Below are 47,108 nucleotides of genomic sequence, written 5' to 3' on the forward strand. Positions count from 1 at the left end.
CCACGCGGTCTGGTAATGCACGCCATTGCGTGCCGCCCACTCGGAAAGCTTCACACGATCAAGATAACAGATGAGAAACACAGAGATTTGCTGATGGATTCCGCAGTAGTTGTTAGCCCCCGGCACGCGCGCACCGGCGCCCCCGCCGCCGTACGGCACGACGGCGGCGGGTACGGGGCTAGGGGAGCGGCAGGGCAAGGCCGCGCGCGCCGGCCGGGGCGGGCAGCAGGTCCTCGACCGGGGTGTGCGGGGACGCCGCCGTCAGCGCGGCCAGCGCGCCGCGCAGCTCGCCGGCCAGCCGCACGGCCCGCGAGCGGGAGAGCACCGCGGGGGCGAACTCCAGGCGCAGCAGCGGGTCTTCGCGCCAGCGCAGCACGGTCAGCGCGGCGTCCGCCGTGACGGCGCCCGCGTGCCCGTGGTGGAAACGCGCGCTCAAGTCGCCCGCCCGCACACGCGCGGGCAGCAGCTCGTCGCGGGCCGCGAACGTCACCGGTGTCAGGACGGGCCGGGAACGGTCCGGGCGCACCCCGAGCTCGCGCGCCAGCTCGGCGGCGTCGAGGTCCGCGCAGCCGAGAGCCTCGCTGAACGCGCAGGCGACCCCGCGCAGGAAGTAGTCGACGCCGCCCTCCAGTTCACAGCCCACCGGCACCGTCGCCGAGCACGGCGCGAGGGTGCCCAGCAGCGCCGCCGTGGCACGGCGCGGCACCTCGCAGCCCACCAGCAGCCGCTCCAGGCCCGCGCGCCGCCCCACGGCCAGCGCCCACGCCGCCAGCAGCACCGTGGCGTGCGGCACCCCGGCCCGCCGGGCCGTCGCATCGGCCGCGTCCCGCAGCCGCACGTCGAGGCCGACGTGCAGCCGCTCGCCGCGGACATCGAACACGGCGGGCCGCGGCGCACCCCCCGCCAGGTCCACGGCGGCGGGAAAGCCGCGCAGCCGCTCGGCCCGCTCGCCCGCCGCCCGCAGCCCGCCCGGCCGGGCGGCCACCGCGGCGCGCCCCGCCGTATCCGGCCCGGGACGCAACCCCCGCACCAGCGGGCGCCGGTGCACGGCACGGTCGTAGTCGGCGAGCAGTTCCTGCCACAGCAGCGCCGCCGACCAGCTGTCGGCCACCGCGTCGTGGTACACGAACGACAGCAGATGCGCACCCCCGGCCAGACGGCTCAGGGCGAAGACCAGCGGCGGCCGGCCCGGCCGGCCGACCAACTGCCGCGCCCGCGCGGCCAGATACCCGTGCACCGCCGCCACCGGGTCCCCGCCCCCGCCCGCTCCCGCCGCCTCCAGAGTGACCAGCGGCGGGGTGCAGGCGGCGAGAACCCGCCGCACCGGGCCGTGCGGCGCATCCGCGAACACGGTCCGCAGGCCCTCGTGCCGCGCACCGACAGCGGCGAGCACACGGCGCAGCGCGCCCGCGTCGAGCGGCCCGGCCAGCTCGGCACTGAGCACCCGGCACACCGCACCGGCACCCGCCGCCCGCTCGGCGGCCAGCGCCGCCCGCTGCCCGGGCAGCAACGCCCGCACCGCGCCCGCGCCTGAGAGCGGTCCGGGCACCGCGGCCGGCACGGGCACGGGCACGGCCCGGGCCAGTACGTCCGCCAGCGGGGCGGGACCCAGCAGCTGCGCCAGGTCCACGGCCAGGCCCAGCTGCCGGCCGGCCCGCGCCTGCAGCCGCACGGCCTGCGCGAGGCCGCCGCCCAGCGTGATGAAGGGAGAACCCGCGGCCCTGGCCGGCAGGGTGCGCCGGTCGCAGCCGATGACGTCCGCGGCCAGGTCGAGCAGCTCCTCCAGGGGAGTCGGGCTCAGCATGGGGTGGCCCTCTCTGTGGGCAGTCGTGCCCCGATGCTGGCGCCCGTGCCTCGAAGACCGCTCGAACCGTTCCTAGTGATGTTGGCCAGTGTTGGCCGAATCGCTATAAACCGGATGGGTGATCCGGTGACCTCGCGAACGGTCTTCGAGGTCGGGGAGCAGCGCGAGTTGGCCGCTTTGCTCCAGCAGGTCTTGTCGCCTCCGATGGACGTGCCTGTGGTCCTGGGCGGCCTCGCGCACCCTGGCCGCCCCGTTCGGCTTCCCGTTCACTCATGTGAGGGACCCCATGACCAACAGTGGCCCACAACCGAGTCAACCGCCACCAACCCGCCCCACCCCGCACCGGGCCGTCCCCGCCGCACGGCACGGCGCCGCCGCCCCCGACGGCAGCAGCTGATTTCAAAGGCAGGGACTCTATCACTGACAGCTGGATTTTCGCCGAAAGTGCTAAAGTTCGCTTCATGACGCCCCGAGAGCGACGCCTTCGCGAGCAGGCCCAGCGCCACCGGCTGATCCTCACCACAGCCCGTGAGATGGCCGAGTCCGAAGGCTGGGACTACGTCACCACACGGCGCCTGGCGGACCGTATCGAGTACAGCCAGCCGGTGCTCTACCAGCACTTCAAGAACAAGGACGCCATCGTCCACGCGGTCGCCCTGGAAGGCTTCGCCGAACTCGCCGCCGCGCTGCGCACCGCCCGCGAGGAAGCCGGTGACCCGCAGGAGGCACTGGGCGCGGTCGCCCGTGCCTACGCCGACTTCGCCGAGTGCGGACCGGTCCTCTACGAGGCCATGCTCACCCTCGACCCGGGCGAGGACACAGGCGAGGACACCACTGGGGCGGCCGGCACGCCGGCGCCGCTCGCGGACGTCCTCGCCGAGATCAGACAGGCCGTCGAGCCCGTCGCGGCCGGCCGCGACGGCGGCCTGCTCGCGGAGGTCCTGTGGAGCGCCTGGCACGGCCTGGCCGCCCTCACCCGGGCGGGCCGCCTGCGCCCGGATCCGGCGCGGCAGCGGCTGGCCGTCCTGACCGACGCGCTGCTGGGCCCGGCGGCCCAGCCCGTCTGACCCGCCGCGCCCGCTCCGCCCGGCCCGCCCGGCCCGGGACAGCGGCCCCTCCGCCCGCCGGGACGGGCCGGATGCACCGGGACCGCAGCCGGTCCGGACCGGACTCCCGTACCGGACTGTCAGAGGAGCCCTCGGACGGGGCCCTCAGACCGGGCTCTCAGACGGGGCTCTTGGCCGTCTCCTTCTCCTGCTCCGGCTCGGCGGGGCCCGCCCCGGCGGACTCGTTCAGCCGCTTGCCGAGCAGTACGAACAGCAGGATGAGTCCCACCGTGAGCAGGATGTGCCCGAGGCCCGCGGTCAGCGGCACCGCCTCGGGGACATGGTCGCCGAGCACGGTCTCGGTGCCGTGGACGAACATCATGGCGACGGTGATCGCGATGCCCACGTTGTAGAACCAGAAGAAGTACGTGAACAGTTTCGTCCCGGACAGGGCGAACTGCTTGTCCAGGGCGAGGACGATGAGGAAACCCATCATGCCCAGCGCGAGCAGATGGGTGTGCATGAGCGCCAGCTGGGTGTCGCCGGTGAAATCGTTGGCTTTGGTGAACTCCCGGTAATACAGCCCGGAGACCACTCCCAGGATCATGTAGACGTGTGCCGCGTAGTACGACTTCCGCATCCCCGTGCTCGCTCCCTGCCGGTCAGTGCTGGTCAATTCAGGCTCTGCCGGGGGCCATTGAAGCACTCCGGAACGAACGCTTCGCCCGATTCGGGAGATCGTTCAAGCCCCTCTCGAGCAGGTCTCGAGGACCCCTGCGACGCCCCGGGCCAGGCTGGGGCGTCGAGGTTCGTCCACGCAAGACCCACGCAGACGAAAGGCAACCCCCATGAGGCACTCCCGTACGGTCGCGGCCGTCGCCGCGGTCACCGGACTCTTCCTGGCCGCCGCGGGCGCGGCGAGCGCACAGGTCACACCCGGACCCGTCACCCCGCCGTCCCTCAAGGACCCGGAAGAGGCTATTTGACACTCCGCAGCGCCTGCGGCGGGCCGGACACCCCTGCGAGCCGGTGCCCCGGCGGCGCGGCCCACGCACCGGAAACGAACGCAATGCGCACCCTGACGAGGCGTCAGGGTCGGCTCAGGGTGGGGGTAGGGGTGTCACCGATGGTGGTCGGCGGGCGGTGGACAGCAGGCTGATGACCATGCCGAACACCACTGCCGATCCGCCCCGCTTGCCTCTCGCCCGCCGCGCCGCGGTCTCCTTCGCGGGTGTCGTTGCCCTGACGGGGCTTGCGGGGGCGTACACGCCGGGCTTCGCGTACGCCGAGCCGCCTGCCCCCGCCGATACGGCTGCCGTCGAGCAGCCCGCGGCTGATTTCAGCGACTGCCCGGCCCTCCCCGCCGGGGTCGACCCGGCCCGCTGGCGATGCGAAGTGCACACTGCCGCACCGCGGTTGACGGTGGGCAAGGTCACCGTGACTCTCGCCCCGATCACCATGACGCACGCCGAGGGTCCGCTCCCGGACGGCGCCAGAGGGCAGGTATGGGGTGCGATGCACAGCGCGCCGACCGCCCTTCCGGGCGGGGTGTCCGGTACGGCGCAAGGTGAGCGCGCGCGGCGGCTGAGGCTGGCGGTTCAGCCGGAGTACGGCGGCCGATCCGACTTCTATACCGGGCAGTTCAGCCTGCGATTCAGGCTGATGAGCCCACGGCTGCCGCAGGGCTGCACCATCGGCGCCGGTGCACCGGTCGACTTCCAGCTGAAGCGATCGGGCCCTTCACAGTGGATCTCCACGAACCCGCCGCTGATCAGGTTCTCGGCGTACGACGACACCTTCGCCGCTCCTGCCGCTGAGGACTGCGGGCCGATGGCCGGACCGCTCAACCGGCGGCTCGGGCTCCCGGCACCGAGCGGGAACCTGATGACTTACGACGCGACCTACACCTTCAAGACCTACGACCAGCTCCCGACGCGCTGACGGGCGGCACGAGACGCAGACGGTCGTCGAACACTCCGCCTGGTGACGTGCCGGAACGGCGGCCGGTGAGGCCGGCCGCCGTCCGGGCCGGGACGAGCGGCCGCCGGGGTGCGCGCCGCCCTGCGAGCCGGCTCCCTGCGGGCCCGAGAGGCGCGCGCAAAGGCGGGAAGCCACCCTGGAAACCATGGAAACCATGGAAACCGAATCAGTTTCCCGCGTTTTTGGGAGGGGCGGGCAGCGTGCCGACGTGATCGTGGAGGCGGCCGGCCGGCTGTTCTTCACGACGGGCTCCGCGCGGGCGAGCATGGACGACCTCGCCCGTGAGCTCAAGATGAGCAAGAAGACGATCTGCCGCCATTTCCCGGACAAGCGCAGCCTGCTGGCCGCGGCGCTGGACCGGCAGTTCACGGCGGTGGAGCGCACGCCGGCGGCGGCCCAGGACGCGCAAGGGCAGCCGTTCGGTGCGCGGGTCCAGCGGCTTTTGATCGCGGCGGGCAGCGAGCTCGGGCGGATCGGCGCGGTCCAGCTCGCGACGGGACGGGGCGACGCGGTGCTGCGCCAGTGCCTGGAGCAGCGCGTGGACGCGGCGGTCTACCGGCGGCTGGAGGAACTGCTGCGGGACGGGCACCGGCAGGGACTGCTGTCGGCGCCGCCGGAACTGCTGAGTGAGATCACCCGCGGCGCGCTGGAGCGGCTGCTCACCTCGCAGCTGCCGCGCGAACTCGGCCGGACCGCGGCCGATCTGCTGCGGGCGAGCGTCGACACCGTGCTCTACGGGGCGATCCGCCCGGCATACCCCGGACACCCCGGCATCGGCGAGGAACAACTCGAGGCGGTCATTCCGACGGCCCGCGATGAGGAGGTGGGCCCATGACCGGGACAGGCGGCAGGGTGGCCTTGGTGACAGGGGCCAGCAGCGGAATCGGCGCGGCCACCGCACGCCTTCTGGCCGCCCGGGGGATGCGCGTGGTGGTCAACTACCTCCGCAGCGGCACGGCGGCCGGGGAGATCGTGGCCGGCATCGAGGCCGCGGGCGGCCAGGCCATGGCCGTGCAGGCCGACGTGCGCGAGGAAGCGGCCGTCGAGAACATGGTCGGACAGGTCCAGGCGGCATGGGGCGGCATCGGCGTGCTCGTGCACAACGCGCTCATCCCGTATGCGGTCAAGTCGTTCCAGGACATGACGTGGGAAGAACTGGGCGGCAAGCTCGACGCCGAGATGCATGCGGCGTTCGCGGTCACCAAAGCCGTCCTGCCCGCCATGACCGAACAGGGCTGGGGACGCATCATCTACATCGGTACCGGCCTCAGCCGCCGGCCCCGGGAGCACATGATCGCGCTGGGCACCTCCAAGGCCGCACTGGAGCAGTTCGCCCGCTACCTCGCCCAGGAACTGGGCCCGCAGGGCATCACGGTCAACGTCGTCGCGCCCGGCCCGGTGGAGGACACCCGCATGGCCCACATGACGGACGTGTTCGACAACGAGCACAAGCAGCGCCAGGTCGCCGCCACCCCCCTGGGCCGCCTGGCACACCCGGACGACGTCGCCCAGGCGGTCGCCTTCTACGCCGGCGAGGACAACGCCTTCATGACCGGCACCACGGCCGCGGTCAACGGCGGCATGTCCATGTACTGAATCTGCGCAGGGAATCCCGGCCTTGAGGCCGGGCGGGAATGCGATCCCCGGTCTGGAGGCGCGAAGCGCCGGAGTTCTCCGCGTCTGGGTGGTGACGGTCAGGCTGGGCGCTTCTGGTTGTCGATGTAGTCCTTGACGATGCTCGGTGGTGCGCCGCCGCAGGGATGCCCGGCAAGGCTTCTCGAGCCCGTCCCCCGGAGGACCGGGCTCGGCCCGCCCCGGAATCGCAGGCCGGAGAGCCACCCGGGCTCACCCGGCCACCGACACCGCCGCGGGTGCGGGTGCGGGCCGGCGGGCGGGGGAGGGGGCGGTGTGTTTCCCGGTCCCGGCCGGGGCGAGCGGCGGCCGGGAGGACCCGCCGTTCAGCCGGCTCAGCGCGGCGGCGGGGGTGTCAAGGGCGGCCTCGAGCAGGGCGGCCAGCTGCCCGGTCAGGTGGGCGGCGGCCGTCTCGCCGACGGCGTCGTACTGGTAGGCGGCGGTGACGGCGATGCCCGCGGGCGCGCCGGCCGGCGTGTGGCGTTCGGTCAGGATCAGGCCGAGGGCCGCGGCCCGCAGCGGCAGCAGCGGCGGGGCCGCCCGCACGGTGAGCCCGGCCGCCTCGTACGCCTCGCCGCTGTCCGCCAGGACGCTCAGCGCGATGCCGCCGGGCCGGGCCAGCGCCGCGCTGCCGGCGCGGTAGGCGGCGAGGTCCGCGGCGCGTACCCGGCGCAGCAGCGCGGTGAAGGCCGGGTCGCCGGAGGTGTCCACGGACAGGGCCAGCACCCGCCCGTAGGGGCCCACGGCCCGGCGCAGGGCGGCGCTGTCACGGGCCGGCACCGGCGCGGCCACGGTGATGGCGGGGCCCGCGCCGAGCCGGGTGAGCAGGGCCGCGAGCGCGGCGTGCACCACCATGAACAGGGTGGCGCCCTGCGCGGCGGCCAGCCGGGCCAGCCGCTGGTGCAGGCCGGCGTCCCAGTCGAGGGCGAGGCGGCCGACGCGGGCGTCGGCCGGGGCGGGCCGGCTGCCCGGCGGCACGGTGGGCGCCAGGTCGCCGGCCCTCGCCCGGGGCGCCGCCTCGGGCACCGGGCCCTCCCAGCGCGGCGGCCGGCCCGCGGCCCGTGCCCGGTAGGCCAGGGCGAGTTCGGCGGCCAGCGGGGTGTGCGACCACAGGTCGACCAGGTCGGCCGGGAGGGTGAGCTCCAGCAGGTGGTCCCCGGCGGCCAGGGCGCGCAGCCGGGTGCCGGCCGAGCCCAGCCGGCTGTTGCGCAGCGCCCCGTGACGGTGCCCCACATCTCCCAGCGCCTCCTGCAGCGCCCCTGCGTTCAGTGCCCCGCGCAGCCGCAGCGGCAGGACCGCGCTGCCCTCCCCGTCGCGTGCCCCGTCGAGCGCCCCGGCGGGCCCGGTGGCGGCGGCCGGCCGCTCGCCGGCCGCCGCGGCGAACCGGGCCGGGGTGGGCGCCTCGTGCAGGGCGCGGTCGTCCAGGCCGGCGCCCAGCACCCGGCGGGCCCGGGCCAGCAGCCGGGCCGCGGCCGCGGGATGCCCGCCGAGGCGGAAGAAGTCGGAGTCGGCGTGGACGGTGCGCCGCGGCACGCCGATCGCCTCGGCGAACAGGTCACGGACGATCTCCTGCAGGGGAGTGCCGGGCGGTTCGGCGCCGGACGCGCGCGGCACGGCGGCCTCGGCGCCGCTGCCGCCCGCGCCCCGCGGCAGCGCCGTCAGCGTCGTCGGTGCGGAGGGGACCAGGCGGTCGGGCGGCTTCTGACCGGAGAGTGACATCGCGGCTCGCTCCTTCGACAGCGGCTACAGAAGGAAGGCTTGGCAAAACCTTGCCAAGATCCTGGCAACGGGATCCTGAGGGGCCGTCTCGAACCACTGGAGCACCACTCGAGCCCCTGCCCCGGCGCCCCGATGACGCGGCGAGGCCGCGTTCCCCAAGGGCGATGGGCCGATACCGGGCCCGGTGGAGCCGTACCGGCGTGAGGCGACAGGGCCGCGGCAGACGGAGCCGCTTTTAGTTTCAAATGAGACCATATCGAACGAATCTATGGCAGTAATGTGGCCCCTTGACTTCTCCCCTTCCTGAAGGAGGGGGATTCTTACGGCTCGCGCCGTGAGGGTTTCTGCTTCGTTGCCGACTGCCTGTCCGGAGTACTCCGTTGAGGTCTTACGCCAGCTCCACAGACTGTCACCGCCAGCCCGGCGGCCAGAAGGTTGTGCGCCGCATTCACGTCGCGGTCGTGGGTGATGCCGCAGGCGGAGCACAGCCTGGAGGAGGGGAACCACCGGTCCACCGCGATCACTTCGCGGCCGTACCACTGGGCTTTGTACTCCAGCATGCTCCGGAACTCGCGCCACGCCGCGTCGCTGATGGCGCGAGCGAGCCGGCGGTTTTTGACCATGTTGTGCACGGTCAGGTCCTCGATCACGATCGTTTGGTTTTCGCGAACGAGCCGAGTGGTGATCTTGTGCAGCGTGTCGCGGCGCCGGTCAGCGATCCGGGCATAGATCTTCGCGACCTTGAGCCGAGCCCTGGCCCGGTTCGCCGAGCCCTTCTCCTTCTTCGCGAGACGGCGCTGCTGCTTGGCCAGAGCGGCACGGTCCCGGCGCTCGTGCCGGGGGTTGGTGATCTTCTCTCCGGTGGAGAGGGGCAGCAGGTGGTTCAGGCCGGCATCGACACCGACGGCCTGACCGGTGGCCGGGAGTGGGTGCACGGACGGGTCCTCGCACAGCAGGGAGACGAACCCGCGTCCCGCGCTGTCCTGCGAGACCGTCACGGTGGACGGCTTCGCTCCCTCGGGCAGCGGCCTGGACCACACGATGCGCAGAGGCTCGCTCACCTTCGCGAGCCGCAGCTCACCGTTCCGGAAGCGGAATGCGCTGGTGGTGTACTCCGCACTCCTGCGCGACTCCTTCCGCGACTTGAACCGCGGGTACTGCGCCCGCTTGCCGAAGAAATGGGTGAACGCCGTCTGAAGGTGCCGCAGAGTCTGCTGGAGGGGGACCGAGGAGACCTCGTTGAGGTAAGCCAGTTCCTCGGTCTTCTTCCACGCCGTCAGCATCGCCGACGTCTGGTTGTAGTTGACCCGTTCCTGACGCGTCCATGCCTCGGTACGGGCGGCGAGCGCCAGGTTGTAGACCTTCCGCACGCACCCGAACGTGCGCGACAGCTCCGCCGCCTGCGCATCCGTCGGACAGAAGCGGTACCGATACGCCCGCTTCACGTGAGTGGTCACAGCTCCCAAACTATCGCATCAACTCGTCGCTATCTGCGGGTAGTTGGCCGCGATCGACGATCCGCCCTGGCGGCGAATCGTCTTTCCCTGCCCTGCTCCGCAGGAGTCCGTTTCCTCTCCGCCGCTGAAGGGCGGAGTATCCACGGAGGGATCAGATGAACGCCGACGTTCCTCACCGAACCACCCCCTCACGTGTGACCGACCGCCCAGGCGATGCCTCACCTTTCGCTCTCGGCCTGCTGCTGCGCCGGGCGCACTGGCGCGCGGCCGCGGTGATGGAGGAGGCGCTCCGGCCGCTCGGCATCGAGCTGCGGCATTTTGCCGTGCTGATCGTGCTGGTCGACCGCGGGCCCACGGTGCAGCGGGACTTGGTGGCGGCGACGGGGTCGGACAAGGCGGGAATCATGCGGGTCGTGGACGACCTGGAGCGCAGGGGGCTGGCCGTACGCAGGAACGTTCCGGGGGACCGGCGGGTGCGGGCGGTGGAGATCACGCCTGAGGGCGTCGAGCTTTTCGACGCGGCCCATGTGGCGGCGGCGCCGCTGGCTGAGCGCCTGGTTGCCGACCTGGCGCCTGGCGAGCCCGAGCAACTGACGGATCTGCTGACCCGGTTTGCCCATCCCGCAGGCGGCGAGGTGTAAGCACGCCCGCGTCCGTACGGCTCTTGCGCCGCATACCCGGCCGGCGGTGTGCTCTTCACTCCTGCACGCATCGCCGCCGTCACCGCCGACAGGGCGCAGGCGACGAGAACGCCACGTGATGTCCCGGGGTGAGACGTCACGCGGCGAGGCGCTCGGCGAGTTGTCTGGCCTTGGCGGTCGCGTCCTCGAAGGCGCGCTTGCGGGAGGCCTGTGTTCCCCGGCGAGGCGTCCTCGTCCCGTTCGGGCACCCGGTTCTCCAGGAGCGGTGTCCGAGGTGGAGGACCAGGAGCGGAGGAGGATGTGTACGCAGCAATAGTTTAATACGAGATGGTATTGAATGATACTATCTTGAGTGAAACGAAAGTCCCGCGTCGAGCGGAGGGAGGTGGACGACCGTGAACGTCTACGAGGCGGTCACGAGCCGGCGGGCGGTACGCGGATTCACCGACCGGCCCGTCCCGAGGGAGGTGCTGGAGCGGGTGCTGTCCGGCGCGGCCTGGGCGCCGTCCGGATCGAACCTCCAGCCGTGGCACACCTACGTGCTGACCGGCGGACCGCTGGCCGAACTCAAGAAGCGCGCCGGCGAGCGCCTGGCCGTGGGCGACCCCTGGGACGAGCCGGAGTACGAGCAGTACCCGCCCGCACTGAAGTCCCCGTACCGCGAACGCCGATCCGCCTTCGGCGAGCAGCGCTACGGCGCACTCGGCATTCCGCGCGAGGACATGGAGGCGCGCCAGAGGGCCGCTTCCGCGAACTGGGACTGTTTCGGCGCCCCCGCCGCCCTGTTCTGCTACATCGACCGCGACCTGGGCCCGGCCCAATGGTCCGACATCGGCATGTATCTGCAGACCGTCATGCTGCTGCTGCGCGCCGAAGGGCTGCACAGCTGCACGCAGATGGCATGGGCGAAGTACCGCAAGACCGTCGCGGAGGTCCTGTCACCCCCGGACGAGCTCATCCTCTTCTGCGGCATGTCGATCGGGTTCGAGGACGTCACGGTGGATTACACCCGTACGGGCCGGGCGCCGCTCGACGAGACGGTCACGTTCGTCGGTGATTGCTGACACCGCCCGCCCCCGGCCGGCCAAGGCGCCGTTTCCCGCCACGCGCACCCAAGTGGTCCGTATGCATATCCCGATCATCGGTGCGGACCAGGTGCCGGAGTTCATGGACGCCGTCCTGTCCTGGACCGCCGGCAGCGACACCGTCCGGCTGCCCGTCACGCCGATCCAGCCGATCGCCGCCAAGGACGTGGCCGACGCGGTGGCGGAGGCCGCCGTGGGCGCCCCGCTGAACGGCATCCGCAACATCACCGGCCCCGAGATCTTCTCCCTGGACGAGCTGGGCTAGTGCCGTATCAGGCAACGTTTGCCTTGTTGTGATGCGACGTGCCGCTCGGGTGCTGGCGCAGCGGTGCGTCACCATGAGTCGGTCCGGGTGGCAGAACGTGTGCAGGTTCGTGAGATCGATGACGCTGAAGGCTGGAGGTTGCTGCAAAGCCCGGCACCTGGATCGGTGTTCCGGACTCCGCACTCTTGTCGATCTCGCGGGTCAGCCTTCGGAGGGACGCGGGGCGCGCAGGTGGGCCCGTTCCTTCAGCTCCTCCTCGTCGACCAGCTTGAGCATCGGCTGACCCGGCGCGCACACCATGGTCACCACGAACTTGGTCGGTGCGTCCGACAGGGCGTTGCCGTCCTGGTAGTGGATCACGTCACCGCCTGGCTCCCAGAACGTCCCACCGGCCTCGACCACACGCTCCGGCTCGCCCTCGAGCTCGAACCGGAGCGCGCCCTCCATCACGTAGCCGAACGACGGGCCCGAGTGGCGATGCGGAGGGAGCCCGGGGTGACCGGGAGGCCACTCGACGAGGATGGTCATTCCCGAACCACCTTCGGGAAAGAAGGGCGGAGTGACTTCCTGCAGCAACTTGACTTCGGGCGGCAAGGAGACCTCGTGGGCGCTCCCGCGCTCTGGGTCCTTCGCTGACATGTACCGCACCTCCGTAAGCCTGCCCAGAATGGACGATCTTGCATCGGCCACCGCATTCCGGACCGGTGTACCGACCCACTCGTTCGGCGGTGACCAAGTTCGCCGGTTCCCGGCTCACACAACTCGCTTCGCGAAACGGTCTCGACACCACCCTGCCTCCCGTCGGCGGCCGCCACAATCCGGGAGCCAGCGGCATTGAGACCGCATCGCGCCATGTCATCGGCGAGCATCTAGCGCCGTATCAAGCAGCGTCTGCCCTGTTGTGATCTGACGCGCCGCTCGGGTGCTGGCGCAGGCGGTGCGTCACCATGAGTCTGTCCGGGTGGCAGAACGTGTACGGGTTCGTGAGATCGATGACGATGAAGGCCGGAGGTTGCAGCGGATCATCCGCAGAGGCACCGGCTCGGTCGTGACGTGGCGGCGGGCCCAGATGGTGCTGCTGTCAGCACAGGGCATGGCGGTGGCGGAGATCGCCGAGGTGACGTTCACCAGCGCGGATCGGGTCCGCGATGTGATTCACGACTTCAACACCGACGGCTTCGAGTCGCTCTACCCCAAGTACAAGGGCGGTCACCCGAGGACTCTTACGCTGCCCGAGCGGCGCGAGGTCAAGAAGATCGCCAACTCCAAGCCGGCCGAGCACGGCCTGCCGTTCTCGACCTGGAGCCTGGCCAAGCTGGCCGACTTCCTGGTCGCTGAGGGGGTGGTCGACGACATCAGCCACGAGGGCCTGCGCATCGCGCTCCGCGAGGAGGGCGTCTCCTTTCAACGCGTGAAGACCTGGAAGGCCTCGCGCGACCCCGACTACGCCACAGAGAAGGCTCGTATCGAGCACCTCTACGCGATCGCCGACGGCGAGGTCATACCCGAAGACGGTGAGCCGGTCGTGGTCTTATGCGTTGATGAGTTCGGTCCGCTCAACCTCCAGCCGCACCCAGGCAGGCAGTGGGCCGAACGCGGCGGCAAGCACAAGGATCCCGAGCGCGAGCCCAGGCCGCGGCGGCGGGCGACCTACACCCGCCCGCATGGAGTCCGCCACCTGTTCGCCGCCTACGACCTGGGCAAGGACAAGCTCTACGGCCACATCAACAAGACCAAGACGCGAACGAAGGTCCTGGGGTTCTGCCGCTATCTGCGCAGCCTCTACCCGCCCGAGATCCGCATCGCCATCGTGGTCGACAACTTCTCCCCGCACCTGACCACCAGGCGCGACACCCGAGTAGGTGACTGGGCCCAAGTCAACAACGTCGAGATCGCCTACACCCCGACCAACAGCTCCTGGCTCAACCGCATCGAGGCCCAGTTCACCGCCCTGCGCTACTTCACCCTCGACGGCACCGATCACGCCAGCCACAAGGAGCAGGGCAGCATGATCCGGCGCTACATCATCTGGCGAAACCGTCACGCCGACGACCAGCGCCTACGAGCCATCGTCAACAGGGCAAACGTTGCCTGATACGGCACTAGATCACCCGGCCCGAGCCCGCCGCTTCCACGGCAGACGCCGAGGCCGTAACCGTCAGATGCGGTTGCACTGCCGGGGGCCGGCATGCCGTCGGCGCTCAGGCCACGGCCCAGGGGCCCAGGTCGCGCGTGCGGCGGGCGCCCGCGGCGGGCCGGCTCTCGTCCCATGCCGGGGCCAGCGCGGCGGAGAGGATGCCCCAGAGCTGGCCGGCGCTCAGGGCGTGCACCGGGACGACGATCTGGCCGGCGAGGCTGACGCGGAACGCGGACTCCAGCGCGCTGACGATGCCGATGAGCGCCATGGAGTCCAGCCCGTAGGCCTCCATCGGGACGTCGGCGGCGGGCTCCTTGTCCTTGCCGAGCCCCGGCAGGCCCTGGCGCAGGACGTCCTCGAACTTCGCGTTCCACGGTGTGTGGGCCATTGGGCGACTTCCTTCCGGGACACGGGAGAGGCGAAGCGGTGCTCCGGGCAGCACCGTGCCGTGTCCCGCTCGAGTTGCCGTGGACGCCCGCTCAGGCCGCGGGCCCGCCCCGGGACATGACCGAAGCCCCCGCCACGGTGCTGCTGCCGGCGGGGGCCTCACGGGTTCGGGCGGGTGGTCCGGTGGGTGGTGGTCCGGTGGACGTCGTACGGGGAGCGCGGGGGAGCGTTCCGCGCACGCGCGGGGACGGGGTGGCCGCGGCGAGGGCGGGCGGCACCCTCAGACGGCCGCGCTGCCGCCCGCGACCGGCCACCCGATGTCGTCGGTGGCGGAGACGGCGGTGGCGGTGGCGGTGGTCTTGGGCCAGCCGATGTCGCCGTTCGCCGAGACGACGGTGACCTTGGGCCAGCCGATGTCGCCGGTGGCGGAGACGGTGGTGACGGTGCCCTTCGGCCAGCCGATGTCGTCCGTGGCCGCGGCGGTGGTGGCGGTGGTCTTGGGCCACCCGATGTCGTCGGTGGCGGAGGCGGCGGAGACGGTGCCGGCCGTCCTCGGCCAGCCGATGGAGGAGGCGGTCGTGGTGCTCGCCGCCTTGGGCCAGCCGATGCCGTCCGCGGCGGTGCTGATGCCGCCGGCGGTGAGTACGGCGGAGGCGACGGCGGCGGTGGCGGCGGTGACGGCGAGGCGGGCGACGAGGTTCTTCATGACAGCTCCTCCGTGGCAATGAAGCGAATCTGCGTTGGTAACTTCTTGCCAAGAAGCTTGGCAACGCCTCCTCGGGATCTGCTCGGTATTCGCTGGAGATGGGCTGGAGGCCGGCGAGAGACGCCGTACCGCCTGCGCAGATGCCTGGCAAAGTTTGTCAAACACCCGGCTCCCTGGGGCGTACGGAGCCGAACCCGAGCGGGTTGAACAGCACTTTCGCGGCCCCTCCGCTAGAGCGCCGCCGGAGCCCCCGTTGCCATCACGGCCTCGCGCTGGGCAATGTATTGCCAAGCAAGTTGGCAATATTTGGCGACAGCGGGGGGAGGCCCCGGAAATGAACGCGACGCCGTCATCCACGGACCACAGGGACCACACGTACGGCACGGACCACGCGTACGGCACGGACCGCACGCAGCCCGCGGACCAGGAGGGCCGGACGGTCCACCTGGACACGGCGGGCTGGGGCACCATGCCCGCCGCCGTCCGCGCACTCGTCGCCGACTGCGCGAGCCGCGAGGACCGCTACGGCCCGCACGAGCTCGAGGAGGACCTCGAGGACGTCCTGCGCACCGAGGTCCACGAGCGCCTCGGCGCTCTGCTCGGCGTCCCGGCCGCCGACACCGCCGTCGTCACGGACGCCGCCGGCGCCTTCGACGCGCTGGTCTCCCGCCTCACCCCCGGCCGCGGCGAGCGCGTCTGGACGACCCCCTACGAGAGCGCCGCCCGCCTGACCGCCCTCTACGCCCTGCGCGACCGCACCCGCTGCACGGTGGAGGTCGTCCCGCTGCGCGAGGACGGGGACCTGGACCTGGAGTGGATGGCCCGGCACATCGACGACGACGTCGCCCTCGTCTCGGTCGTCCACGTCCCCTCCGGCTGCGGAATCGTCAACCCGGTCGAGGAGATCGGGCAGATCCTCGCCCCGTACCGGTGCGTGTACGCCGTCGACGCCTCCTACTCCGCCGGCCAGCTCCCCGTGGATGGCGGCCGCATCGGCTGCCAGCTGCTGACGGGGGACGGCTGGCGCTTCCTGCGCGGCCCCTACGCCGTCGGGTTCGCCTTCCTGGCGCCCCGGCTGCGTGCCGCGTTCGAGGACGCCGCCGCCCACCGCCCCCTGCCGCCGAACGCGGCCGTCGCGGGCTTGAACGCCGCCCTGGCCCACCACACCGCCACGGCCACCACCGACGGGCCCGCCGGCCTGGCCGGGCAGGGGCTCCTGCCCGCCCTGCGCGCCGCCGTCGAGGAGTGCCCCGGCACCGAACTGATCGCCCCGGGCCGGGTCCAGTCCGCCATCCTCGCCTTCCGCCACCGCGACCTGCCCGCCGCGCTCGTCCGCCGCCGGCTGGCGGCCCGCGGCGTCGTCCTGTGGAAGACGGTCGCGCAGGAAACCCCGCTCCACCTGCCCCGCTCCGGCGCCACCACCGCCCTGCGCGCCTCCCTCGGCCCCGACACCACCCCCCAGGACATCGCCCGCTTCGGCCGCGCCCTGCGGGAAGTCGTCCGCGAGGAGACCGCCGGTGCACAACGCCCCCGCCCCGCCCGCACCCTCCCTCCCGCCCCCACCCCCACTCCCGCCCTCGCCTCTGCCCCAGCCCCGGTCCCGCCCGCGGGGCCCCGGCCCCGGCCGTCCGCCCGCCGCCACCTGACCCTGTGCCCCACGCCCTGACCCCGCCCCCCGAACCCGAACCCGACCCCGAATCCGAAGGATGCGTCCGGGACGCCCGTCTGCGGACCGGCCGTGATCAAGCGCCTGGAGAAAGCGCTGGATAGAATTCGGGCATGGGTGAGCGGCCCGTCCACACGGCTGCGCCGGGACCCGCTCCGGGAGTCGGCTCCGGCGGCGCGGGGGGCTGCCCCGGGACGCTCGCACGGCGGGCCGGCGGCGGTGTGTGATGGGTGCGGCGTCGGGGGGCATGGAGCTGTACTCCGGCCGGGCCTCGGGCCTGATCGGGGCGCAGATCGCGGGCTACCGGGTGGAGCGCGAGATCGGCCGCGGGGGCATGGCCGTCGTGTACTGCGCCAAGGACCTGCGTCTGGACCGTACGGTCGCGCTGAAACTGCTCGCCCCGGAACTGGCCCGCAACGACACCTTCCGGCGCCGCTTCACGCACGAGTCGCTGGTGGCCGCCGCCATCGACCACCCGCACATCGTGCCGGTCTTCGAGGCCGGTGAGACGGACGGTGTCCTGTACATCGCCATGCGGTACGTCTCGGGGCTGGATCTGCGGGCCCTGCTCGACCGGGACGGCCCGCTGCCGGTGACGACCGCGCTGCGGATCGCCGGGCAGGTGGCGTCGGCGCTGGACGCGGCCCATGAACACGACCTGGTGCACCGGGACGTCAAGCCCGGCAACATCCTGGTGGCCCGGGGCACGGACAGTGATCATCCCGAGTACGTCTACCTCACGGATTTCGGGCTGACGAAGAAGTCGCTGTCGCTGACCGGGTTCACGACCGTCGGCGAGTTCGTCGGCACGCTCGACTACGTGGCCCCGGAGCAGATCTCGGGCCGCCCGGTGGACGGCCGGTGCGATCTGTACGGCTTCGCCTGCGTCGTCTACGAAACCCTCGCGGGCGGCCCGCCCTTCCAGCGGGACGACGACATGGCGCTGCTGTGGGCGCACCAGTACGACCAGCCGCCGCCCCTGAGCGAGCAGCGGCCGGGCATCCCGCCGGCGCTGGACGGCGTGCTGGCCAAGGCCCTGGCGAAGGTCCCCGAGGACCGTTACGACTCCTGCCTGGAGTTCGTGGCGGCACTGCGGACCGCCGCGAGCGGCGCGGGCGCCGCTGCCGCTGTCGGCAAGGACGTGCACGCGCCGACCCAGGTGGTTTCCGCGGTCGCCGAAGCCCCGCGGGCACCCGAGCCGGAGCCGGTGCCGGATCCGCCGGAGTGGGCCCGGCCGGTCTTCGGCCGTACCCCCGGATAGCCGCACGCCGCCCGCCCCCGGTGCGGCCCTGCCCGCTCCTGCCGGGTGCGGGGCCGTCGGCTTGCGAGGTGCGCGGGACGGCCGCACACAATGGTGTGAAGAGGAACCGGCGGGCGGAGGGCGAGGGGGCGGGGCCGACGGCAGGAGGTTGTGTTGCGGGTTTCCTGAGGCTGTGCCGCTGGCCTGTGTGCCGCAGGCCCCGATGCCGGGAGTGGAGCTCGTGAGCATCGAACCGTCGTCGTCCCAACCGTCGTCCGGCCGTCCCAAAGGTCCTCCGTCGGGGCCGCTGGCGGGGCCTTCCCAGCCGGACCGGCCCACACCCCCGGACGCCGAAACCCGCCTCGGCGGCGGGCGGTCCGGACCGCCGGCCGGCCCGCCCGGCGGATCCGGCGGCGGGGGCCCGGGAGGCGACGAGGGCCCGCACCACCCGTGGTGGAAGTCCGCGCCCCGGGTGGCCGTGGTCGCCACCGCCATCGTGGCGGCGGTGGCCCTGATCCTCGTGTTCACCCGCTCCGACGACACCTCGAACCAGCAGCGGGGCGAGGTCTTCCTGCAGTCCGCCGGGAGCACGGGCGCGGACCCGTTCACGGAGTCGACCGCGAAGGAGAGCACCGCGCCGACGGCGACACCCTCGCTGCCCTCCACGGCCACGGGCACGGACAACGCGGTACAGAGCGTGAGCGGTGACGCCCCCGGCCTCTACGGCGGGACACGCAACGTCGCCAGCTGCGACGTGGAGAAGCAGATCACCGCCCTCAAGGCGGAACCGTCGAAGAACGCGGCCTTCGCCTCGGTACTGGGCATCCAGCCCTCCGCCGTCCCCGGCTATCTGCGCACCCTCACCCCCGTACAGCTCCGGGCGGACACCCGGGTCACCAACCACGGCTACCGCAACGGTTCTGCCACCACCTATCAGGCCGTGCTGCAGGCGGGCACCGCCGTCCTGGTCGACGGGCGCGGGGTACCGCGGGTGCGCTGCGCCTGCGGGAACCCGCTGACACCGCCGGCCGCGCAGCAGAGTGCCGCCCCCAGACCGGTGGGCCAGCCGTGGTCCGGCTACCGGCCCTCGCACGTGGTCGTCGTCGCGCCGGCGCCCCGCCCGGTGAAGAAGTTCGTCGTGGCGGGCCAGAAGAAGGGCGAATGGTTCACACGGGACCAGGGCGACCACCGCGGCGAGTACGACAAGAAGACGACACCGCCACCGCCACCGCCCCCGCCGCCACCGAAGCCGTCCACAACGGGCAGGGAACAGACGCCCTCGAACGGCGACACCTCGCAGGGACCGGGCAAGCCGTCCAAGCCGTCGGAGTCGGGCAAGCCGTCGAAGTCGTCGGAGTCGGGCAAGTCGTCGGAGTCGGGTAAGCCGTCGAAGTCCTCCGAGTCGGGCAAGCCGTCGAAGTCGTCGGAGTCGGGCAAGTCGTCGAAGTCCTCGGAATCGGACAAGTCGTCGGAGTCGGGCAAGCCCTCCAAGTCCTCCGAGTCGTCGAAGTCCTCCGAGTCGGGCAAGTCGTCGGAGTCGGGCAAGCCCTCCAAGTCCTCCGAGTCGTCGAAGTCCGGCAAGGAGTCGTCACCGTCGAAGGACAAGTCCTCGTCGGAGTCGGGCAAGCCGTCCTCACCGGGCTCCTCCCAGCCGTCGTCACCGCCGTCGTCGTCCGAGGAGTCCTCGAAGCCGCAGGCCCCGTCCTCCGAACCGGCCTCCTCGCAGCCCGAGCCAAAGACGTCCGCGCCCCAGACCTCCGAGCCTCCGCCCCTGTCCTCGGCACCCCTGTCCTCCGCGCCCCTGTCCTCCGCGCCCCTGTCCTCCGCGCCCCAGAACACGGAGCCCCAGAATTCCGGACCCCCGCCCGCCGACACAGGGCAGCAGCAGGAGCAGGAGCAGGAGCAGGAGCAGGAGCAGCAGCAACCGCCGGGCCCCGAGGGGTCCTAGCAGCGCCGGCGCACATACGCCGCACGGTTCCCAAGGACCGCCGTGCGGCATCTTTTTGCGCGCTTTACCCGACTCGTTCCGCTGGGTCAAGTCACGACTCCTCGGAACGTGACCGTGCAGTGCCCGTGGGGCCTACTTGGAGTGCGGGCCTCACCGGAAAGGAAATCCGGAAAATAAATGAGGCAGGACGGTAGGACGGAAATCTTCGGCAGAGGGTTTTCTCTTTCACCGAAACCGCGAATTGTCCCGGTGCGGCGGTCCCGGTAAAACGGCCCGCCGGCTGTCGTCCCGAATTTACGGGGCGGGCAGAAGAGTCCCCTGAATCGGTAGGAGAAAACCCATGACCCGTATTTTTCACACCCACAGCGATGTCCGTTCCAAGCGCCGGGGCTTCCGCCTCGCGACACTCGCCGCCTCGGCCGCGGTGATCACCGGGGGCATCGTCCTTCCGGCGTCCGCCGCGATGGCCGCCCCGATGCCCGCCGCACATGTCGTGAGCTTCGTCCACGGCGGCGGTGCCGGCGGTGACGGCGGTGCCGGCGGTGACGGCTTCGTCGGCGGCGGCGGGGGCTCCGGCGGCTCCGGCGGCGGCAGCGTCCTGGGCGTCGGCGGTGACGGAGGCAAGGGCGGCAACGGAGGCGACGGCATCCTGTCCGGCGGCGGTGGCGGCGGCGGTGGTGGCGGCGGCGACGGTGTCATCGGCGGCGACGGAGGCAGGGGCGGCGACGGCGGCACCGGCCTGTTCGGCGGCAGCGCCGGCTCCGGCGGCTCCGGCGGCGACGGTGTCATCGGCGGCAACGGAGGCAAGGGCGGCAACGGCGGCTTCGGTGTCTTCCAGGGCGGCGACGGAGGCAAGGGCGGCGCGGGCGGGCTCGGCGTCCTCTTCGGCGGCCTGGGCGGCGGAGGTGGCGCCGGCGGCGGCAGCATCTTCTGACCGTCTCGCCCGGGGCGGAGGCCCGCACGGCCTCCGCCCCACCGGACCCCTCACCCCCGCACCCCCTTCCCCCCGCACCCCCATTGACCAGGACGCGGAGCCGGACGGCCGGCGCTGCGCCCCGCAGAACCACAACCTCGCTCAAGGAAAACGGAGAACCCCCATGTCCAGAACTCGCTGGCAGCGTCCGCTCGTCCTGGCGGTGGCCTCGGTGGCCCTCGCCACCGGCACCGCGTGCGCAGCCCAGGCGGCGCCGGGCGTCACCACAGGCACCAGCCAGATGGCCCCGGCCGACCCGTCCCACTGCGGCCATGGCGGGGAAGGCGGGAAGGGCGGGAAGGGCGGGAAGGGCGGGGAAGGCGGCAAGGGTGGTGAGCCCGGCCGGCCGGGGGAGCCCGGTGAGCCCGGCCGGCTCGGCTGCTTCAAGTTCGACGACCTGCCCGACAAGCCCAAGTCGGAGCTCACGGGCGTGGACAAGATACGGATCGTGCTGACCGTGGAGTCCGGGCAGGCGAAGAAGGCCGACATCGCCAAGAAGTACAAGATCTCCGAGAAGGAGTTCGACACCTGGGACAAGCAGTTCCGCGACGGGGACTGGGCCGCGCTGATGGGTTTGAATTCCCTCTTCGGCTCCTGAGGAACTTCCTCCGACGCCCCGGCCCGGTGCGGGCCGGGGCGTTCCTGTCAAGCCCCGAATTCCCGGGCCGTGACGGCGAGGCCCTTGACCGGGTTTATTCGATACAGCGGAAACCGCGGTACGGAAAATAATTCTTTGGGAAGAGGAATGCCATGCGTATGCGTTCTTGGAAGGTCCGTCTCGGTCTCACGGTCTCGACCGCCCTGACCGCCGGTGTGGCGGCCGGCGCGCTGGCGCCGGCCGCGATGGCCGCGCCGGTGCCGCAGGGCCGTACGGCCGTGGTGGCCGCCGCCCGGCAGCTCCCCGCCGACGGCGCCCAGCCGGGCGGCGGCCAGTTCGCCAGCGGTCAGTTCGCCAGCGGTCAGTTCGGCAGCGGTCAGTTCGGCAGCGGTCAGTTCGGCAGTGGCCAGTTCGGCACCGTCAAGGTGGGCGACGGCAGCGTGCGGATCGGCGACCGGGTGTGTGCGGGCAACTGCAACGGGACCGTCAACGGGAGCAACGGCGGCCAGGGCGGGATCTGCGCCGGGCTGTGCAACGGCAGCGCCAACGGCGGCACCGGCACGACCGGCGCGCCGGGCCGCGAGGGCGGTATCGGCGGCCAGGGCGGGATCTGCGCCGGGATCTGCGGCGGCAGCGCCAACGGCGGCACCGGCGGCACGGGCGGAGCCGCGGTGGGCACCGGCGACGGCGGCCGCGGCGGTAAGGGCGGCACCGGCGGGATCTGCCTCGGGCTCGGCTGTGAGAGCGGCGGCATGGGCGGCCGCGGCGGCACCGGCGGCGCCGGCTGACGCTTGCCGGTCCCTGGAGCCGGCGTCTGCCCGCCAGGCCCTGTCCGGCAGACAATGACGCAGCGCCGGACCTGCGAGCCGCCCGGCCGCGGGGCGTCGCGGAGCAAGGCCGTCATGGCTGGTGGTGACTGTCCGTTCTGTGTAGGAGCATCCCTTGAACAGGGTGAGGTTGTTTGAACAGGGGGGACGGGGTGGGTGGGGGACTATGAGAACGGCAGACAGCGGGACCGTCGCCGACGGCGCTTTGGTGATGCGGGCACGCAGCAGCCTGGAGGCGGGAGGTGCACCTGTCCGCGTGTTCGCCGAACTGGCGGCGCAGACCGGGGACTGGACCGCGTCGGTGTGGGCCGTGTGCCTCGCACTCGAGGTCCCGGCATCCGACGTGAAGCAGCGGCTCGGTCACGGCGCGGGAGAGTTCCCTTCGCACTTTCACCCGGGGGAGGAGGTGCTGTGCGGTGAGGTTCTCGAGTCGGTCGGGCTGTTCGACGTTCCCCGGCCCTTGGGCGAGCGCGGTACCGAGATTCAGCGTCTGCTGAAGGCGGCCATGGGGGCATCGGGTGGTCTGCGCAGCGGTCATGCGCTCGGGCTTTCCCGCAGATTCGGAAGAGGTGAACTGACCGGTGCCTTCTTGTTGCTGGCGCGGACGGTCCCTCGTCGCGAGCGGGGCAGACACGCGGAGTACTGGGCGGCCTTGTGCACGGCCGGCGAACTGCTGCTGCAGGTCGGCAGTGAGGAAGACCGGGATGTGGAGCAGGCTCTTCAGGAGTGCCGGCAGCGCACCGTCGAGGCCTCGCAGGACCGGCCGAGCGCCAACAGTGCCCCGCCCTCGCAATAAGTGATCACGCGGTGGGCAGAGGCGAGCCGACGGAGGGGACCTGGGCGAAGCTGCTGGAGCACGTCCGGTGCCGGGCTGGCGGCGTCTTCGCCGGCCGGGTCGACAACTGTTGGTTCAGTTGTTGGCCGATGCGGGCCACCGGGGCTCGTACGGGTGAACGGATCTTGGCAGACGTCGGTTGTCAGCGGTGGCCGATACGTTTGTCGTCACGAGGTGAGAGGGGAGGGTCGATGGGACGTAAACGTGAGAAGAAGCGCGAACTGCGGCCCTTGGCCGCTCCGTTCACCATTGCCGCGCCCTCGGGTGCCCGGATCCGGGACCGGCTCCGCCTCAATGCGGCGGACGAGAGGGTTGTGACCCGGGTGGGTGAGCATCTCGGCGGTCATCAGCGATCCGATCTCATGGCGCGTGTCGCCCTCGGAAACATGTCCCGGAAGGATACGGAGCGTGCCGCGCGAAAGAGGAAGCTGACGGCCGTTTCCTCCTCGCGCTGGGCGGGGGCGATGACCCGCGCCTCGGAGGACCAGTATCAGCTGTCAGTGCGCTGCCTGTACGACGAGCGCGCCGGACTGCGCCGTGCCATCAGCACGATCGACACGCGGCTGGCGGTGCCATGCGGACAACGCAGGGGCCGGGTGCGCGGCTACCCCGACCAGAACGAACGCTTCCAGAAGCAGTGCCGCAGGCAGGCGCTCACCAGTCGGCTCGCGGTGGTAGAGGGGCGGATCACGGCTGGGCGTCCCGCCGTCGTCGTGGGCGGCCGACGGCTGGCCAGAGTGCGGCACCACCTCGCCGATGCCCGTCTCACCGAGCAGGAGTGGCGGCAACGCTGGGATGCCGTCCGCCTGTTCCTGACCGCGGACGGAGAGTCCGGCGCTCCACACGGCAACTACACGATCACCGTCGTCCCGCACGACGGCTCGGTGACGCTGGTGCTGCCGGAGCCCTTGCGGCACCTGGCCAACATCCCGCGCGGCCGCTACCGGCTGGCCTGCACCGTCGGCTTCCACCACCGCCGGGAGGAGTGGCTGGATCGCGTGAGCGCGCACCGGGCCGTGCGCTACGACATCGTGCGCGACCCGGCCCGGGGCCGCTGGTACCTGGACGCGTCCTGGTCCGCCGACACCACGCCCCCGCCCACCCCGGACGAGATCAGACAGCGGGGCGAGCGGCTGCTCGCGGTGGACCTCAACGCCGACCACCTGGCCGCCGTCGTGCTCGACGGGCACGGCAACCCCATCGGCGCACCACACACGGTGCCGCTGGATCTGACCGGGCCCACCACGACACGGGACGGGCGTCTGCGAACCGCGATCACCGGGCTCCTGGGCATCGCGAAGCGGCAGGGCTGCGCCGGACTCGTGATCGAGGACCTCGGCTTCGCCGACGCCCGAGCCACGGGGCGGGAGACCATGGGCCGCGGCAGACGCGGCAAGCAGTTCCGCCGTACGGTCGCGGGCATGCCCACCGCCAGGTTCCGGGAACGCCTGCGCGGCATGGCCTGCCACGCCGGGCTTGTCGTGATCGCCGTCGACCCGGCGTACACCAGCATCTGGGGCGGCCGGTACTGGCAGCGCCCCCTGCAGCAGCAGACCAAGACCACCGTCACCCGCCACCACGGTGCCGCGGTGGCGATCGGCAGGCGCGGCCTGGGCCATCGGGTCCGGCGTCGGCCAGGTGTGACCGCTCCCGACCAGAGGATCGGGCGGCGGAGAGCTACCGGCCAGACCGGACCCGTACCCAGGCCACGCGGGACCACGAGTCCGCCCAGGACAGTGGGCACGCCCCCCGAGGGCGGCAAGACCCAGCTGTGCCGAGGCGAACAACTCGTGCTGCTCCCCGGTCCTCAAGACCGTTCGGAGGGCCACCGGACCACCTGTCTGGATTGTGGCGAGTTGGACGATATCGGCCAACAGCGCTAGGAACAGTGGATGTACAGGACGGCGAAGGAACGGCGAGTGTGCGGCCGAGCACGGTCGTGGTCACGCCGACACCGACCGCCCCGAGGTCGTCGAAGGCGCGGGTGAGCTCCCGCAGGGCCGCGTCGGTGTGGGGGAGGGGCAGCGCGGCGAAGATCCGGAAGCGTCCGGGGAAGCGGGCCGCCAGCTCCGCGTACGACTCGTTCGCCGCGCCGGCCAGCGCCACGGCGTCGGACTCCCCGGCCAGGTGCGGGGACTGCGGGGCCACCGAGAGCACCTGGAGGTCGATGCCCGCCCGGTCCATCAGCGCGAAACGACGGTCCAGATCGGCCGCGGTCGCGTCGGCGCCGATCCCGCGCTGGGTGCCCGTATCGGTCTTCCCCAGGCGCTCGAGGCGGTCGAGATACCCCGCGGTCCACAGGTGGGCGTGCACGTCGATACGCAAAGGAGCCACCTTTCGATGGAACGCCCGCCCGGCGGCGCGGTCCAGCCGGCGGCGGACCGGGGCCGGGGTTCCCGCAGCGCGGGCGGCCCCGTGTCGTGGTCGAGTGGTTTCGGGGGCGGGGTGAGGACCGTGGCATCGGGGCGGTAGGGAGCGCGTGTGGTGAGGGAGCGGATGGACTACCGGGCGCTGTTCGCCGCCACCCCCAGCCCGTATCTGGTGCTGGGCCGCGACCTGGTGATCGTGGCCGTCAACCGGGCCTACCTCCTGGCGACCGCCCGCACCCGGACGGAACTGGTCGGGCGGTATATCTTCGACGCCTTCCCCGACAATCCCGCGGACCCGGACGCCGACGGGGTGCGGAATCTGAGCGCCTCCCTGCACTGGGTGCTGCGTTCGAAGGAACCGGACACCATGGCGGTGCAGAAGTACGACATCCCCGTCACCGGCCGTCCGGGTGCGTTCGAGGAGCGCTGGTGGTCGCCGATCAACACCCCGGTGCTCGGGCCGGACGGGCAGGTGGAGTGGATCATCCACCGGGTGGAGGACGTGACCGAGTTCGTCATGTCCCGCCTTCCGCGCGAGCGATGGGCCGGCGTGCTGGGCGAGCGGGAGGCGATGGAGGCCGAGCTGTATGCGCGGGCGCGCGAACTGCAGCAGCTGAACGAGGAACTGCGCAAGGCGCACGCCCGGGAACGCCAGGTCGCCGTCACCCTGCAGGAGGCCATGCTGCAATCGCCTGACCTGGCGGGCCACCAGGACATCGCGGTGCGCTACATGCCCGCCGCCGGGTCCCTGAACGTGTGCGGCGACTGGTACGACGTGGTCGATCTGCCCGGCGGCTTCGCCGTGGCCGTCGGCGACGTCGTCGGACACGGCCTGGAGGCCGCCGCGACGATGGGCATGCTCCGCAGCGCCCTGTCCGCGGCGGTCCGCGCCCTGCACGAGCCGGCCAGAGCGCTGGAGGTACTGGGCCTGTATGCCCGCTCGGTGGAAGGGGCGCTGGCCACCACCGCGGCCGAGGCCGTCATCGACGACCAGGGCCACCGCATCCGCTACAGCAACGCGGGCCATCTCCCGCCCGTCCTGGTGCATCCCGGCGGCTCCTTCGAACTGCTCGACCAGGCCACCGACCCCCCGCTGGGCGCCCGCCCCCGCCACGTGCCCCGCCCCCAGGCCGAGCTGCCCTACACCCCGGGAGACACCCTCGTGCTCTACACCGACGGGCTCATCGAACGCCGGGGAGAGGACATCGACGTCGGCCTGCGCCGGCTCACCGACACTCTCACCCGCCACACCCGTCTTGCTCCCGAACGCCTGGCCGACATGCTGCTCGCCCGCCTCGGTGTCAGCAGCGGCGGACGCGACGACGTCGCCCTGGTCGTCGTACGCCTCTAGCGCAAAACCGGTCTGAAGGGCGCGCGGTGACCGTGCCCACGGGCGGCGGTCAGCCGGGGGAGAGGGACTGCTCGGCCCAGACGGTCTTGCCGGTGAGGGCGTGCCGGGTGCCCCAGCGCCGGGCGAGCTGGCCGACCAGCAGCAGGCCCCGCCCGCCCTCGTCGAAGGTCCGGGCGCGCCGCATGTGCGGGGCGGTGCTGCTGGAGTCGAAGACCTCGCAGGTCAGCGTGGATTCCTCGTGGATCAGCCGCAGCTGGATGGGCGGCCGGCCGTAGCGGATGGCGTTGGTGACCAGTTCACTGACCGTCAGTTCGGTGATGAAGGCGGCGTCGTCCAGCCCCCAGGCGGTCAGCTGCTCGGTGGCGTGCTTGCGGGCCCGGGCGACGACGGCCGGGTCGGAGGGCAGGTCCCAGGCGGCGACCCGGTCGGCGTGCAGGGCCCGGGTGCGGGCGACGAGCAGGGCGATGTCGTCGTCGGGACGGTGGGTCAGCATGGCGGTGAGGACTCTGTCGCAGACCGTGTCGAGGGTCTTCGCGGGGCGGGCGAGGGCGGCGAACATCTTGTCCAGCGCCTCGTCGATGTCGTGGTCGCGGGCGGCGAGCAGACCGTCGGTGTAGAGGGCCAGGAGGCTGCCCTCGGGCAGTTCGGTCTCGAAGGTCTCGAACGGCAGGCCGCCCAGGCCCAGCGGCGGGCCGGCCGGGACGTCGAGGAAGCGGACGGCGCCGTCCGGGGTGACCGCGGCGGGCGGCGGGTGGCCGGCCCGGGCGAGGGCGCAGCGGCGCGAGACCGGGTCGTAGACCGCGTACAGACAGGTGGTGCCGATGCCCCCGGCACTCTCCTCGGCGCCGTCCGTGCCGCCCTCGTCGGCGGACAGGTGCAGGACGAGGTCGTCGAGGTGGGTGAGCAGTTCGTCGGGCGGCAGGTCGACATCCGCCAGGGTGCGCACCGCGGTGCGCAGCCGGCCCATGGTGGCGGAGGCGCGGATGCCGTGGCCGACCACGTCGCCCACGACCAGGGCCACCCGCGCACCGGACAGCGGGATGACGTCGAACCAGTCGCCGCCCACGCCGGCCCGGGTGCCGGCGGGCAGATAGCGGGTGGCGATGTCCAGGGCTCCCTGCTCGGGCAGCGTCTGCGGGAGCAGGCTGCGCTGCAGGGTCATGGTGCTGGTGTGCTCCCGGCTGTCGCGGCGGGTGGTGTGGATGCTGACGGCCGCCTTGGCGGTGAGTTCCTCGGCCAGCCACAGGTCGTCCGCCTCGAAGGGCTCCGCGCGCCGGTGCCGGCCGAAGAGGGCCACGCCGAGCGTGGCGCCGTGGGCCCGCATCGGCACCACCATCACCGAGTGCGTTGTGCTGCCCAGGAGCCGGGCGGCTCCCGGGTCCTGCCGCGCCCACCGCAGGAGGTCGGGGTCGGCCGCGTCGTACAGGGCGCCGTGGCCCTGGGCCAGGCACCGGGCCACCGGTGACAGGGCCGGGTGGAGGGTCTTTGCGCCCGCCGCGGAGGCGGCGGGGCCGTCGTCGAGGACCGAGCGCACCGCGGTACGGGTCGTGGCGAGGGGCCTGGCCGGGGCGGCGGGGGAGGGCTCGCCGCCGTGCCGGGGGGCGTCCAGCAGATCGACGGCGGCGAAGTCCGCGAGCCGCGGGACGGCGATGTCGGCCAGTTCCTGCGCGGTGCGCCCGCTGTCCGCGGTGGTGCCGATGCGGGCCGAGGCCTCGCTCAGCAGGAGCATCCGCTGCCGGGCGAGATGCTCCTGGAGCCGCTGGTGCGCCGCCAGGCACACCGCGCGCACGCGCCCGGCGGGGTCCTTCAGCGGGACGAGGGAGGTCGACCAGCCGTCGTCCGCCCCGGTGCCCGCGGGGCCGGCGCCCGCCCGCAGATGCTGCGGGCCGCCGCCCTCCAGCACCCGGCGCATCTTCGCCTCGGTCTCGTCGCTCACCGGATGCGGCACGATCTCCGGCAGGCGCCGCCCGCGCATCTGGTCCTCGGTGCGGGACAGCACCTGCTCCATACCGGCGTTGGCCCGCACCAGCCGCAGGTCCGCGTCGAAGACGGCCAGGACACAGGGCGACTGGCGAAACGCCCATTCCCCCAGCCGACCGCTCCTGTACGTCCCGCTCCCGGCCGCCTCGCTCCCGTACGTCCCGCTTCCGGCGGCCTCGTTCCCGGGCGTCCCGCTCCCGGCTGCTTCTCCTTCGGGCGGGCCGGGGGGCGTTTGCCCCTCGGGTGTGCCGGTCACGGCGGACACCACGAGCCACTCGGTGACGGGGCCGTCCGCCGTACGGCGGTGCGCCAGCAGTTCCCGCCGCAGCCGGCGGCCGTCGCGGTGCCGCAGTGCCACGGTGCCGCTCCACCGCTCTTGTCCGGCCGCGTCCCGCAGCGCCGCCGCGCCGGCCGTGCCGGCGTCGTCGGCGAGCAGACGGGCGGCGGGCTGTCCCACGACCTCCGAGGGCAGGTAGCCGAGCAACTGCCGGGCCCCTTCGCTCCACTCCGTCACGATGCCCCGCGCGTCGACGGCGGCGGTGGCCGCGGGAGGGGGAGTGGGAGGGGCCGTGCGGGCCGGACCGGGAGAGGCGTCCGACTCGTGTGGCCGCTCACCAGGATGGGTGGGAAGTCGCTCCATCGCCGCTCATCTCGCCCTTCGGGAACCTGCACGGCCGGGGGCTCTCCTGACAAGCATGATCCCGGGGGGCACGGAGCACCAACCCGGCGCCGTCACCGGGGGCGCGGCCCGCCGCCTCGTCCGTGACCGCGCCGCTGCAAACCCGCGGGGATTGCCTGTGACAGGCCTGTGACAGTCGGCGGACACCGTCATGAAGTCCCCCGGCCACTCTTTATGTAAAGCGGACAAAAAGCCTTATTCGGTCATATGTCCCCTGCTTTCAAGGGTGTGAGCAGCGACGACCGAGCCGACACGTCGGAGGAAATCCCATGAGCCTCACACTCGCCACGCCGCACGCCGAAGCCCCCGTCCCCGCGCTGGCCCCCCGTGAGCAGGAGACGCTGCGACATATCGCCGCAGGGCGCACCTACCTGCAGACGGCCCGCCACATGGGGCTCTCCAAGCACACCGTCGACGCCTACCTCCGCCGTATCCGGGCCAAGCTCAACATCAACAGCACCGCCGAACTCACCCGGCTGGCCATCTCCCTGGGCCTTTGACCACCACGCTCCCAAGGCCGTGACCACCACGCTCCCCGCGACCGCGATATGACCGCCGCTGCTCACCGGCCCGGGCCGAACTCCCCTCGGCCCGGCCCCGTCAGCAGCGGCACGCCGGCGCCGTTCCGGCACCGCCCCGGTGGTGGAAGGCCATGCCCGTCTCCCATCTCACATGCCTGGCCTGGGCCGGCCCGCTCGTGCGGCCTGGGGCAGGGCGGTCCCCGCGAACGCCACGAAGGCGACACCGCACCCGAGCAGGCCGGTCCGCTCGGGTGCGAGGAGGTCGGCCTCGCTGTCGGAGTACGTGCAGGTGAGGGAGGGCGGAAAGACGGTCCTTTCGATGTCCAGTACGTCGATCCGGATCAGCTTGGTTTCCGGCGGGACCGTCTTGTCGTGCAGGCACTCGTCGTAGAGCTCGGTCCGTGAGAGTTCCATCGCGGGGCCGACGCCGGTCACCCAGATCATGGCGGCCACCAGCGGCGACCAGATCGCACCGGCCCGCACCCAGCGCGAGGCCCGCGACCTCCGCCCGATCAGGATGACGGAGAGGGCCACGACCAGGACCCCGGTGCCTGCCCACATGACCCACGTGCCCAGGGCTGTGGGGTGCGACGGTCCATAGGTCCCCGAGTCGCTCCAGTAGCAGGCGACGTCGGGCGGGAAGGCGTTCACGCGCACGCGCACCAGCGGGAAGTCGTTGTCGAGCGTCTTCTGGCCGCACACCTGCACGGGGTCGGTGAAGGCCAGCCCGTACACCACGGCACCCGCGTATCCGAGCACCGCCACACCCGCGCCGATGACGGCCCAGCGGGTCTGCCGGGACGGACGGCGCCGGGCCGCCCACAGCAGGTACGCAACGGATCCGGCCGTGAACAGGAGGAGACTGATCAGCGGCACGGCGTAGAACGCCAGCATGTTCACGGCCTCCGCGCGCGCTCGTCCGCGGACCGGGCGGAGATGGACCGGGAGGATCGGGAGGATACGGACCGGGCGTATACGGCCAGGGCCGCTGCGCTGACCGTGAGGCCGGCCAGTGCCGGGTTCACGTATCCCGGGACCTCCCGGTCGTAGGTGGTCCCGTCGCTTCGATGGCACACGAAGCGGACCGGTACCCACCAGACGTGGTAGTCGTCGATCCAGTAGTCGCGTTCCTGCACGCCCGTGCGGCACGGCCGGATGGGCGAGGAGTCCGCCCCGCCGTCCTCCGCCTCCAGCGCCGCGCCCGCGACGTACAGCATTCCCCAGGCGTACATCACGGCCGCGCCCGCCGCGACGACGTACGCGAGACCGCGGAGCGAGCGCGCGAGCCCGCCTCTCCAGACGCAGGCCAGTCCCCGGCCCAGGAGCACCACGCCGGAGACGACCGCGACCAGGACGGCCAGCAGACAGAGCAGGAAACTCACGTCATCTCCCCCCGGCCCTCGTCCTCAAGACGTATGTGATCCCGCACCACATGATCCCCTCCCGTCACGGTTCCCCGGGGGCGGGGACGATCAAGGGAGGGCGGGCGGTTGCACGGGCCCCGGTCCGGCGGCCGGCACGCGGCACCGGGCCGCCCGCCGCGGGAGACCGCAGTCCCGTCCCGCCCCGCCCGTTCTTCGTCCGACGCCGGGCCGGCGGCCGGCACGCAGTCAGCCACGGCTGACGGCCCGTCACAACGCCGTGCCCGCAGGCCGGTTGCCCGCACGGCCTGTCCGCCAGGACCACGACGTCCGGACCACGCCGGCCGCCCGGACCGCACCGGTGCCGGTGCCGTACCGGTCGGCCGGTGCCGTACGGCCTGCACCGCGCCGTCCGGGCCCCCTCGCCCGGCGGGCGGGGGGCAGGGTCACGTTGTCTTCAACCTGGCCGCCCAGCCCGCGGTCCGCTGACCGCCCCCGCGAGGCGGAGCCGGCGTGCGGGGGAGAGGGGCGCGTGCCGTACGGGTCAGCGGTCGGCGGCGGGCCGGTGGCCGGCGGCGGGCCGGCGGGCACCGGCCGGTGCGGCGGCCGCGCTGCGGCGGCGCAGCGACAGGCAGACCAGCGCCCCGGCGGCCAGCACGGCCAGCGGCAGGACGGCGGTGGTGTGCAGGGCGGCGGTGAAGGCGGCGGGGTAGGTCCGGCCGGCGGCGAGCCCTGCGGCGAGGCGGCCCTGCAGCAGGGCGCCGACGGCGGCGGCGCCGGCCACGGAGCCGATCTGGCGGACGGTGTTGTTGACGCCGGAGGCGGCGCCGGCGAGGTGCGGCGGGATGGTGCGCATCGCCTCGGCGGACATGGGGGCGATGATGCAGCCCACTCCGAGCCCGGTGACCAGGGTGGCCGGGACGAAGGCGTACCAGGCGGTGGCGGGCGAGGCGGTCAGGGCGATGGCGAGGATGCCGGCGCCGTAGCAGCCGAGCCCGGTGAGCAGGACGTACCTGCCGCCGATGCGGTCGGCCAGGCGGCCCGCGAAGGGGCCGACCGTCATGGACACCAGGGACGAGGGGGCGAGCACCAGGCCGGCCTTGACGGCGCTGAGGTGCAGCACGGACTGCAGGTAGAGGTTGAAGGGCAGGACCAGGCCGAGCATGGCGACGGAGACGAGGCCGACCAGGGCGGTCATCGCGGTGAAGTTGCGGTCGCGCAGCAGCGCGAAGGGAATGAGCGGTTCGCGGTCCTGGCGGCGGCGCTGGTGCAGCACGAAGACGGCGCCCAGCGCGCTCCCGGCGGCGAGCAGCGCCCAGATGCCCGCACCCCACCGGTAGTTCTCGCCCTCCTGCAGGCCGAAGGCGAGGCAGAGCAGGGCGGCGGCGGACAGCAGGAGGCCGGTCAGGTCGAACCGGTGCGCGCGGGCGGGCCGGATGTCGGGCACCACCAGGAAGGTCAGGACGAGCGCGGCCGCCCCGACCGGCACGTTGACCAGGAAGATCCAGCGCCAGTTCGCGGCGGAGACGAGGAAACCGCCCAGGGTGGGCCCGGAGAGGGTGGCCAGCCCGGCGACCATGCCCCACACGCCCATGGCCCTGCCGCGCCGCTCGGCGGGGAAGACGGCGACGACGAGGGTCGTCGTCTGCGGGGTGAGCAGGGCTGCGCCCAGGCCCTGGACGGCCCGGGCGGCGATGAGGGCCGTCGCGGTGGGGGCGAGCCCGCAGGCGACGCTGGCGAGGGTGAAGACCGCAAGGCCGGCCGCGAACAGGTTCCGCGGCCCGTGCAGGTCGCCGAGCCGGCTCGCCGTGATGATCAGGACCGAGAGGGCCAGGGCGTAACCGCTGACCACCCAGAGCGTCCGGTCGAGCGAGGCGTCCAGGCTGTTCATCATGTCCGGGATCGCGATGTTCACGATCGTCAGGTCCAGCAGGGTCATGAAGAACCCGAGCGAGAGGGTCACCAGGACGGCCCACGGGTTTGCTCGCCACGTCCGCACGGTCCGTGCTCCTTCTTCTCCGCCCCGGCGGTGCCCGGGTGCCTGCCAGGACGGTAACCCATCTATTTGGATGCATCAAGATAGATGGATCGAAAAAGATGCATCGCCGGAAGGGGTCCACCGGCCCCTGTCGGTCTCCGTCCGGCGCCGGCCTGGCCCCCGCGGCAGGCGGCGCCCGGCCCCGCGGCAGGCGACCCCCGGCGCCGCGGTCCGCCGCCGCCCGGCCGGTGGCCGACCCCCAACGCATCCACTTAGATGCATCTCTCCTGATGTAATCTGGGGTCATGAACGGAGTCGACCTCTTCCTCCTCGGCCGCACCCTGATGAAGATCGGCGAAACCGCGATGCCGGAACCCGAAGGAGGCACCGCACGCTACGGCGGCAGCACCCGGTCCGTCCTCATCGTCGCCAGCGACCTCGCCACCCACCCCGACAGCGCCGTCGGCGAGATCGCCGCCCGCACCGGCCTGCCCCAGAGCCAGGTCTCCACCGCCGTCGCCCGCCTCAAGGAAGCGGGCGCCGTCATCACCGCCCCCGACCCCGCCGACCGCCGCCGCCTCCTCGTCCGCCAGGCCCCCCATCTCTCCGGCCGCGTCGCCGAGGTCCGGGCCACCACCATCGACGACGCTCTCGCCGCAGCCCTCGGTGACAGCACCCCCGAGCAGCTCGAAGAAGTCACCGACGCCCTCGACGTACTCGCCCGCCACCTCTCCCCGCGCACCCCCGCCCGCCCCCGCCCCTGAACCCCGGGCGCCGCGCCGCCGCAGCCCCCGCCCCACCGCTCCGCAGGCCCACGGGCGCGACAACTCGCTAGCCTGGACACCAGGGGGCGGCTCGGGCGAAGCCCAAGGAGGCTGACGTGGCTGAAGCGACTCCTGAGGCCGGAGCGAAGGACAGCGACCGGACATACGCCGGCCCCCGCGGCACCGGCACCCCCGGCTACCTGCCCATCGCCGAGCACGGCCTGATCGGCGACCTGCGCAGCGCCGCCCTCGTCGGCACGAACGGCACCATCGACTGGTACTGCTGCCCCCGCTTCGACGCGCCCAGCGTCTTCGCCTCGATCCTCGACGCCGAACGGGGCGGATCCTTCGAACTCGCCCCCGACGTCCCCACCCGCACCAAACAGTTCTACTTCCCCGACACCAACGTCCTGATCACCCGCTTCTTCGCGGACGACGGAGTCGGCGAGATCCAGGACTTCATGCCCGTCGTCGACGACTCACGCGAGGCCGACCGCCACCGCCTCATCCGCCGCGTGGTGTGCGTGCGCGGAGCACTCCCGTTCCGCGCCCGCGTCGCCCCCCGCTTCGAGTACGGCACCGCACCCCACACCGTGCACGCCGGGGCCGGCCAGGCGGTCTTCGCCTCCGCGTCGCTGCGCCTCGCCCTGACCTCCACCGTGCCCATCGAGGTCGACGGCCCGGACGTCTGGGCCCTGTTCAAACTGCACGAGGGCGAGACGGCCGTCTTCACCATCGACCAGGTCGGCGGCGACGTGGCACCCCGCTTCTGCGCCGTCGCCGAGGCGGAAAGAGAATTCAACGCGACCGTGCGCTACTGGCGCCGCTGGCTGTCCCAGTCCCGCTACCGCGGCCGCTGGCGGGAAATGGTCCACCGCTCCGCCCTCACCCTCAAACTCCTCACCTACGCCCCCACCGGCGCCATCGTCGCCGCGCCGACCACCAGCCTGCCCGAACAGATCGGCGGCGAACGCAACTGGGACTACCGCTACGTGTGGATCCGCGACGCCGCGTTCTGCGTGTACGCGATGCTCAGACTCGGCTTCACCGACGAGGCCGAAGCCTTCATGGGCTTCGTCACCGAGCACGTCCAGCGCGGCCCCGACGGCCCGTGCGGACCCACCGGCCCCCTGCAGATCATGTACGGCATCGACGGATGCCGTGACCTGCCCGAACGCGAACTGTCCCACCTCGAGGGCTACCGCGGCTCAGCCCCCGTACGCGTCGGCAACGCCGCCGTCGACCAGCTCCAGCTCGACATCTACGGGGCACTCGTCGACTCCCTCTACCTCTACGACAAGTGGGGCAAGCCCATCTCCAGCGCCCACTGGGACAGCATCAGCGAGCTCGTCGACTGGGTGTGCGACCACTGGGATCAGCCCGACGAGGGAGTCTGGGAGACTCGCGGCGGACGCAAGACGTTCCTCTACTCCCGCCTCATGTGCTGGGTGGCGATCGAACGCGCCATGCGGCTGGCCCGGCACCGCGGCCTGCCCGCCGACTTGGTCCGCTGGGGCGCCGTCCGCGACACGATCTACCGGCGGATCATGAGCCACGGCTGGTCCGCCGAACGCCACGCCTTCACCCAGTACGAGGACAGTGACATCCTCGACGCCTCCCTGCTGATGATGCCGCTGGCGAAGTTCATCTCCCCGACCGACCCCAAATGGCTCGCCACCCTCGACGCCCTCGGCGAGGACCTGGTGTCCGACTCCCTGGTCTACCGCTACGACCCCCAGGCCAGCCCCGACGGCCTCCAGGGCGAGGAAGGCACCTTCTCGATCTGCTCCTTCTGGTACGTCGAGGCACTCACCCGCGCGGGCCGCCTGGACGAGGCCCGCCTCGCCTTCGAGAAGATGCTCACCTACGCCAACCACCTCGGCCTCTACGCGGAGGAGATCGGCCACACCGGCGAACAGCGCGGAAACTTCCCCCAGGCCTTCACCCACCTCGCCCTGATCAGCGCCGCCTTCAACCTCGACCGCATGCTCGGCTAGACCGCGCCCGGCCAGGCCCCACCGATCCCGGCTGTGACGCAGCTCCTGTCGCACCGGGGGAGGCCGCCGTACCGTTGTCCGTCCCGCACATCCCCGCCCGGGCGCGCAGTGCCCGCGACCGGATCACCCGCACCGGAACACCCAGGACAGGCGGGCACACGCACAGGACGGTCCACCATGCCCACCGCGCTCTCGCCCGTCATCGCCGCCTCCGCACGCTGGCTGCTGGCGGCCTTCCCCCCGGCCACCGGCCCGCTGAACGAGGCCCTGGCCGAAGCCCAGGCAGGCCATGCGGCCACCATCGCCGCCGCCCTGCGCTACCCCACCGCGCTGGACGCCGAACTGCTGGACCTGCTCGGCCCCGGCGGCTCCGGCCGGCTGGACTTCGTCACCGGCGCCGACGCACCCCCGCTGACGGACGCCACCCACGCCTGGCGCACCCAGGTCGACGAGACCGTCGTCAGCTGGGCGGCCTGCCTGCTGGCCGACGCCGACCTCGCCGCCCTGGCCGCCGCCTGCCTGGCCGCCACCCACCACGGCCCCGACAGCGTGGGCGACGCGCGCCGGCTGACCATCCCCAGCCCGCGCGACCACCGCGCGGCCCCCCTGCTGCGCCACCCGGACTTCCTCGGCCCGATCGCGGACCTCCACCGCGAGACCCTCCTCGGCCTCCTCGGCGCCGCCCCGGCCGTCACCGCCCCCGAGCCCAGGTGACCCCCGGGCCCAGGTGACCACCGGGCCCAGGTGACCACCGGGCCCGTACGACCCGCAGGCAGCCGGCCACCGTCGGGCCGCCCGGCCCGTCGCGCTCAGGGCGCCTTGAACAGAGCCGGGAAACGCGGAGCGAGCCAGGGCTTGCGCCCCCCGACCAGGATGCGGCCCTGAGCGAGGGGGCCCCACTGGCCCTGGCGCCCGAGCGCCATCAGGAGAAACGTGACCGGCTCGATGAGGATGGTGCAGTCCGTACGCCCCGGCAGCCGCTCACCGACCGACACCGCACCCCCGGCCACCCGCACACCGAACCGGCCGCCGCCCCACAGGCGGATCGTGTAGCAGGCGCTCAGCCCGGCCGTGCGGGCCGTGTCGGTCACCCGTGGCATCACCGTCAGGAAGAACGGCAGCGTCAGCCGCACCCGCTCCCGGTCGATCATGTGCGCACGCCCCAGCGCACGGGCGAGATCGTAACCGTGTCCCAGCATGTGCGTGAGCAGATACGACCCCAGCACATCCGGTCCCATCGGGCCCAGCGGAGTGACCACCGTCCCCTCCGCGCTTTGCTCCTCCAGCGCCTTCAGACACACACCGGCCTGCTCCACGATCATCCCGGCCAGCGGCTCGGCCCCGCGCTCACCGAACGCGGCGAGCGACTGCTCGTTGGCGGCGGCGAGACTCTGCGGCGTGCCGTCCCCGTAGCTGCGCGCACGTCCCGCCGCGATGTCCGCCATCAGCTCGTTGGCCAGTGCCAGATGCGCGGCCGCCTCCCCGACGCTCCACTGCGAATCCGGCACCCGGCGTTGCATGCCGGCGCCCGCCCGCAGCAGTGCGGCGATCTCCTCGGCCGTATCCCGTATCGCCGTACCGAGCCCCTCGGGCACCGCACCCCGTACGTCCGGTCCCGCCACTGGTTCCACGCCGCCTCATCCTCACTTCTCGTTCCCTCCACGGATCACCCGGCGTACAGAAGACCAGGTGACAAGGGCAGCGACAAGCCCCTGAACCACGCGGCCGGGACCGGACCCCGCCCGCTCCTGTCCAGCGCCTTTGCCCCCGCCGGGCCCGTCCGCCAGGCCCGTTTGCCAAGCAGGTTCGCCAAGTCCGTGCGCCCGGGCCGTGTTGAGGGGACGCCGGAGGCGGATGGCACCCTCAACCCGCCCACCCCTTCACCCCCGCCCGGCCCCGGGGACCCCTGTCACCGCATCCAACGAACACCACCCGTAAAGGGCACGCATTCGACATGAGAACGTCAGTTCCCTCCTGGTGCATGGCAGGACACCTCCCACCAGCACTCGCTCCCGCTCACCAGAACACGCTTGAGCGCACTCCAGCGAACAGCAGCCCCAGACCCTTACGACCGCACGCCCGGCAACGACACCGCCCGGCATCCCGCTGGAGGCGTCACCGGCTCCGTTGTACCGGTCGGCCGTGCGGCTCGCGGTGCTGATCCCGGCGGTGCCGGCCGCCGTGGCGGTCGCGGCCGCAGGGGTGATGTACCGCCGTCGCCGCCGGGCCGTGGCCGTCCCTGGAGGCTCCGTGCACGGCGAGCGCTTCGGCGGCTGATGGGCACCGGCGGCGGGGAGACGCGGGTCACATGGGGCCATGTCACAGGAGGCCGGGCTACCTCGTCTCAGGGGATGTAGCCACCGACGGCCCCAGAGGAGCACAGCATGGACGCGCGACTGGACTACTTCGCCGGCCCGACCGCCGGAAAGGCCCTCAAGTACTTCATGTCGGCAGGCAAGGCGCTCAAGGACGCGCCGCTGCCGGCCGCGACGCAGGAGCTGGTGGCGCTGCGCGTGAGCCAGATCAACGGATGCGCCGTCTGCATCGACATGCACACCAAGGAGGCCGCCGCTGCCGGCGAGACCTCGGTGCGCCTCAACCTGGTCGCGGCGTGGCGTGAGGCCACGGTCTTCACCGAGGCCGAGCGTGCCGCGCTGGAGTTGGCGGAGGAGGGGACCCGGGTTGCGGATGCGGCCCGTGGGGTCAGCGACGAGGTGTGGGCGCATGCCGCCAAGCACTATGACGAGGACCAGCTCACCGCCCTGGTGGTCCTGGTCTCCTTCATGAACGCGGTGAACCGGCTGAACATCATCACCCAGCAGCCGGCCGGCAACTACCAGGTCGGGCAGTTCCACTGAGAGGCGGAGGGGAGATGCCGGGCAACAGGAGGGTGACCTCATGAACCTCGCACTGTGGATCGGTGCCGGACTGCTGGCCGTGGTGGCCCTGACCGGCGGCATCAGCAAGACGTTCGTGCCCAAGGAGAAACTGGCCGCGGTCCAGGGCGGGGGATGGACCGAAGACGCCGGCGCCGGCTTCGTCAAGACCCTCGGTGTCCTCGAACTCCTGGCCGCGGTGGGCTTGATCCTGCCCGCTGCGGTCGGCATCGCACCGGTTCTGGCGCCGGTGACCGCCGTGTGCTGGGTCTTGCTGATGGCCGGTGCGATGATCACCCACGGCCGGCGCGGCGAATCCCTGTATGTGGTGCTGAACCTGATGTATCTCGTGCTTGCGGCATTCGTGGCATGGGGCCGCCTCGGCCCCGAGTCCTTCAGCGGCTGAGCAGTGCCACAGTGCACCAGGAGATGCCTGCGCCGACGGGCGCGGCCGGATGCGGGGCGTTCGAGGGAAGGAGGTTCGGCGTGAGCAAGGCCGAGGAGTTCGAGGAGCTGCGGCCGCTGCTGTTTTCGATCGCCTACCGGATTCTGGGCAGCGTGGGCGAGGCTGAGGACGCGGTGCAGGAGACATGGCTGCGTTTTGACGGCTCGTCGACCCGGCCCACGTCGGCCAAGGCCTTCCTGTCGGCCGCGGTGACACGGATCTCCATCGACGTGCTGCGCTCCGCACGGGTGCGGCGGGAGGAGTACGTGGGTCCGTGGTTTCCCGAGCCGCTGCTGAGCGATCCGTATCAGGATCCGGCACAGGCGGTGGAGCTGGCCGACTCGGTGTCGATGGCGGCACTGCTGCTGCTGGAGCGGCTCAGCCCGCTGGAGCGGGCGGTGTTCGTGCTGCGGGAGGTCTTCGCCTTCGAGTTCGGCGAGGTCGCCGCGGCGGTGGGGCGTTCGCAGGCGGCATGCCGGCAGCTGCTGGTGCGGGCGCGGCGGCACATGGAGGCCGGGCGGCCGCGGTTCGAAGCGGACCGGCAGGAGCGGCACGAGCTGGCGACACGGTTCTTCGACGCGCTGAAGAGCGGCGATGTGGACGGGCTGCGGGATCTGCTGGCCGCCGACGTGCAACTGGTCGGGGACGGCGGCGGCAAGGCCCCGCAGCTGGCCAAGGCCGTCAGGGGCGCGCAGAACGTGGCCCGGGTGCTGGGCACGGTCTTCCCGTTGATGAGCCGCATCGACGTGACGTTCGAGCCGCACGAGGTCAACGGCCAGCCCGGCGCGATCTTCCGGGACCGGGACGGCAAGGTGCTCCACACCCTGGCCCTGGACGTGCTCGGCGGGCAGATCCAGACCATCCGCACGGTGATCAATCCCGACAAGCTCGGCCACCTCGGGCTGGTCGCCGACGCCTGGGCCGTCGACCGCGAGGTGAAGCAGGCCCGCCGACAGATGAACTGACCCCGGTGCGTGGCGCGGACCGGCTCGTCTTATCCGCCTGAACCGATCACCCCCGTGGCGTGCCCGGATCGGCCCGAACCATGGCGCGCCGCCCCCTGCATGGCACACACGCACCGGCCGCCACTCGCCCGCACATGGCCACGCGGCCCGGTCATTTGAGGATGTTGACGGCCCGGGCGACCACCAGCACCACCGTCACCAAGGAGACCGAGGACTGCAGCATCATCAGCATCTTGGCCCACCGCGACAGCGGCATCACGTCGGTCGGGCTGAAGGCGGTGGAGTTGGTGAACGACAGATACAGGTAGTCCAGGAACGCCGGCTCCCAGTCCGGCGGCGCGGTCTGCGGGCTCTGCATCTGTACGAAGAGGAAGTCGGCGTACTGACTCTGGCCGCGGACCCGCGCCATCGGCCCGCCGCGGTCCCACTCCCAGTACCACAGGGCGAACACGATGACGTTCGTCAGCCAGATACCGCCGCCGGTCAGCAGCAGCGGCCCGGCCTCCGTCGCCGCGGTGCCGTTGACCAGACCCGCCACCAGCCGGACCGCCGACCAGCCGTTGGCCAGACTGATCACACCGGTCAGAGCCAGCCCCCACCACCGCAGCCACCGGGTGCGGGGTTCGACCCGCCGGGGATTCGCCGCGACCAGACCGGCCAGCAGCACCAACTCCAGGGCCGGCAAAGCCCAGTACGGATGGAAGGCGAGCCGGTGCGGCAGCATCCACTGCAGCGCGACCGCCACCAGGATCACCGCGGTCACCGCCCAGCGCGGCTCACCCCGCGTCGCCCGCCGCCACGCGGGCACCACCTCACGCTCACCGCTCTCCAGCAGCCGCTCGATCCGCGCCAGGCGGCTCCCGGCATCACCCGTACCCTCACTCATGGCGACGATTGTCCCCGGCGGAGCCCGCCCCTTCGAACGGGCACCGATACACCTGGCGCCGACGCCGACCAGCCCCACCAGCAGGCATCGACACCAGCACAAGGACACATGTTGCCGCCTCTGACGCACCCCCTCCGGACCAGCACCGACCGCGGCTGCTCCCGGACGGTCACCGCCACCGGGGTCGACGGCACCGCCACCACCCAAGCCCGGCGGCCCGCCGCCGGCACCGGGCACCTCGAAGAACTGGAGAAGGTGTCCCGGGGCGGCATCGCGCACCGGGGCCCGGGAGCGGCATGAACGACCATGAACGACTTCGAGGCGATCGACCAACTGCTCGCGGCCGCCGCCGAACCCGTCCCCCTTCCGCCGGCCGAGCAGCCGTGGGCCCTGTGCGCGGCCCCTTGGTCTCTCGCGCGCCGAACTCGCCCGCGCCCTCGGCGTGAGTCCGTCCACGGTCGCCGGATGGGGATCCGGCCGCGACCCCAGTGGTGAGACCCGCGAGAAGTACGCCTACTTCCTCAAGGGCGCCGACGCGAAGATCAGTACCCGCGACACCACCGCCCCCGACACCACTGCCCCCGAGCCGGCACCCACCGCCTCCGAGCCGGCACCCGCCGACCCGCACCACGAAGAGCAGGTGGACGGGTCAGCCTTCTCATCGGGCGGGGGCAGGGTCAGTCAGCGGTCGAGGTCGATCGTGAAGCGCCTCGTGCCCGGAGCGATCGTGTCGGCGTGGACCGAGCCACGAGCCCGGTCGAATTCCCCGGTGCCGCCGGTGATCCCGTTGTCGAACGAAGGGGGAGGGCCCGGGTTGAGAATGCCGAAGACCATCCCCTGCACGGAGAGCTGGCCGCCCGGGAGGTTGTAGGTCACGACGCACTCCTCCGCTCCGCTGTTGTCGACCCGGGTGGTGGTGCAGGTACCGTCGGTGTCGCCGACCCGGTTGCCGTACTGGTCGAAGAGGTTCGAGCGGAAGACGGTCCGATCGCCCTGGGCGGGGGCGCCGCCGGGGTTGACGGGGAAGCGCGTCTGCTGCGCGAGCCGGCCGATGAGTGTGATGACCCGGTCTCCGCCCTGGGCGTGGGCGGAATCGGTGTCCGTCGCGGCGGCGGCCGCGACAGGGGCGCAGGCGAGAAGGGTAACCAGCGCAGTGGCCGTGCCGCGACAGGCTGCTCTGATGGGGCGCATCGTGTGGCTCCTGAGGTTGATGCTCATGGATGGTCAGGTGACGCATTCATAACCTCGGCTCTGCCGCCGCCCGGAACGTCCCGGCGCGACCCACCGGCAGATCCGACCAATCGGACCAAGGCGGGACGAGAGACGGTCCGCTCGACCGGACGAGTCGCGCGGGCGGGTTGACGCTGGTGCAGCACATCGGCTCCTGGATCTTGCCCGTTCCCCGACGACCCGGCTCCAGCCACCCTCACACCGGCTCCACCGGTCCTACTGGCGCCGACGCCACCAAGCTATTGCCCGCCACCGTCACTACCAACGCCGCACGCATCCCGATCAGGTGAGTAACGAACGACCGCCAACCTGACGAGACATCAGCCCGCTAGACTCCAAACGGGCACTCTGAGCAGCACAAATGGAGAAACGCTGCTGGAGTACTAGAAGAACCATTCCGGACCACTGATGCCGGAATTCACCAAAGCCCACTGCCGCCCCCGGATCCTGTATTCCTGACTCACCCTGAAATACGGGACGATGGGGCCCCGTCAAGTCGGCCACCGGGAAGGCGAGGAAACGAAATGCCGGAAAGCAACAACGATTTCGGCAAATTCGGCGCTCGCGGCATCAAGGGCCACGAGGCCGTGGCCCGGCAACTCGACGCGCTCGCGGGGTTCGTCGCCACCCCGGCCACCGCCCGGCGCGGCCTCCTCGCCCGGCTCCACTGCCTCACCCGCTCGGAGCGTGCCCGCGCCGCGGCCCGGGAGGCCGGTCTGACGGTCACCGACCGGACGCTGAAGGCCTGGCTGGACGGCAGGCGGAGTCCCTCCGGGAAGAACCTGCGGAATATCGAGAGCACGTACCTGCAGGTGCGCCGGCGCAATGTCGCGCGTTACCTGCTCGGCCGTCTCAACCGGGAAGGCCGCGGGACCCGCGTGGAGTTCCACCCGCTCAACCAGTCCCAGGTCACCAGGCCCCACCACCGCGTCGTCGAGTTCCGCACCCTCGACGTCCGTCACCGGGACCGCATCGTCGAGGCCTGGGCCGCCGCCGACGACCAGGCCCTCGACGACGCCTGGATCAACGAGGCCGTCGTGGACCTCAGTCCGCAGTGGGGCCTGTACGGATACGTCACCACCATCGGCTTCGCAGCCTGACCCGCAGGTCCACAGGCCCGCCTGCCGGACGGGTGAAGTGCCGGGAGCGGTACCGCATTCCCGCACCGAAGGATAAGAAACCCATAAATTTCGGGTGCATGGCGGGGTGTTGCCGGGGAACTCGCTGCTTCGGAGGTTGATAACTATGGTTCCCCTGCTTCTCGTTCTTCTGCTTGCCCTGGTTCTCTTCGGTGCCGGTTTCGCGCTGAAGGCTCTGTGGATCGTGGCCGTGATCGTGCTGGCCGTGTGGCTACTCGGTTTCGTCATGCGTTCCGCCGGAACCGGCGGCAGCCGTGGCCGCTGGTACCGCTGGTAGGCAACGGCAGTCCCACCCCCTGATGCGGGGCGGCCCCGGACGTCAACGTCCGGGGCCGCCCCGCCCGCATGTGACTCTTGTGTGAAAATGCCGGCGCCGGTGCGCGGGTGGCGGGGAGCGGGGCAGGAGAACGGCGTGGCCGGGAGGCCCGCTGTGCGCGCCCGGAACCGCGCACCTCCAACACGGCGGACTTCCCGGGCACACCCGGCCGCACGCCTCGGGCAGAGCGTGGATCACCCCGGGCCGGGGCGTTCGAGGCACTGAGAGCTCGACGCCGCGCGCTCGGCACACGGGGGCGCCGCCTTTCAGCGGACCGGCAGGACCGTTGTCATGGGGTCGTTGAGAAGGTGTCTTCGGCCCAGCCGGCGAACGACGTCCAGCGCAGACGGGGAGGGGCGGCGTGCAGCGCCGGCAGGTCGACGCGGTAGCCGGGGCCACGCAGGAACGTCCACATCGCTCGCATGTCGTCGTTGCCGATCTCGTCGAGCTGCACTTCGTGGTGGCGGACGGTCGCACCGACTGCCGTGCCCAACGCGGCTGCCATGGCATCGGGCGTGGGGGCGTCGCCGGCCAGCTCGATGCGCTGCCCGGCGAACGCGTCGGGCGCGGCGAAGACGGCGGCGGCGAACTCGCCCAGGTCGGGGCGTGCCAGTTGCTGCAGCGGACGGTCCGGTGGCAGGGGCAGATCGAGCACCCCCTGGCGGATCCGGTCCTCGCCGCCGAGGGCGTTGTCGAAGAAGTAGGTGGGCCCCAGGATCGTGTAGGGCACCTCGCCTGCGGCCAGTTCCCGCTCGATGACGGCCTTGGTCTCGAAGTGCGGCACGCCCGTGTCCTGGTCGGCACCTGCCACGGAACTGAAGACCAGGTGTGGCACACGAGCAAGACGGGCGGCGGCGAGAATGGTCCGGCCCTGTGCGATCTCGGCGGCCGGCCCCGATTCGAAGGGCGTGGTCATCGCGAACACACCGGCTGCGCCCCGCATGGCTGAGGCCAGGGACTCGCGGTCCATGAGATCCCCGGCCACCACCTCGACGCCGCGCGCGGCCAGGCCGCGGGCCGCAGCGGATCGAGGGTTGCGGACCAGGCCACGGACGGCGGCGCCGCGGGCCAGCAACGCGCTGACGACGGCGCCGCCCTGTCCTCCGGTCGCTCCGAGAACCAGTACCGACTGGTCGACATTCATGAGGAAGCTCCTTTTGGTCGGCCCCGGAGGGCCTCGCCGCGGGTGGGACTGAGCCGCTGGATCACTCCTTGCGATGCGGGCGCACGGCTGCTCGTGGAGCATGCAAGCGTCCCGGTCCGGTGGCCGGTGAGGCGCGCCGGGGGCCTGCCGGGTTGCCTGATTCCTCGGCTGAGGGCAGCGTGGTCGGTGTCGGCCGGTTGTCCCGGGAGGAGGGTGCCGTGGCCGTGATCTCCGATGGGGCGTCGCAGGTGACGTGGCCGCGGCTGCGCGTCGCCGACTGGACCGAGACCCGGGACACACTGCACATGTGGGCCCAGATCGTCGGCAAGATCCGGCTGGCCCACGCGCCCCTGGTCAATCACTGGTGGCAGGTCACCTTCTATGTCAGCCCGTGCGGCCTCACCACGTCGGCGATCCCCTACCGCTCAGGGGTCTTCGACATCGAGTTCGACTTCCTCGACCATCAGCTGCGTATCCGCGGCAGCGACGGCGCCCACCGCAGCGTGGCCCTGGAGCCGAGGCCGGTGGCCGACTTCTACCGCGAGACGATGCGGGCCCTCAGTGAGCTGGGAATCGGGACGAAGATCCAGGCGTCTCCCAACGAGGTGGAGCCGGCGATCCCCTTCGAGGAGGACCAGCGGCACACTTCCTACGACCCGAGGGCCGCACAGCTCTTCTGGCGGCAGTTGCTGCAGGCCAACCGGGCGCTGGGGGAGTTCCGCTCGTACTTCGTCGGCAAGGTGAGCCCAGTGCATTTCTTCTGGGGCGGCATGGACATGGCCTGCACGAGGTTCTCCGGACGGGTGGCGCCGCCGTATCCCGGCAGCGCCCCGAACTGCGGTGACTGGGTGATGGTGGAGGGCTACTCCCGCGAGTTGAGCAGCTGTGGTTTCTGGCCCGGCGGCGGTGAAGAGGGAGCCTTCTACTCGTACGCCTATCCCGAGCCGGATGGCTTCGCCGGCCACCCGGTCACCCCGGCCGACGCGTTCTACAGCTCCGACTTCAGCCAGTTCCTTCTGCCGTACGAGGCGGTGCGCACCGCGGCCGACCCGGACCGGGCACTGGCCGGTTTCCTGCACACGACCTACGAGGCCGCCGCGGAGCACGGCGGCTGGGACCGGGCGGCGCTGGAAGAGGACCCGGACCGGTGGCGGCGGTACCGGTAGAGGGGTGCGGCCGAACGGCTCGTACCCGCCGCTGGACTGCGGCCGTCGGCGGTCACGTCCGGTGTCCACGCCGGCGCTTCGCCGCGGCGATCTCGCCCGAGATGGGAAGCCAGAAGTAGATGATGAAGGCGGCGATCACGGCCACGCCGAGTACGGGAAGCAGGGCGCCGAGCAGGATTGCGGTGGCGAGCCAGACCAGGGCGAGCCGGAAGCGCCGGCCGATGGCTGCCACGCCGGCCGCATCGATGGTGGTGCTGAGCAGGCGGCGGTCACGGCGGACGTGCCTCCAGATGACGTTGAACAAGACGGCCAGGAGTGCGAAGGCGGCGCCGTGGAAGACGACAGCGGTGCGCTGGCCGTGTCCGTCCCGGAACGCCTCGGCCAGCACGGAGGCGGCGAACGGCAGGAGCGCGACGTCCATCAGCAGCATGGTGTTGAGGAAGAGCACCACGCGGTCGGCGCTGCGGATGTGGTCGAACATGATGTGGTGGTTGGCCCATACCTGCCCGATCAGCATGAAGGTGAGGACGTAGGCCAGGTAGGACGGCCAGAGTGCGGCGAGGCCGTGCAGCAAGTGGCGGGTGTCGTGCGGCGGGCGGATCTCCAGGACGAGCAGCGTGATCGCGATGGCGATGACGCCGTCGCTGAACGCGACCACCCGGGCGGGACCGCGCTCCATACCGAACGACGTCGCCCCTTCTCCCGGTCCGTCCGGTCCGTCCGGTCCATGAACAGGTTCTGTCATCGCCCCAGCCTCCGGCACCGCACGCTCCTGCACGCGCAACCAGGGAGCGTTTCCGTTGCTTTGAGTCTCAGCGGCTCTCAACATTCCGGGCATTTCGGCCTGGAAGGTCCGTCACGTCACCAAAGCGTGAGGGCTTCGGCTTGAGGACGGTCTCCCGTTTCTGTCTGCCGCTGGTGCGGCAGGGTTGTGCCACCTGCCCGTCCCCGCCCGGCTTTGCGGCTGAGTGGGGTGGTGCGGGTCTTCCGGTCGG

At 72.0% G+C, this 47,108-nt stretch carries 45 protein-coding genes and 3 pseudogenes; 31 read left to right on the plus strand and 17 right to left on the minus strand.

Translation table 11 applies throughout. From position 1 onward, the window contains the following. Positions 1–178: 178 nt before the first annotated feature. The gene (locus ACZ7M3_RS50460) at positions 179–1,804 is read right to left on the minus strand and encodes a condensation domain-containing protein (protein WP_472073261.1); all 1,626 of its coding nucleotides are present in this window, start codon (positions 1,802–1,804) and stop codon (positions 179–181) included. A gap of 461 nt (positions 1,805–2,265) precedes the next feature. On the opposite strand from ACZ7M3_RS50460, the gene ACZ7M3_RS50465 reads away from it, so the two are divergent. Beyond that, entirely contained in the window at positions 2,266–2,871 is a 606-nt protein-coding gene (locus ACZ7M3_RS50465; RefSeq protein WP_472073263.1) for a TetR/AcrR family transcriptional regulator, read from the plus strand. Positions 2,872–3,028: 157 nt separating this feature from the next. Here the strand turns inward: ACZ7M3_RS50465 and ACZ7M3_RS50470 are convergent, their stop codons facing one another. Next, positions 3,029–3,490, minus strand: coding sequence for a DUF2871 domain-containing protein (locus ACZ7M3_RS50470; protein ID WP_351622709.1), 462 nt, complete (start codon positions 3,488–3,490; stop codon positions 3,029–3,031). Between the two features lie 208 nt (positions 3,491–3,698). On the opposite strand from ACZ7M3_RS50470, the gene ACZ7M3_RS50475 reads away from it, so the two are divergent. From ACZ7M3_RS50475 to ACZ7M3_RS50490, 4 genes are all read left to right on the plus strand, one after another. Next, on the plus strand, positions 3,699–3,836 hold the full coding sequence (locus ACZ7M3_RS50475; RefSeq protein ID WP_472073265.1) for a hypothetical protein: 138 nt from the start codon (positions 3,699–3,701) through the stop codon (positions 3,834–3,836). Positions 3,837–4,014: 178 nt separating this feature from the next. Next, a complete protein-coding gene (locus ACZ7M3_RS50480) occupies positions 4,015–4,791 on the plus strand; it encodes a hypothetical protein (RefSeq protein ID WP_472073267.1) in 777 nt (258 codons plus the stop codon). Between the two features lie 193 nt (positions 4,792–4,984). Further along, positions 4,985–5,665: a TetR/AcrR family transcriptional regulator gene (locus tag ACZ7M3_RS50485; RefSeq protein ID WP_472073269.1), complete on the plus strand. Its 681-nt coding sequence runs from the start codon at positions 4,985–4,987 to the stop codon at positions 5,663–5,665. Continuing rightward, positions 5,662–6,426: an SDR family NAD(P)-dependent oxidoreductase gene (locus ACZ7M3_RS50490; protein WP_472073271.1), complete on the plus strand. Its 765-nt coding sequence runs from the start codon at positions 5,662–5,664 to the stop codon at positions 6,424–6,426. The genes ACZ7M3_RS50485 and ACZ7M3_RS50490 overlap by 4 nt, the downstream gene beginning before the upstream one ends. A gap of 249 nt (positions 6,427–6,675) precedes the next feature. On the opposite strand, the gene ACZ7M3_RS50495 is transcribed toward ACZ7M3_RS50490, so the two are convergent. Continuing rightward, positions 6,676–8,181, minus strand: a complete 1,506-nt coding sequence (locus ACZ7M3_RS50495; protein ID WP_472073273.1) for a condensation domain-containing protein — start codon at positions 8,179–8,181, stop codon at positions 6,676–6,678. Between the two features lie 320 nt (positions 8,182–8,501). After that, positions 8,502–9,638, minus strand: coding sequence for an RNA-guided endonuclease InsQ/TnpB family protein (locus ACZ7M3_RS50500; RefSeq protein WP_472073275.1), 1,137 nt, complete (start codon positions 9,636–9,638; stop codon positions 8,502–8,504). A gap of 155 nt (positions 9,639–9,793) precedes the next feature. On the opposite strand from ACZ7M3_RS50500, the gene ACZ7M3_RS50505 reads away from it, so the two are divergent. From ACZ7M3_RS50505 to ACZ7M3_RS50515, 3 genes and pseudogenes are all read left to right on the plus strand, one after another. Next, entirely contained in the window at positions 9,794–10,279 is a 486-nt protein-coding gene (locus ACZ7M3_RS50505) for a MarR family winged helix-turn-helix transcriptional regulator (RefSeq protein ID WP_355978736.1), read from the plus strand. Between the two features lie 395 nt (positions 10,280–10,674). Then, complete coding sequence (locus ACZ7M3_RS50510) at positions 10,675–11,343, plus strand: nitroreductase (protein WP_472073277.1); 669 nt, start codon at positions 10,675–10,677, stop codon at positions 11,341–11,343. Between the two features lie 88 nt (positions 11,344–11,431). Next, a pseudogene (locus tag ACZ7M3_RS50515) lies at positions 11,432–11,626 on the plus strand (LysR family transcriptional regulator); the annotation flags it as partial. A 204-nt stretch (positions 11,627–11,830) separates the two neighbouring features. Here ACZ7M3_RS50515 and ACZ7M3_RS50520 read toward each other — a convergent pair. Then, positions 11,831–12,268, minus strand: coding sequence for a cupin domain-containing protein (locus ACZ7M3_RS50520; protein ID WP_382123467.1), 438 nt, complete (start codon positions 12,266–12,268; stop codon positions 11,831–11,833). An 89-nt stretch (positions 12,269–12,357) separates the two neighbouring features. Here ACZ7M3_RS50520 and ACZ7M3_RS50525 point away from each other — a divergent pair, with 89 nt between their 5' ends. Continuing rightward, positions 12,358–12,534 (plus strand): hypothetical protein, encoded by a 177-nt coding sequence (locus tag ACZ7M3_RS50525; RefSeq protein ID WP_328759553.1) that lies wholly within the window; start codon positions 12,358–12,360, stop codon positions 12,532–12,534. A 56-nt stretch (positions 12,535–12,590) separates the two neighbouring features. Further along, positions 12,591–13,724, plus strand: coding sequence for an IS630 family transposase (locus ACZ7M3_RS50530; protein ID WP_472073279.1), 1,134 nt, complete (start codon positions 12,591–12,593; stop codon positions 13,722–13,724). 106 nt (positions 13,725–13,830) lie between these two features. Here ACZ7M3_RS50530 and ACZ7M3_RS50535 read toward each other — a convergent pair whose 3' ends face one another. Next, entirely contained in the window at positions 13,831–14,154 is a 324-nt protein-coding gene (locus ACZ7M3_RS50535; RefSeq protein ID WP_472073281.1) for an acyl carrier protein, read from the minus strand. 279 nt (positions 14,155–14,433) lie between these two features. Then, on the minus strand, positions 14,434–14,859 hold the full coding sequence (locus tag ACZ7M3_RS50540) for a hypothetical protein (RefSeq protein ID WP_472073283.1): 426 nt from the start codon (positions 14,857–14,859) through the stop codon (positions 14,434–14,436). A gap of 334 nt (positions 14,860–15,193) precedes the next feature. Here ACZ7M3_RS50540 and ACZ7M3_RS50545 point away from each other — a divergent pair, with 334 nt between their 5' ends. The 8 genes and pseudogenes from ACZ7M3_RS50545 (at position 15,194) to ACZ7M3_RS50580 (ending at position 24,829) form a co-directional block, all read left to right on the plus strand. Beyond that, complete coding sequence (locus ACZ7M3_RS50545) at positions 15,194–16,525, plus strand: aminotransferase class V-fold PLP-dependent enzyme (RefSeq protein ID WP_472073285.1); 1,332 nt, start codon at positions 15,194–15,196, stop codon at positions 16,523–16,525. 247 nt (positions 16,526–16,772) lie between these two features. Next, a complete protein-coding gene (locus tag ACZ7M3_RS50550; RefSeq protein ID WP_472073287.1) occupies positions 16,773–17,786 on the plus strand; it encodes a serine/threonine-protein kinase in 1,014 nt (337 codons plus the stop codon). 220 nt (positions 17,787–18,006) lie between these two features. Beyond that, a pseudogene (locus tag ACZ7M3_RS50555) lies at positions 18,007–19,299 on the plus strand (DUF6777 domain-containing protein); the annotation flags it as partial. 754 nt (positions 19,300–20,053) lie between these two features. Continuing rightward, positions 20,054–20,647, plus strand: a complete 594-nt coding sequence (locus ACZ7M3_RS50560) for a hypothetical protein (protein WP_355436652.1) — start codon at positions 20,054–20,056, stop codon at positions 20,645–20,647. A gap of 163 nt (positions 20,648–20,810) precedes the next feature. Next, entirely contained in the window at positions 20,811–21,284 is a 474-nt protein-coding gene (locus tag ACZ7M3_RS50565) for a DUF1153 domain-containing protein (RefSeq protein WP_472073289.1), read from the plus strand. A 152-nt stretch (positions 21,285–21,436) separates the two neighbouring features. Then, positions 21,437–22,072, plus strand: coding sequence for a hypothetical protein (locus tag ACZ7M3_RS50570; protein WP_472073291.1), 636 nt, complete (start codon positions 21,437–21,439; stop codon positions 22,070–22,072). A 295-nt stretch (positions 22,073–22,367) separates the two neighbouring features. Beyond that, on the plus strand, positions 22,368–22,907 hold the full coding sequence (locus ACZ7M3_RS50575; protein ID WP_472073293.1) for a hypothetical protein: 540 nt from the start codon (positions 22,368–22,370) through the stop codon (positions 22,905–22,907). A gap of 230 nt (positions 22,908–23,137) precedes the next feature. Beyond that, complete coding sequence (locus ACZ7M3_RS50580; RefSeq protein ID WP_472073295.1) at positions 23,138–24,829, plus strand: hypothetical protein; 1,692 nt, start codon at positions 23,138–23,140, stop codon at positions 24,827–24,829. Here ACZ7M3_RS50580 and ACZ7M3_RS50585 read toward each other — a convergent pair. Further along, a pseudogene (locus ACZ7M3_RS50585) lies at positions 24,780–25,280 on the minus strand (amidohydrolase family protein); the annotation flags it as partial. The gene ACZ7M3_RS50580 and the pseudogene ACZ7M3_RS50585 sit on opposite strands and share 50 nt — an antisense overlap. 162 nt (positions 25,281–25,442) lie before the next feature. Here ACZ7M3_RS50585 and ACZ7M3_RS50590 point away from each other — a divergent pair. Further along, positions 25,443–26,666, plus strand: a complete 1,224-nt coding sequence (locus ACZ7M3_RS50590) for a PP2C family protein-serine/threonine phosphatase (RefSeq protein ID WP_472073331.1) — start codon at positions 25,443–25,445, stop codon at positions 26,664–26,666. Positions 26,667–26,715: 49 nt separating this feature from the next. On the opposite strand, the gene ACZ7M3_RS50595 is transcribed toward ACZ7M3_RS50590, so the two are convergent. After that, a complete protein-coding gene (locus tag ACZ7M3_RS50595; RefSeq protein ID WP_472073297.1) occupies positions 26,716–29,286 on the minus strand; it encodes a SpoIIE family protein phosphatase in 2,571 nt (856 codons plus the stop codon). Between the two features lie 308 nt (positions 29,287–29,594). Between ACZ7M3_RS50595 and ACZ7M3_RS50600 the strand changes: the two genes are divergently transcribed. Then, positions 29,595–29,825 (plus strand): response regulator transcription factor, encoded by a 231-nt coding sequence (locus tag ACZ7M3_RS50600; RefSeq protein WP_060900198.1) that lies wholly within the window; start codon positions 29,595–29,597, stop codon positions 29,823–29,825. 168 nt (positions 29,826–29,993) lie between these two features. Here ACZ7M3_RS50600 and ACZ7M3_RS50605 read toward each other — a convergent pair whose 3' ends face one another. The 3 genes from ACZ7M3_RS50605 to ACZ7M3_RS50615 all read right to left on the minus strand — a co-directional run bounded on the left by ACZ7M3_RS50605 (position 29,994) and on the right by ACZ7M3_RS50615 (position 33,206). Beyond that, positions 29,994–30,740 (minus strand): hypothetical protein, encoded by a 747-nt coding sequence (locus tag ACZ7M3_RS50605; RefSeq protein WP_472073299.1) that lies wholly within the window; start codon positions 30,738–30,740, stop codon positions 29,994–29,996. Between the two features lie 2 nt (positions 30,741–30,742). After that, complete coding sequence (locus tag ACZ7M3_RS50610; protein ID WP_472073301.1) at positions 30,743–31,228, minus strand: hypothetical protein; 486 nt, start codon at positions 31,226–31,228, stop codon at positions 30,743–30,745. A gap of 523 nt (positions 31,229–31,751) precedes the next feature. Then, entirely contained in the window at positions 31,752–33,206 is a 1,455-nt protein-coding gene (locus ACZ7M3_RS50615) for a DHA2 family efflux MFS transporter permease subunit (protein ID WP_472073303.1), read from the minus strand. Positions 33,207–33,490: 284 nt separating this feature from the next. Here ACZ7M3_RS50615 and ACZ7M3_RS50620 point away from each other — a divergent pair, with 284 nt between their 5' ends. The 3 genes from ACZ7M3_RS50620 (at position 33,491) to ACZ7M3_RS50630 (ending at position 36,660) form a co-directional block, all read left to right on the plus strand. Then, the gene (locus tag ACZ7M3_RS50620) at positions 33,491–33,949 is read left to right on the plus strand and encodes a MarR family winged helix-turn-helix transcriptional regulator (RefSeq protein WP_472073305.1); all 459 of its coding nucleotides are present in this window, start codon (positions 33,491–33,493) and stop codon (positions 33,947–33,949) included. A 116-nt stretch (positions 33,950–34,065) separates the two neighbouring features. Further along, complete coding sequence (locus ACZ7M3_RS50625; protein WP_472073307.1) at positions 34,066–35,946, plus strand: glycoside hydrolase family 15 protein; 1,881 nt, start codon at positions 34,066–34,068, stop codon at positions 35,944–35,946. A 177-nt stretch (positions 35,947–36,123) separates the two neighbouring features. Next, positions 36,124–36,660 (plus strand): hypothetical protein, encoded by a 537-nt coding sequence (locus ACZ7M3_RS50630; RefSeq protein WP_388523328.1) that lies wholly within the window; start codon positions 36,124–36,126, stop codon positions 36,658–36,660. 95 nt (positions 36,661–36,755) lie between these two features. Here the strand turns inward: ACZ7M3_RS50630 and ACZ7M3_RS50635 are convergent, their stop codons facing one another. After that, on the minus strand, positions 36,756–37,577 hold the full coding sequence (locus tag ACZ7M3_RS50635) for a maleylpyruvate isomerase family mycothiol-dependent enzyme (RefSeq protein ID WP_472073309.1): 822 nt from the start codon (positions 37,575–37,577) through the stop codon (positions 36,756–36,758). A gap of 511 nt (positions 37,578–38,088) precedes the next feature. Between ACZ7M3_RS50635 and ACZ7M3_RS50640 the strand changes: the two genes are divergently transcribed. From ACZ7M3_RS50640 to ACZ7M3_RS50655, 4 genes are all read left to right on the plus strand, one after another. Further along, a complete protein-coding gene (locus ACZ7M3_RS50640; protein WP_472073311.1) occupies positions 38,089–38,223 on the plus strand; it encodes a hypothetical protein in 135 nt (44 codons plus the stop codon). A gap of 107 nt (positions 38,224–38,330) precedes the next feature. Beyond that, a complete protein-coding gene (locus ACZ7M3_RS50645; RefSeq protein WP_472073313.1) occupies positions 38,331–38,804 on the plus strand; it encodes a carboxymuconolactone decarboxylase family protein in 474 nt (157 codons plus the stop codon). Positions 38,805–38,844: 40 nt separating this feature from the next. Continuing rightward, positions 38,845–39,228: a DoxX family protein gene (locus ACZ7M3_RS50650; RefSeq protein WP_472073315.1), complete on the plus strand. Its 384-nt coding sequence runs from the start codon at positions 38,845–38,847 to the stop codon at positions 39,226–39,228. An 80-nt stretch (positions 39,229–39,308) separates the two neighbouring features. Beyond that, positions 39,309–40,232 (plus strand): RNA polymerase sigma-70 factor, encoded by a 924-nt coding sequence (locus ACZ7M3_RS50655; protein ID WP_472073317.1) that lies wholly within the window; start codon positions 39,309–39,311, stop codon positions 40,230–40,232. Positions 40,233–40,383: 151 nt separating this feature from the next. On the opposite strand, the gene ACZ7M3_RS50660 is transcribed toward ACZ7M3_RS50655, so the two are convergent. Further along, a complete protein-coding gene (locus ACZ7M3_RS50660; RefSeq protein WP_472073319.1) occupies positions 40,384–41,118 on the minus strand; it encodes a hypothetical protein in 735 nt (244 codons plus the stop codon). A gap of 108 nt (positions 41,119–41,226) precedes the next feature. Here ACZ7M3_RS50660 and ACZ7M3_RS50665 point away from each other — a divergent pair, with 108 nt between their 5' ends. Next, positions 41,227–41,418 (plus strand): hypothetical protein, encoded by a 192-nt coding sequence (locus ACZ7M3_RS50665; RefSeq protein ID WP_472073321.1) that lies wholly within the window; start codon positions 41,227–41,229, stop codon positions 41,416–41,418. A gap of 381 nt (positions 41,419–41,799) precedes the next feature. On the opposite strand, the gene ACZ7M3_RS50670 is transcribed toward ACZ7M3_RS50665, so the two are convergent. Next, positions 41,800–42,309, minus strand: coding sequence for an allene oxide cyclase barrel-like domain-containing protein (locus ACZ7M3_RS50670; RefSeq protein WP_472073333.1), 510 nt, complete (start codon positions 42,307–42,309; stop codon positions 41,800–41,802). 563 nt (positions 42,310–42,872) lie between these two features. Here ACZ7M3_RS50670 and ACZ7M3_RS50675 point away from each other — a divergent pair. Together ACZ7M3_RS50675 and ACZ7M3_RS50680 are read left to right on the plus strand one after the other, a co-directional pair. Continuing rightward, a complete protein-coding gene (locus ACZ7M3_RS50675; protein WP_472073323.1) occupies positions 42,873–43,448 on the plus strand; it encodes a transcriptional regulator in 576 nt (191 codons plus the stop codon). A 145-nt stretch (positions 43,449–43,593) separates the two neighbouring features. Beyond that, positions 43,594–43,764, plus strand: coding sequence for a hypothetical protein (locus ACZ7M3_RS50680; protein ID WP_054229772.1), 171 nt, complete (start codon positions 43,594–43,596; stop codon positions 43,762–43,764). Between the two features lie 328 nt (positions 43,765–44,092). Here the strand turns inward: ACZ7M3_RS50680 and ACZ7M3_RS50685 are convergent, their stop codons facing one another. Next, positions 44,093–44,947: an NmrA/HSCARG family protein gene (locus ACZ7M3_RS50685; protein ID WP_472073325.1), complete on the minus strand. Its 855-nt coding sequence runs from the start codon at positions 44,945–44,947 to the stop codon at positions 44,093–44,095. A 218-nt stretch (positions 44,948–45,165) separates the two neighbouring features. Here ACZ7M3_RS50685 and ACZ7M3_RS50690 point away from each other — a divergent pair, with 218 nt between their 5' ends. Beyond that, on the plus strand, positions 45,166–46,113 hold the full coding sequence (locus ACZ7M3_RS50690) for a DUF5996 family protein (RefSeq protein ID WP_472073327.1): 948 nt from the start codon (positions 45,166–45,168) through the stop codon (positions 46,111–46,113). Positions 46,114–46,165: 52 nt separating this feature from the next. Here the strand turns inward: ACZ7M3_RS50690 and ACZ7M3_RS50695 are convergent, their stop codons facing one another. Beyond that, positions 46,166–46,858: a TMEM175 family protein gene (locus ACZ7M3_RS50695; protein WP_472073329.1), complete on the minus strand. Its 693-nt coding sequence runs from the start codon at positions 46,856–46,858 to the stop codon at positions 46,166–46,168. Between the last annotated feature and the right edge of the window lie 250 nt (positions 46,859–47,108).

This window comes from Streptomyces sp. NPDC111656 (assembly GCF_055656965.1).

What these genes read in the sequence shown, in the direction of transcription:
- ACZ7M3_RS50460 (WP_472073261.1), bottom strand. Translation starts at nt 1,804, where the DNA reads ATGCTGAGCCCGACTCCCCTGGAGGAGCTGCTCGACCTGGCCGCGGAC.
- ACZ7M3_RS50465 (WP_472073263.1), top strand. Translation starts at nt 2,266, where the DNA reads ATGACGCCCCGAGAGCGACGCCTTCGCGAGCAGGCCCAGCGCCACCGG.
- ACZ7M3_RS50470 (WP_351622709.1), bottom strand. Translation starts at nt 3,490, where the DNA reads ATGCGGAAGTCGTACTACGCGGCACACGTCTACATGATCCTGGGAGTG.
- ACZ7M3_RS50475 (WP_472073265.1), top strand. Translation starts at nt 3,699, where the DNA reads ATGAGGCACTCCCGTACGGTCGCGGCCGTCGCCGCGGTCACCGGACTC.
- ACZ7M3_RS50480 (WP_472073267.1), top strand. Translation starts at nt 4,015, where the DNA reads ATGCCGAACACCACTGCCGATCCGCCCCGCTTGCCTCTCGCCCGCCGC.
- ACZ7M3_RS50485 (WP_472073269.1), top strand. Translation starts at nt 4,985, where the DNA reads ATGGAAACCGAATCAGTTTCCCGCGTTTTTGGGAGGGGCGGGCAGCGT.
- ACZ7M3_RS50490 (WP_472073271.1), top strand. Translation starts at nt 5,662, where the DNA reads ATGACCGGGACAGGCGGCAGGGTGGCCTTGGTGACAGGGGCCAGCAGC.
- ACZ7M3_RS50495 (WP_472073273.1), bottom strand. Translation starts at nt 8,181, where the DNA reads ATGTCACTCTCCGGTCAGAAGCCGCCCGACCGCCTGGTCCCCTCCGCA.
- ACZ7M3_RS50505 (WP_355978736.1), top strand. Translation starts at nt 9,794, where the DNA reads ATGAACGCCGACGTTCCTCACCGAACCACCCCCTCACGTGTGACCGAC.
- ACZ7M3_RS50520 (WP_382123467.1), bottom strand. Translation starts at nt 12,268, where the DNA reads ATGTCAGCGAAGGACCCAGAGCGCGGGAGCGCCCACGAGGTCTCCTTG.
- ACZ7M3_RS50535 (WP_472073281.1), bottom strand. Translation starts at nt 14,154, where the DNA reads ATGGCCCACACACCGTGGAACGCGAAGTTCGAGGACGTCCTGCGCCAG.
- ACZ7M3_RS50540 (WP_472073283.1), bottom strand. Translation starts at nt 14,859, where the DNA reads ATGAAGAACCTCGTCGCCCGCCTCGCCGTCACCGCCGCCACCGCCGCC.
- ACZ7M3_RS50545 (WP_472073285.1), top strand. Translation starts at nt 15,194, where the DNA reads ATGAACGCGACGCCGTCATCCACGGACCACAGGGACCACACGTACGGC.
- ACZ7M3_RS50550 (WP_472073287.1), top strand. Translation starts at nt 16,773, where the DNA reads ATGGAGCTGTACTCCGGCCGGGCCTCGGGCCTGATCGGGGCGCAGATC.
- ACZ7M3_RS50560 (WP_355436652.1), top strand. Translation starts at nt 20,054, where the DNA reads ATGACCCGTATTTTTCACACCCACAGCGATGTCCGTTCCAAGCGCCGG.
- ACZ7M3_RS50565 (WP_472073289.1), top strand. Translation starts at nt 20,811, where the DNA reads ATGTCCAGAACTCGCTGGCAGCGTCCGCTCGTCCTGGCGGTGGCCTCG.
- ACZ7M3_RS50570 (WP_472073291.1), top strand. Translation starts at nt 21,437, where the DNA reads ATGCGTATGCGTTCTTGGAAGGTCCGTCTCGGTCTCACGGTCTCGACC.
- ACZ7M3_RS50580 (WP_472073295.1), top strand. Translation starts at nt 23,138, where the DNA reads ATGGGACGTAAACGTGAGAAGAAGCGCGAACTGCGGCCCTTGGCCGCT.
- ACZ7M3_RS50590 (WP_472073331.1), top strand. Translation starts at nt 25,443, where the DNA reads ATGGACTACCGGGCGCTGTTCGCCGCCACCCCCAGCCCGTATCTGGTG.
- ACZ7M3_RS50595 (WP_472073297.1), bottom strand. Translation starts at nt 29,286, where the DNA reads ATGGAGCGACTTCCCACCCATCCTGGTGAGCGGCCACACGAGTCGGAC.
- ACZ7M3_RS50600 (WP_060900198.1), top strand. Translation starts at nt 29,595, where the DNA reads ATGAGCCTCACACTCGCCACGCCGCACGCCGAAGCCCCCGTCCCCGCG.
- ACZ7M3_RS50605 (WP_472073299.1), bottom strand. Translation starts at nt 30,740, where the DNA reads ATGCTGGCGTTCTACGCCGTGCCGCTGATCAGTCTCCTCCTGTTCACG.
- ACZ7M3_RS50620 (WP_472073305.1), top strand. Translation starts at nt 33,491, where the DNA reads ATGAACGGAGTCGACCTCTTCCTCCTCGGCCGCACCCTGATGAAGATC.
- ACZ7M3_RS50630 (WP_388523328.1), top strand. Translation starts at nt 36,124, where the DNA reads ATGCCCACCGCGCTCTCGCCCGTCATCGCCGCCTCCGCACGCTGGCTG.
- ACZ7M3_RS50645 (WP_472073313.1), top strand. Translation starts at nt 38,331, where the DNA reads ATGGACGCGCGACTGGACTACTTCGCCGGCCCGACCGCCGGAAAGGCC.
- ACZ7M3_RS50650 (WP_472073315.1), top strand. Translation starts at nt 38,845, where the DNA reads ATGAACCTCGCACTGTGGATCGGTGCCGGACTGCTGGCCGTGGTGGCC.
- ACZ7M3_RS50660 (WP_472073319.1), bottom strand. Translation starts at nt 41,118, where the DNA reads ATGAGTGAGGGTACGGGTGATGCCGGGAGCCGCCTGGCGCGGATCGAG.
- ACZ7M3_RS50665 (WP_472073321.1), top strand. Translation starts at nt 41,227, where the DNA reads ATGTTGCCGCCTCTGACGCACCCCCTCCGGACCAGCACCGACCGCGGC.
- ACZ7M3_RS50670 (WP_472073333.1), bottom strand. Translation starts at nt 42,309, where the DNA reads ATGCGCCCCATCAGAGCAGCCTGTCGCGGCACGGCCACTGCGCTGGTT.
- ACZ7M3_RS50675 (WP_472073323.1), top strand. Translation starts at nt 42,873, where the DNA reads ATGCCGGAAAGCAACAACGATTTCGGCAAATTCGGCGCTCGCGGCATC.
- ACZ7M3_RS50680 (WP_054229772.1), top strand. Translation starts at nt 43,594, where the DNA reads ATGGTTCCCCTGCTTCTCGTTCTTCTGCTTGCCCTGGTTCTCTTCGGT.
- ACZ7M3_RS50685 (WP_472073325.1), bottom strand. Translation starts at nt 44,947, where the DNA reads ATGAATGTCGACCAGTCGGTACTGGTTCTCGGAGCGACCGGAGGACAG.
- ACZ7M3_RS50695 (WP_472073329.1), bottom strand. Translation starts at nt 46,858, where the DNA reads ATGACAGAACCTGTTCATGGACCGGACGGACCGGACGGACCGGGAGAA.